Source organism: Terriglobales bacterium, from assembly GCA_035691485.1.
Taxonomy (GTDB): Bacteria; Acidobacteriota; Terriglobia; order Terriglobales; family Acidobacteriaceae; genus JAIQGF01.
Map to the genome: position 1 here is coordinate 1 of DASSIZ010000042.1, position 41,780 is coordinate 41,780.

41 protein-coding genes, 1 tRNA gene and 1 pseudogene are annotated in these 41,780 nt (G+C 60.8%); 15 read left to right on the top strand and 28 right to left on the bottom strand.

Going from position 1 to position 41,780, the window contains the following annotated elements:
• From VFI82_05035 to VFI82_05080, 10 genes are all read right to left on the bottom strand, one after another.
• The coding region (locus VFI82_05035) for an SDR family NAD(P)-dependent oxidoreductase (protein ID HET7184026.1) at nt 1-666 on the bottom strand (666 nt) is incomplete at its 3' end.
• Between the two features lie 11 nt (nt 667-677).
• On the bottom strand, nt 678-1,802 hold the full coding sequence (locus VFI82_05040; protein HET7184027.1) for a homoserine O-acetyltransferase: 1,125 nt from the start codon (nt 1,800-1,802) through the stop codon (nt 678-680).
• Nucleotides 1,803-1,804: 2 nt separating this feature from the next.
• Entirely contained in the window at nt 1,805-3,151 is a 1,347-nt protein-coding gene (locus tag VFI82_05045) for a homocysteine synthase (GenBank protein ID HET7184028.1), read from the bottom strand.
• A 280-nt stretch (nt 3,152-3,431) separates the two neighbouring features.
• A complete protein-coding gene (locus VFI82_05050; protein ID HET7184029.1) occupies nt 3,432-3,566 on the bottom strand; it encodes a hypothetical protein in 135 nt (44 codons plus the stop codon).
• A gap of 73 nt (nt 3,567-3,639) precedes the next feature.
• On the bottom strand, nt 3,640-5,529 hold the full coding sequence (locus VFI82_05055) for a glycosyltransferase family 39 protein (protein HET7184030.1): 1,890 nt from the start codon (nt 5,527-5,529) through the stop codon (nt 3,640-3,642).
• Nucleotides 5,530-5,659: 130 nt separating this feature from the next.
• Entirely contained in the window at nt 5,660-6,826 is a 1,167-nt protein-coding gene (ribB, locus tag VFI82_05060; GenBank protein ID HET7184031.1) for a 3,4-dihydroxy-2-butanone-4-phosphate synthase, read from the bottom strand.
• A gap of 97 nt (nt 6,827-6,923) precedes the next feature.
• Nucleotides 6,924-7,523 carry a DUF4126 domain-containing protein gene (locus VFI82_05065; GenBank protein ID HET7184032.1) on the bottom strand — a complete coding sequence of 200 codons (600 nt, stop codon included), beginning with the start codon at nt 7,521-7,523 and terminating at the stop codon, nt 6,924-6,926.
• 136 nt (nt 7,524-7,659) lie between these two features.
• Nucleotides 7,660-7,887 carry a hypothetical protein gene (locus VFI82_05070; protein HET7184033.1) on the bottom strand — a complete coding sequence of 76 codons (228 nt, stop codon included), beginning with the start codon at nt 7,885-7,887 and terminating at the stop codon, nt 7,660-7,662.
• A 2,455-nt stretch (nt 7,888-10,342) separates the two neighbouring features.
• The gene (locus tag VFI82_05075; GenBank protein ID HET7184034.1) at nt 10,343-10,801 is read right to left on the bottom strand and encodes a nuclear transport factor 2 family protein; all 459 of its coding nucleotides are present in this window, start codon (nt 10,799-10,801) and stop codon (nt 10,343-10,345) included.
• Nucleotides 10,802-10,850: 49 nt separating this feature from the next.
• Nucleotides 10,851-10,939 (bottom strand) — tRNA-Leu (locus tag VFI82_05080).
• Nucleotides 10,940-11,038: 99 nt separating this feature from the next.
• Here VFI82_05080 and VFI82_05085 point away from each other — a divergent pair.
• Both VFI82_05085 and VFI82_05090 read left to right on the top strand, forming a co-directional pair.
• Nucleotides 11,039-11,764, top strand: a complete 726-nt coding sequence (locus VFI82_05085; protein ID HET7184035.1) for a methyltransferase domain-containing protein — start codon at nt 11,039-11,041, stop codon at nt 11,762-11,764.
• An 81-nt stretch (nt 11,765-11,845) separates the two neighbouring features.
• Nucleotides 11,846-12,712, top strand: a complete 867-nt coding sequence (locus VFI82_05090) for an aminotransferase class IV (GenBank protein HET7184036.1) — start codon at nt 11,846-11,848, stop codon at nt 12,710-12,712.
• An 86-nt stretch (nt 12,713-12,798) separates the two neighbouring features.
• Here the strand turns inward: VFI82_05090 and VFI82_05095 are convergent, their stop codons facing one another.
• From VFI82_05095 to VFI82_05110, 4 genes are all read right to left on the bottom strand, one after another.
• Nucleotides 12,799-13,062 carry a hypothetical protein gene (locus VFI82_05095; GenBank protein HET7184037.1) on the bottom strand — a complete coding sequence of 88 codons (264 nt, stop codon included), beginning with the start codon at nt 13,060-13,062 and terminating at the stop codon, nt 12,799-12,801.
• 31 nt (nt 13,063-13,093) lie between these two features.
• Nucleotides 13,094-13,609, bottom strand: a complete 516-nt coding sequence (locus VFI82_05100) for a MerR family transcriptional regulator (protein ID HET7184038.1) — start codon at nt 13,607-13,609, stop codon at nt 13,094-13,096.
• 150 nt (nt 13,610-13,759) lie between these two features.
• Complete coding sequence (gene thiS, locus VFI82_05105; GenBank protein ID HET7184039.1) at nt 13,760-13,969, bottom strand: sulfur carrier protein ThiS; 210 nt, start codon at nt 13,967-13,969, stop codon at nt 13,760-13,762.
• Between the two features lie 27 nt (nt 13,970-13,996).
• Nucleotides 13,997-14,869, bottom strand: a complete 873-nt coding sequence (locus tag VFI82_05110; protein ID HET7184040.1) for a hypothetical protein — start codon at nt 14,867-14,869, stop codon at nt 13,997-13,999.
• Nucleotides 14,870-15,060: 191 nt separating this feature from the next.
• On the opposite strand from VFI82_05110, the pseudogene VFI82_05115 reads away from it, so the two are divergent.
• The 13 genes and pseudogenes from VFI82_05115 to VFI82_05175 all read left to right on the top strand — a co-directional run bounded on the left by VFI82_05115 (nt 15,061) and on the right by VFI82_05175 (nt 29,218).
• Nucleotides 15,061-15,423 (top strand): annotated as a pseudogene (locus VFI82_05115) (NADH-quinone oxidoreductase subunit A).
• A 122-nt stretch (nt 15,424-15,545) separates the two neighbouring features.
• Nucleotides 15,546-16,043 (top strand): NADH-quinone oxidoreductase subunit C, encoded by a 498-nt coding sequence (locus VFI82_05120; protein ID HET7184041.1) that lies wholly within the window; start codon nt 15,546-15,548, stop codon nt 16,041-16,043.
• Nucleotides 16,043-17,248 carry an NADH dehydrogenase (quinone) subunit D gene (gene nuoD, locus VFI82_05125; GenBank protein ID HET7184042.1) on the top strand — a complete coding sequence of 402 codons (1,206 nt, stop codon included), beginning with the start codon at nt 16,043-16,045 and terminating at the stop codon, nt 17,246-17,248. The genes VFI82_05120 and nuoD overlap by 1 nt, the downstream gene beginning before the upstream one ends.
• Entirely contained in the window at nt 17,248-17,730 is a 483-nt protein-coding gene (locus VFI82_05130; protein HET7184043.1) for an NAD(P)H-dependent oxidoreductase subunit E, read from the top strand. The genes nuoD and VFI82_05130 overlap by 1 nt, the downstream gene beginning before the upstream one ends.
• A 19-nt stretch (nt 17,731-17,749) precedes the next feature.
• On the top strand, nt 17,750-18,124 hold the full coding sequence (locus VFI82_05135) for a four helix bundle protein (protein ID HET7184044.1): 375 nt from the start codon (nt 17,750-17,752) through the stop codon (nt 18,122-18,124).
• Between the two features lie 29 nt (nt 18,125-18,153).
• Nucleotides 18,154-19,470, top strand: a complete 1,317-nt coding sequence (gene nuoF / locus VFI82_05140) for an NADH-quinone oxidoreductase subunit NuoF (protein ID HET7184045.1) — start codon at nt 18,154-18,156, stop codon at nt 19,468-19,470.
• Nucleotides 19,471-19,701: 231 nt separating this feature from the next.
• A complete protein-coding gene (locus VFI82_05145) occupies nt 19,702-22,050 on the top strand; it encodes a molybdopterin-dependent oxidoreductase (protein HET7184046.1) in 2,349 nt (782 codons plus the stop codon).
• A gap of 43 nt (nt 22,051-22,093) precedes the next feature.
• Complete coding sequence (gene nuoH, locus VFI82_05150; protein ID HET7184047.1) at nt 22,094-23,119, top strand: NADH-quinone oxidoreductase subunit NuoH; 1,026 nt, start codon at nt 22,094-22,096, stop codon at nt 23,117-23,119.
• 79 nt (nt 23,120-23,198) lie between these two features.
• Nucleotides 23,199-23,696: an NADH-quinone oxidoreductase subunit J gene (locus VFI82_05155; GenBank protein HET7184048.1), complete on the top strand. Its 498-nt coding sequence runs from the start codon at nt 23,199-23,201 to the stop codon at nt 23,694-23,696.
• Nucleotides 23,696-23,998, top strand: a complete 303-nt coding sequence (gene nuoK / locus VFI82_05160; GenBank protein HET7184049.1) for an NADH-quinone oxidoreductase subunit NuoK — start codon at nt 23,696-23,698, stop codon at nt 23,996-23,998. Before VFI82_05155 ends, nuoK (VFI82_05160) begins: the two co-directional genes overlap by 1 nt.
• Before the next feature lie 80 nt (nt 23,999-24,078).
• Complete coding sequence (gene nuoL, locus VFI82_05165) at nt 24,079-26,286, top strand: NADH-quinone oxidoreductase subunit L (protein HET7184050.1); 2,208 nt, start codon at nt 24,079-24,081, stop codon at nt 26,284-26,286.
• Nucleotides 26,283-27,791: an NADH-quinone oxidoreductase subunit M gene (locus VFI82_05170; protein ID HET7184051.1), complete on the top strand. Its 1,509-nt coding sequence runs from the start codon at nt 26,283-26,285 to the stop codon at nt 27,789-27,791. Before nuoL (VFI82_05165) ends, VFI82_05170 begins: the two co-directional genes overlap by 4 nt.
• The gene (locus VFI82_05175) at nt 27,788-29,218 is read left to right on the top strand and encodes an NADH-quinone oxidoreductase subunit N (GenBank protein ID HET7184052.1); all 1,431 of its coding nucleotides are present in this window, start codon (nt 27,788-27,790) and stop codon (nt 29,216-29,218) included. The genes VFI82_05170 and VFI82_05175 overlap by 4 nt, the downstream gene beginning before the upstream one ends.
• Here VFI82_05175 and VFI82_05180 read toward each other — a convergent pair whose 3' ends face one another.
• From VFI82_05180 to VFI82_05245, 14 genes are all read right to left on the bottom strand, one after another.
• Nucleotides 29,219-29,923 (bottom strand): ABC transporter permease, encoded by a 705-nt coding sequence (locus VFI82_05180; GenBank protein ID HET7184053.1) that lies wholly within the window; start codon nt 29,921-29,923, stop codon nt 29,219-29,221.
• A gap of 3 nt (nt 29,924-29,926) precedes the next feature.
• Complete coding sequence (locus VFI82_05185; protein ID HET7184054.1) at nt 29,927-30,841, bottom strand: ABC transporter ATP-binding protein; 915 nt, start codon at nt 30,839-30,841, stop codon at nt 29,927-29,929.
• An 87-nt stretch (nt 30,842-30,928) separates the two neighbouring features.
• Nucleotides 30,929-31,270 (bottom strand): ATP synthase F0 subunit C, encoded by a 342-nt coding sequence (locus tag VFI82_05190; GenBank protein ID HET7184055.1) that lies wholly within the window; start codon nt 31,268-31,270, stop codon nt 30,929-30,931.
• Between the two features lie 190 nt (nt 31,271-31,460).
• Nucleotides 31,461-32,198, bottom strand: coding sequence for a F0F1 ATP synthase subunit A (atpB, locus tag VFI82_05195; protein ID HET7184056.1), 738 nt, complete (start codon nt 32,196-32,198; stop codon nt 31,461-31,463).
• Nucleotides 32,199-32,243: 45 nt separating this feature from the next.
• On the bottom strand, nt 32,244-32,618 hold the full coding sequence (locus VFI82_05200; GenBank protein ID HET7184057.1) for an ATP synthase subunit I: 375 nt from the start codon (nt 32,616-32,618) through the stop codon (nt 32,244-32,246).
• Between the two features lie 187 nt (nt 32,619-32,805).
• Nucleotides 32,806-33,660, bottom strand: coding sequence for a hypothetical protein (locus VFI82_05205; GenBank protein ID HET7184058.1), 855 nt, complete (start codon nt 33,658-33,660; stop codon nt 32,806-32,808).
• A gap of 22 nt (nt 33,661-33,682) precedes the next feature.
• Nucleotides 33,683-33,934 carry an AtpZ/AtpI family protein gene (locus VFI82_05210; protein ID HET7184059.1) on the bottom strand — a complete coding sequence of 84 codons (252 nt, stop codon included), beginning with the start codon at nt 33,932-33,934 and terminating at the stop codon, nt 33,683-33,685.
• Between the two features lie 70 nt (nt 33,935-34,004).
• The gene (locus VFI82_05215) at nt 34,005-35,558 is read right to left on the bottom strand and encodes an NADH-quinone oxidoreductase subunit N (protein ID HET7184060.1); all 1,554 of its coding nucleotides are present in this window, start codon (nt 35,556-35,558) and stop codon (nt 34,005-34,007) included.
• 10 nt (nt 35,559-35,568) lie between these two features.
• Nucleotides 35,569-37,284 carry an NADH-quinone oxidoreductase subunit M gene (locus VFI82_05220; protein HET7184061.1) on the bottom strand — a complete coding sequence of 572 codons (1,716 nt, stop codon included), beginning with the start codon at nt 37,282-37,284 and terminating at the stop codon, nt 35,569-35,571.
• A gap of 98 nt (nt 37,285-37,382) precedes the next feature.
• Entirely contained in the window at nt 37,383-39,572 is a 2,190-nt protein-coding gene (gene nuoL, locus VFI82_05225; protein HET7184062.1) for an NADH-quinone oxidoreductase subunit L, read from the bottom strand.
• Nucleotides 39,573-39,666: 94 nt separating this feature from the next.
• Entirely contained in the window at nt 39,667-39,972 is a 306-nt protein-coding gene (gene nuoK, locus VFI82_05230) for an NADH-quinone oxidoreductase subunit NuoK (protein ID HET7184063.1), read from the bottom strand.
• A 24-nt stretch (nt 39,973-39,996) separates the two neighbouring features.
• On the bottom strand, nt 39,997-40,506 hold the full coding sequence (locus VFI82_05235) for an NADH-quinone oxidoreductase subunit J (GenBank protein ID HET7184064.1): 510 nt from the start codon (nt 40,504-40,506) through the stop codon (nt 39,997-39,999).
• Nucleotides 40,503-40,964 (bottom strand): NADH-quinone oxidoreductase subunit I, encoded by a 462-nt coding sequence (locus VFI82_05240; GenBank protein HET7184065.1) that lies wholly within the window; start codon nt 40,962-40,964, stop codon nt 40,503-40,505. Before VFI82_05240 ends, VFI82_05235 begins: the two co-directional genes overlap by 4 nt.
• The coding region (locus VFI82_05245; protein ID HET7184066.1) for a complex I subunit 1 family protein at nt 40,964-41,780 on the bottom strand (817 nt) is incomplete at its 5' end. The genes VFI82_05240 and VFI82_05245, both read right to left, overlap by 1 nt.

Consider the following 41,780-nt stretch of genomic DNA (forward strand, 5'->3'; position numbering starts at 1 on the left):
GTCCTCCACGTGACGCTTGAAGCCGTTGTTATGAAAGACCGGATCGTTCATCTCCGTATCGACCCAGCCGGGCGCGACGCAATTGACGCGGATCTGGGGCGCCAGTTCCGTGGCCAGTGACTTGGCAAAGCTGATCTGGCCCCCCTTGGAGGCGGCGTAGTTGGAATAACCGGCCTCGCCGCGCTGGCCCGCGGTCGAGCTGACCACCACGATGGAGCCGCGCCCGCGCGCTTTCATGCAGGGAACGACCGCGCGACAACAGGTAAAGGTGCCGCGCAGGTTGGCATCGAGCACACGGTCCCAAAGCTGTTCCGACATTTCCTCGACCGGCGCGCCTTCCCAGATGCCGGCATTGGCGACCAGAATATCTACCTGGCCGAAGTGTTCAAGCGCAGTGTCCACCAGGCGCTCGGCAACTTCGCAGCGGCTGATGTCGCCTTGCACGCAGACAGCTTCGATGCCCAGTTCGCGCGCGGCGCGTACCGCGAGGTCCGCCTCACGGTCATGCGTGAGGTAGTTCACAATCACGTGTGCGCCGGCTTCCGCGAGGCGCTCGACGGTGGCACGACCGATTCCGCGCGAGCCGCCGGTGACGATGGCCACGCGGTCGCGCAACAGGTCTTTGGGGAGCCGGATGGCCTGATCCACTGCCTGGGTTTGTTCCATTTGAACCTCTCCTAGTTAGCGGCGCGCGCCAGCCGCGGGCCCGCGATCGGAACCGCTGGATGGGCCGGACGCCAGAGCGCGGCGGTGATGAACGGCGCGAGCTGGTCCATATCGGCCAGAAAGCCGTCATGGCCATGCGCCGACTTCAGCTCGGCATAGTCGCAGGCGTGTCCCGCCGAGCGAATACGCTGCGCCAGATCGCGAACGTCCTGCGGCGGAAACAGCCAGTCCGACGAGATTCCGACCAGCAGCGTGCGCGCGCGAATGCGCCGTAGCGCTTCGCGTTCCGAGTCGTAGCCGCGCGCCAGGTCGAAGGTGTCCATCGCTTTCGAGAGCACGATGTAGCTGTTGGCGTCGAAGCGCGCTATGAACTTGTCGCCCTGGTGATCCAGATAGCCGGCGACATCGAACCGGTCCGAATAGGAACGGTAGGGGTCTTCACCGTTGCGGTTGGGACGGCGCGCGAAGCGCTCGGCGAGCAATTCCGGCGACTTGTACGACAGCATGGCGATGCCGCGGGCAAGAGCAAGCCCCGCCTGGGGCCCCTCGCCGGGCGCGTATCGTCCGTCGCGGAACGAGGGATCCAACTGGATGGCGAGGCGCTGGAGATGGTTCAACGCCAAACCCATGGCCGAAAGCGGCGCTGCGCCGATGACGATGGAGCGCTCCACGCGCTGCGGAAAATCCACCGCCCACTGCAGGGCCTGCATGCCGCCGATCGATCCGCCCACCACGGTGTGCAGGCGCTCGATGCCCAGCTGATCGAGGACGCGCGCCTGCGCGCGCACCATGTCGCGGATGCTGACCAGCGGGAAGTCCGGACCATAGGTGATGCCGGTCACAGGATTGAGTGAGGCCGGCCCGGTGGATCCGTAGCAGGAACCGACGAGGTTTGCGCCGATCACGCAGTAGCGCGAGGTGTCGAAGACGCCCGGGAACAGCTCGGGCCACCAGTCGGCCACGCGGGCCGAACCGGAGAGCGCGTGGCAGACCAGGATGGCATTGTCGCGGCGGCGGTTAAGTTCGCCGTAGAGCGCGTAACGCACCTCGGGGGAATGAAGTTCACCACCGGCTTCGAGGCGGAATGTTCCCTCGAGCCTGCAGTTCGCTTCGACGGTGGGTTCAATGGCAGCCATGCTTAGTCTCCCGCGGCCTGCAACCCCGCTTCACGGGTGGCGGTCGCCGATTTCGCGCTTCCCTTCCCCAAGGCCTGGTCAAGGTCGGCGATGATGTCGCGCACGTCTTCGATGCCGACCGACAAGCGCACCAGCTCCGGCGTAACACCGGTGGAGCGCTGTTCCTCGTCGCTGAGTTGCTGGTGGGTAGTGGAGGCGGGATGAATGACCAGCGACTTGGCGTCGCCGATATTGGCGAGCAGGCTGAAAAGTTCAAGAGAGTTGATGAGCGCTCGCCCCGCTTCGTAGCCTCCGCGAATACCGAAGGTGACCAGCGAGCCCGCGCCCTTGGGCAGATATTTTTTCGCACGCTCGTAATACCTTCCCTGCGGCAGCGCGGGATAGTTGACCCACTCCACCTCGGGATGGGTTTTTAGAAAACGCGCGACTTCGAGCGCGCTCTGGGAATGACGCTGCATGCGAAGGTGCAGAGTCTCGACACCCTGCAACAGCAGAAAAGAATTGAACGGCGACAAGCAAGCACCGGTGTCGCGCAGGCCCTGCACGCGCGCCTTGATGATGAACGCGGCGGGGCCGAAAGCTTCGGTATAGCTGACGCCGTGGTAAGACGGGTCCGGCTCGACGAAGTCGCGGTAGCGGCCGGAGGCTTTCCAATCGAACTTTCCGCTATCGACGATCACGCCGCCGATGGAGGTTCCGTGGCCGCCGATGAACTTGGTGGCGGAATTCACGACGATGTCAGCGCCCCATTCGATGGGACGGCAGAGCGCAGGCGACGGACAGGTGTTGTCCACCACGAAGGGCACGTCCTGCTCATGCGCGATGGCGGCCAAGCGCTCGAGATCGGGAATGTCGAGCTTGGGATTGCCGAGGCTCTCGGCGTACACCGCCTTGGTACGCGAATTGATGGCGGCACGCAGGCCGTCGTAGTCCTCGGCGTCGACAAAGCGCACCTTGATGCCAAGCTTCGGAAGCGTGTAGTGAAACAGGTTGTAGGTGCCGCCGTACAGCGACGTGGTGGAGACGATTTCGTCGCCGGCCGACGCCAGGGTAATGATGACGAGCGTCTCGGCAGCCTGGCCGGAGGCGAGCGCCAACCCGGCGATTCCGCCTTCGAGCGCGGCAATGCGCTTCTCCAAGACGTCCGAGGTCGGGTTCATGATGCGGGTATAGATATTGCCGAACTCCTTCAGGGCGAAGAGCCGCGCGGCATGGTCGGCGTCGTCGAAGGTATAGGAGGTGGTCTGGTAAATGGGCACGGCGCGCGCCTTGGTTGCGGGATCCGGTGACTGCCCGCCATGCACCGCCAGGGTGTCGAAATGTCTAGCAGGGTTGCCGTTGTCGCTCATCGCTGTCTCCTGGGCTGAAGGTTGGCGCAAAAAGAAACGACCCACGATCCTGGTGGACCGTGGGTCGCCTGAATCTTGGCGGCTAATTTTTCAATTTCAGCCGCTGGTTCGCGCCCACAGGCCACGAGGCATGCACATAATCATGGTGCACATGGCCATGGTCGTGTTGTGGGCGACGTCGAACATGAAAAAACAGTATACCCGTCGAAAATTTTCTGTCAATACAGCGTCATGTGAGCTGCGTCACTCGCGGGAGTGAGTCAGCCATCGCGCTTTGTCCCTAGCCGCGGGGCGCAGGCCGCGCCGCATCGTCCGGATGCGCGGTGCGCGACTCGGCATAGGCCGCATAGAAGACCATGCCGCCCATGACCAGGAACACAGCCAAGGCGATCAGCGCCATGAACAGGATCGGCATGAATATAGTTTGGACCCCTGCGGAACAGGGTTCCGTGACGGGAGTCACCGGCCGGAGTGATCTCTGCTTTCGCCTATTGGGAACGCGCCAAGAGCTCCCCTGCCAGCGAAGGTTGGCCGGCATAGAGGGGCTGGTTCACGTAGACCGCTTTCCCGCCGCTCTCAATCAGCAGCCAGGTATGTTCCTTGAGATTGCGTTCGAGGTATTGCGCAGCGGCTTTTCGCTGTTCCTGCGGAACCACCAGGAAGACGCGCACCGGCGAAAGCCAGTAGGCATGAAACGTGGTGTCGGTAAAAAAAATCTTGGGCGCGTCCGGATAATACGAACCTAATTCGAGGTTGTTGTACCTTCCGTCCCAAATCAGCAACTGGCGATGCGTGTAAAAAGATACGCTGGAGGCAGGATCAAATTCTCCGCATACGAAAATCTGGTCGCCGGTGCGGAGGTGTTGCAAGATCGCTTCCGCCATGAACCGCGACGACATATGCGGCTCGAAAACTCCGTAGGCAAGGTTGGCCGCGAAGACGAACACGCCCATGGTGACGCCGAGCACCAGCGTGCCGGCCATGATGCGACGGGTTCGGCCGATGAGCCAGGTAGCTCCAAATCCAACCGAGAAACAGGCGGCAGCGATCAAGGCGGGCGTGCGCAGGTCGGCGAAGGCCTGCGGCGTCAGGTCGAACAGGTGTCCCATGCTGAGGCGGTAGAAATCGTTGGGATGGGTCTTCAGCAGGGTAGAGATATCGCCGGTGGCGCGAACGCGAGAGGCTTGCCACACCGCCCACGCCAGAACTCCCCCGAGCGCGACTCCGATGATGGCAAGGACACCCTGCAGGCGCGGAAGCCATTTGTCGGGGCGCTCTTCAGCGCGGGCAATGCCGAGCCCAATCAGAATGGCAACCGCCGGCCAACCGCCGAACGAGTAGTACTCCATGCGGGAACCGACCACGAGCGAGAAAAACCCGAACACAACCGCAAACCAGGCGAACAGCAACAGCCGCGCTTGGGCTTCCACGCTGGTCTGCTTGAACCAGGTGCGCACGGATGGAATTTGCTTGATCGCGAGCGGCAGGAATACGCTCCAGGGAAAGAACCAGGCCAGGTGGGCCGCCCACCAGATGGGCAGCGGTGTGGCGTCGTAGTCGGGAGGCCAACGCGTTCCTATAGCACGCTTGAAGTGCTCATTGATGAAGTACGACCATAGGAAACCGGGGGCGCGCAATTCGGCGATCAAGTGCCATGGAACGGCAATGACAAGGAAAATCAGCGTGCTGGAAAAAGGACGGAGCTCGCGCCAGCGCTTCCATCCGCGCGTCAAAATCAGGAACCCGAGGATGGTTGCCACGGGAAACACAACGCCGATCAAACCGCGGGTGAGGACGGCGCAAGCGGTGAGAACGGCGACGCTGTAGGCCGCGAATCGTGAAGGCAGCGATCCCGTCCAACCACGCAGGAAAACATAAAATATGGCGGTGAATTCCAGCGCATAGATGGCTTCCGGGATCATGATGCGGGTGAACATGAACATGCCCACGCTGGTGGCAGTCACCAGGCCGGCGTAGAGTCCGGCTCGTTCACCAAAGAAGCGGCGCGCAAATTCGAAGGCCATGAGCGTGAGGCCGATCATCGCCAGTGCTACGGGAAGGCGAGTGGCGAACTCGGTCTGGCCGAAGATTTTGTAGTCGAGCGCGACCATCCAGTAGTGGATCGGCGCCTTCTGCAGGTAGCGCACGCCGTTGAGGAACATGACGACGTAGTCGCCGCGCTGGAGCATTTCGCGCGAGACGAGCGCGTGGGAAGCGTCGGCGTCGTCGAGCAGCGCCGGATGCGAGGCCGTGCCCAGGTACACCGCAGCCGAGAGCAGCAGCAGGAACCACGGAGCCCAGCGTCGCGCTGTCGAGTGGGTAGAAGCTGGTTCCGGTTCGGCGAGGGTGGTTTCAGTTGTCGAAGACAGGGTAGCCATCGCAGGTCAGAGTGAAATCATAACAGGTTGCCGATCTGCGGAACGTCATCCGCACTCGATGCGGCGTTGAAAATTCGCGACGCGGCCAGGCCGGGATGCGGCACTTCCGACCGTGACAGCAATCCTTCCTTCAGGGCGCGCTCACGGCATTCGGCGATGGAATGGCCACCTGCTCGACAATTTCGACGCCGAAACCTTCCAGCGCCACAACCTTGCGAGGATGATTGGTGAGCAGGCGAATGCGACGAAGATTGAGGTCGGAAAGTACCTGGGCCCCGATTCCGATTTCGCGCTGCGTCTTGCGCTCGCTTTCGGGCAAAGCCGGAAGGCGATGTTCGCGATGGAAGGTGAGCACCGGCTTGTCGCCAAGCTTTTCGCGGGTGAATCCCTTCGACCCGTGGTGCAGATAGATGATCGCTCCCAGGCCTTCTTCGGCGATCCGCTGCATGGATCCTTCAATCACGTTATGGCAGCCGCACCAGGTGGCGCCGAAAACGTCGCCCAGCAGGCAGTGCGAGTGCATGCGGACGAGCACCGGGCCGGCGGCATGTTCGACGTCGCCGCGCAGCAGCGCGATGTGCGATTCGCCGCCATCCACCTCGCTTTCGTAGGCGATCATGCGGAACTCCCCAAACCGGGTGGGCACGACCGACTCACCGACGCGCTGCACGTAGCGCTCATGCTGCATGCGGTAGCGAATGAGTTCGGCGACCGTGAGCATCTTGAGATGATGTTGCGCGCAGAACCTCACCAGGTCGGGAACGCGCGACATCGTGCCATCTTCGTTCATGATTTCGCAGATCACGCCGGCAGGCACCATGCCGGCCAAGCGAGCCAGATCCACCGATGCTTCGGTTTGGCCGGCGCGCACCAGCACCCCGCCGTGGCGGGCGCGCAGCGGGAACACGTGTCCGGGGCGAGCAAGATCAGCGGGACGGGCGGCAGGATCGATGGCGACGTGAATGGTACGAGCGCGGTCGTACGCGGAGATTCCGGTGGTCACCCCGTTGCGGGCGTCAATGGCTTCGCAGAACGCGGTGCCGAATTGCGAGGTGTTTTCCGTGGTCATGGGGCCGATACGCAAGTGGTCGAGGCGTTCCTCGGTGAGGGCCAGGCAGACGAGTCCGCGCCCGTACTTGGCCATGAAGTTAATCGCTTCCGGCGTAATCTTCTCGGCGGCGAGGGTAAGGTCGCCCTCATTTTCGCGATCTTCGTCATCCACCACGACCACCATGCGCCCGGCGCGAATTTCGTCGAGGGCAGTGGGAACGTCGGTGAATGGTGATGCGGGGGTCATTGGTGGAATTCTACAAGGAGGGACGGGGGAAGAGCTATCAGCTGTCGGCTGTGGCTCTCGGGGTGAGGACAGCGTATCCGGCAATCCGGAAGGAGATTCATCCGGCCACGGCACGTTCGGCGCCACGGAAGAGGCGGCGCATGGCGCGGATGACCAGGCGAATCATGAATGCGATGCCGAGGAGAAAGACTACTACGATTGCCCCGGCAAGCATCGGATGCCGGGTCGCGAACCAAGTGAGACCGATGGCAACGACGTCTTCACTGACGCTGAGCGCCATGTTGGAGAAGGGCTCCGGCGAGGGTGTTACAGCAGCACGGGCAGCGGTTTTTCCGCCATGAGCGGCCAGGGCAATGGCGCCTCCGGCGGCAGCGCTGAGGGCCTGCGCCACCGGCGGAAGATTGGCGGCGGCGCCGTATGCGAGCAAGGCGGCGACGGGAACACGAACAAATGTGTGCAGGGCGTTCCAGATCAAATCGAAGGCGGGAATTTTGTCGGCGAAGAACTCAATCACGAACATCACGCCGCAAATCACAATGACGGGCCAGCTTTCGACCAGATGCAGCGACGGCGGCAGAGCCAGGACCTGGGCACGGGCGAGCAGGCCCAGCGTCGCGATCGTGGCATACACGTTCAGGCCGGCGGCAAAGCTGGTGGCCGCGATCAGCGCGGCGAGTTGGTCATAAGAAATAGGCATCGCGGTGCGCGATTGTTTGGATGACCGGACTAGCCCGGGCGGCTATTGCCAACCCTCAAGTTGCCACTCGGCGATGCGAAATCGGAAAGGAAAAAGGCCGCCGTTAGGGCGGCCCAGATCCGGTCCGTCCAACCCGTTAGAGGGTGGACTCGATTTCGAAACCCCAAGCTTCCAGGAGGGGCTCGGGAATGTACTTGGAGTTCTTATTCCGGCGCGCCCACTCGCGCAGACGGGTGGAGCGCAGGTACTGATCGGGGGAGAGTTTGAACTCGCGCACGACCTGCTCGAACTCGGTGACGGTCGGGGTAATCGGCCCGATCGGCTCGGGCTTGCCCCAGTTCGGATTTCCACGTCGCTTCGCCATGATGAGATCTGACCTGCCTTAAGAAGGTTATTTATGTCCTAGATTTTTAAGGGCCAATTGATTGGATTCCAAATTCCGGCCGAAGGATTCACTTGAAACGCGCCGGGTTGCCCCACGGCTTACCGCTACGGCACGTTCCAAAACTGCTGCCAAAACCGACGATTCTAAGCACTTTTCCCGGCGGCGGCAAGTAAAAAGTCGCCAGTTTTAGGATTATTTGACGAAAGGCAATAGAATCAGCCACTTACATCATCCGATCATGCGCCGGCAGGATCAGGCAACTGAATGAAAACAAGACAGTTGCGCTCTAGGCACCGATTGAGCTTTGAAACCCGGATTTGTGCCGGGTTACCCCTTTGAAAGTCCAGTGGAGGTTTCTACCAAGTTCAGCACCAAGATCGAGGATCCGTGTCCGGGGCCGGACTTGACCGGCACGAGCCGTTCGGCTCTCGGGACTCTAAGTCCAACCCATTCTTTTTCCAAGTTGTGCGTTTCGCGTGTTTACAAGGAGTTGCGCACTGCGCAAGTAACAAAATAGAAGCAAATCTCGGTGTTAGGAATCTATTGAGGTCCGTGGCGCGCCGGTTCGTCTGCCGTATGCTCGCCCTCTAAGGAAGGTTCTTGTGGCATACGACAAAAAAAACATCGCTGAACTTGAAGAAATAGCAACAAACCTCCACGCTCAGATCGCTCTCCACCCCGAAAGCAAGTCGTCACGTCTACAACTGAAGGAGTGCGAGAGGTGGATCGAAATGCGCCGGACCCGGCTTGGCGTGACGCTCCGTGCGCTGTTCTGAGGCACTTGCCAGTGCTTCAGAACGTGACGCTTTGCCGTTTTCGCCCTTCCCGCCCGTGCTCCGACCTGCCCGCCGCTCTTTCTCCGTCAGCATTCTCCATCAGCGTCCGCGAAATTGCCGTCGCGTTCGGAGTGCGAAAAATAAATATCCAATGGGAAACAAGGTAAGACCAAGAGCAGCATTGACGAAATCAAGATAATGACCAACCCTGTTCTCAAGTCCCCACTGCATGGCAGAAAACAGGTGAAGCGCCTCGGAGACGTGAGTAAGAACCACAAGGACCAGACACCCTGAGCCGAGTAACTGAAGCAAAGAGCACGCAGTCTTTCCTCTAAGAAACAAAACCAACGCACCGGCAAACAACATGCAGGCTGGCACCAGCGCGGCTAGTGGCTTAAGTATCGTGACATTCATGGCGTGCCATCCGTGCCCCTGGAATTCATTCTAGTCACCGGCTTCGTGGTAAGCGAGTCTGCGCGGCTGCAGTTCCGGCACAGCATGGCGATACTATTTCACCGCAGTTTGAATGCTTGCCCCGAATGGAGGGAAAGGGCCGCTTGCGCCCGGATTTTATTGCGTCGAACCTATATTTCTTCGAGGCGAAGTTCACCCTATTAGAACTGAGGAGGGTCGCTGGACCGTGTTCTGGCTACTCCTTCGCGGGAAGGCGGTGAAAAGGGCTCTAGAGTCTCGGCGCCGCCACCCCTTAGCGGGGGCGGTGAAAAGGGCTCTAGAGTCTCGGCGCCGCCACCGTTTAACCTCACCGTCTTCCACACCATTGGGAACGGAATCAAAAGGCCGCTTGCACTGTTCACATTGAATCGGTTTCTGTTTCCCCCCTGTCGCTTTGGCTACGGTAGGCGAGGTAGCCGTTCTGGTTACTTCACCCGGGCAATTGTCAAACGCAAACGGGCAGTCCAATCTGGGGCAGCGCTTCTGCCTTCACTGCCCTGTTGGGGTGACAAAAACTGTTGGTGACTTATGCTGCGGCTGTTGGGTGTTATTTTCCTTGGAATCGTTTGCCTCTCCGCGGGCCCTTGGGGCTTGCTAGTCGGCGCGATTCTGATCCTGCTCGGCCATTTCAACGAAACGGTTCGGGTTAGAAAAGTCGGGAGCGCTAGCGAAGGTTGCCTGAGCGCAGTTCCTCTGTGCAATGCTGTGTATTGCGCAAATTGTGAAGTCATTACCAACAGCCCTCACGATTCGTGCAGTGTCTGTGGCAGTCACTCTGTGGTCGGGGTTTCCAGGATGCTGACACGTCGCGGGTGGAGGCACGCCGGGGCGAAGACACCTGCGAAGGCGGCCAAATACAAGCTGAACCTTATCGCCGAAGTACGTGAAATTCCGGCAGACGGGCTAAATGAGACTGCCGACCTGATAACCCGGCTGGCCGAGGCAGGCGGGGATGTTAGATGCCTTCACGTTAATGTAGAGCCTAATTTCGGCCAAGCTGTTTTGCTCGATAGATTCTCCGAGAAAACGTTCTCCTCTACCGTCCCACTGACGCGGCCCGCTTCCGCATTCTGTCGAACTGCTCGTGCCTTCCCTGAATTTGGCTGTAAGCAGGGTTCTTGATCTTTATCCACGATGGCTCCGCTCCATAGGTGCCCTGCTTCCATTTCGCCACCTGGCCTCAATCGTGTCGCGCCTGTGGCGAGCTACTGCTGCGGAACAATATTCGCGTGACGTGCGACCTCTTGCCAGCGTCCCTGCTGCTTCATCCATATGGCGGTGAATCGGAGTTGCTGAGTTTTGCCGGCAACCGGCATCTTCCCGCCCCATACAACGGTTTCACTGCCCGCCAGGATCACCGTGTCGCCATAAACCCGCGCGTGTTCGATACGACGATCGTATGACGTGATTACGAGGAATCCGGATTGAACCATGCCGAGCACTTCTTGTTTGTTCACCAACTTATTCAAGGGGTTGGTAACCACCAAGTCGTCAGACCAAAGCCGCCCCATCGCTTTCGGATCGTTGCGCAGGAACGCCTGAACCTCGTCGTCACTAGCTTGGCGCACCTGTTGTTCCGCCTGCTCGTCGGCGGATCGCGGAGACATTTGTGCCGCAGTAAACAGCAAGAGCCCGGCGAGCATCATCAACGCCGATATTGGCATGACCCCTCCATCGCTTCGGATTCTACAGGCACTGCAGATGCTGGAGGTCTGGTGCCCGGGGCCGGACTTGAACCGGCACGCCCCTTTCGGAGCTCGGGATTTTAAGTCCCGTGCGTCTGCCAGTTTCGCCACCCGGGCGGGGCCACAAAACGGCCGGACCATGGTCATGATACGGGATGGTGGAGCGATTTCGCACAAGAGTTTCCGGTCGCGCAAGAGGTATGATCAACCGCAGCGATGGCGACCAGCAAAGCCAAATCTTCTCTCGCGCGCGCGTATGACGATCGTTTCTATGGGGCGAAGAATGAGGGCTCGTACGCGTCGGCCAAGCTCATCCTGCCGCTGGTTTTTGCCGTCATCAAGCCGCGCAGCGTGGTGGATGTCGGCTGCGGCACCGGAACCTGGTTGAAGGCGGCGGAAGAGCTCGGGGCCGCTGATTATCACGGCTACGACGGCTCACGCCCCTCCAAGCTGTACATCCCGGAAGAACGATTCACGGCCGCGGATTTGGCCCAACCTCTCCGTACTGGCCGGCGATTCGATCTCGCCATCTGCTGCGAAGTCGCCGAGCACCTGCCGCTGGATGCCGCTGAAATTCTAGTGACCACGGTCACGTCGCTGTCCGATGTTGTGCTGTTCTCGGCGGCGATACCGGGCCAGGGAGGCCGGCGCCACGTCAATGAGCAGTGGCCGGCTTACTGGCAGAACCTGTTTGAAAAACAGCGCTACTCGGCGTACGACTGCATCCGGCCGCGGATTTGGAATGAGCGGCAGGTGGATTGGTGGTACCGCCAGAACACCGTTCTCTACGTCGCCGACGCGGTCGCCGCAAGATTCTCACTGCCATCGAAGACAGCAGAGGTCCTGTCGCTGGTCCACCCGGAACTCTACGAAGCGCAACGCCGGAAGAGGGTTTTGAAAGATTTCGTCCGTAAGGCCAAGCGGGCGATCACGCGCACATAAGCAGTACACAGTTAGAGTCGCGTCGCTGATGGTTCCGATTACAATAAGGACGTTATCTCCTACCAAGTTGGCGGAGGCTTCATGTACCGATTTGTGTATCACAACGACCGTGTACTTCCCCTGGAAGAGGTGCGGCTGTCGCCGGGGCAGGCGGGCCTGATCAACGGGTGGGGTATCTTCAGCACGGTCCGAGTGTACGACGGCATTCCGTTCGCGCTCGAGCGGCACTACGAGCGTCTGGCACGCGATGCCAAGCGCATTCAACTGCCGCTAAAATTCACATTGGGGGAAGTTCGCGACTCCATGCTGTCGATGCTGCAGGCGAACCGCGCCGGCAACGCCTGTGTGCGTGTTTATTTCATCTTCAACACTGTTGGCATCTGGAAAAGCGACGAACAGTTTCCGCCCGTGGACCTGATCATGTACGCCGTGGACGTGCCCACCCGCGTCGGTCCAACCAAGCTCTCGGTGCAGGAGAACGGGCGCCACGCGGCGCACCCGCTGGCCGGAACGAAAGTGACTTCGTGGCTGGGCAACGCCTGGATGGTTGAACAGGCACACCAGCGCGGCTTTGACGATGCCCTGCTGCTGAACGAGCGGGGAGAGGTGGCGGAGAGCACGGCGGCCAATGTCTTCTGCGTGCGCGGCGGCGACGTGGCAACGCCTCCGCTCAATTCCGGCTGCCTGGCGGGAGTCAGCCGCGCTGTTCTTCTGGAAGAAGCGCCCAAGGCCGGAATCGCAATTGCCGAACGGACGCTGACGCTGGAGGATTTCAACTACGCCGACGAGGTGTTCATCACCTCGACCACGCGGCACGTGCAACCGATCTCGCACATCGAGAAGCGCGCGATGAAACAGGCCCCTGGTCCAGTGACGGAAAAATTGGGGGCAATGTTCAACCATTACGTGCGGGAGTATCTGGGGCGAGCGGCGGCGGCAGTGAAGTAAGGCGGAGACTGGCAGGAGTCAGGTTTCAGAGAAGGGTCGGGTCAACTGAATTCCCACTTCATGGGAGCGCTAATTAAGCCCGGCAACTAGCTGGGCTGGCGCGCCATCACCTGGCCGTCGTTCAGGAAAAATTGCGCCGAGCATTTGTCGGAGCCGCAGATGATGGGAATGAGACCCGAAATCTGGCGGCGCGTAATCAGACCGAGAGTGCCGCAAGCCGGGCAGGCGAGAACCGCCCAGTAGGGATCGTCGGCTTCCCCCACTTCGCCCGCATTTTCCAGCACGAACATGGCGCCGGGGCCCATTTGCTCCGGGACCCACTCGTTCAGAACGTCAATCTCAACGACCATCCGTCACCTCCGCAGATGATGGCGTCTTCATTTATGAAACGCGCCGGGCGCGCAACCGCCGCACACCGGAATCAGAGCGGACCGACTTCTTCTCCCGAGCCGGCGGGCGCGGGTTTTGCGCGGCGCCGGATTTCACGTCTTGCAGTTCGGCGCGCACCTGCCGCACCGTATCGCTCAAGCAGATGGTGAACATCGCCTGGCGCGAATTTTTCAGAACGTCGATCACCTGCTGCGGCGAGGTTTCCAGGAACAGGCGCTTGCCGTCGGTGAGCAGGTGGTAATCGGAGCCGGCGCTGACGGTCTGCACCAGACGCTTGCCGAATTCTTTTTGCAGGAAGCGGATCACCATGCGGACGCGCTGTAGCGAGAAACCGCGGCGGCGAAGATCGCAGATCACCGCCATTTCCGCGACATCATCCAGCGAGTAGAGGCGGCGGTGGCCCTGCTTGAGCGGAACCACCAGCCCTCGCTCGTCCCACCACTGCAGCTGGCGCGCGGTGATGCCGGTCAGAGCGATGACCTCGTTCGATGTGTACCGCTGCTCCATGCTCTCCCTATCCCAAAAAACTTAAAAACAATACTATCTATAAATGTTTAAAACATTTTAGGCGTGTGATGTGGGAAGTCAAGATGAAACGGCGGTGGAAAACGTTGATTAAGATGACGCCGCCGGCTCAGAGGTGAGGAGGATCCGGAATCAGGAGCGGCCGCCACCCACGAAGTGGACGATCTCAAGCCGGTCCCCTTCCGAGAGGAACGTCGTCGTCCAGCGGTCGCGAGCGACGATGTCGCGATTGAGTTCGATCGCAACCCGGTCGGACTTCATGCCGAGTTGCTCGACCAGCGCGGCCAGGGTGAGGCGGTCGCCAGCAAAGTCGCGTTCTTCGCCGTTGATGAGCAAGCGCATGGGTGGAAGCAAGAATATCAAACGCAACTAGGTGGTCGGCTTCAAGTTGTATTTCCGGCTGGCGGATTTACCGCGATGCGTGGCCTGGACGAGGACCGCAGTCGCGGTCAGGTCGAGTCCGCCCAGCGCGAGGTAGACGTCGGCCACGCCTTCGTTGCCGGCGTTCGCGTACACATAGGTGGCAGCGGCTTTGCCGGAAGTAATGCGGCAGGCAACTTGCGCCTCCCCGGCCGGTGCACCTTCATCCGTGATCTTCACACCGATGGTGATGCCGCTGCCGTCGCCGGATAGCGTCGGGGGCAGACACTCCAACGACAATCCTTTCCCGATCTGCGAGCCGGCGGGAGAAAGGCTAAAACCCGCGTCCTGCGGTTTGCCGGCCACAGCGGCAGCGGATTGCGCGGCCAACTCATCGGGCGGAGAAACATCGGCCGGCGGAGCAGATGGCGCAGGCTCCAGCGGTATAGGAATTGCAATGTCAGGCGTCGTGACGGGCGCAAGGTTCGCCTCATCCGCCGCCGTGTCCGCGTGCACGACGAAATCCTCTATGATCGGCAGTTCCGCCAGGTCGGTGGCGGTCATGGCCGGCGCAGCGGCAACGGCTTGCACCTCCGCCGCGGGCTCCGCGTGCGGTTCGATTTCGGCTTCGATGTGGCCTTCGCGCACGGCGGCGACAAAATGCTTGTGCTGATCCTTGAGCAACTCGTGCACGCGCTCTTCGGAGAACGCCGGGTCCTTCATCTTTTCCGCGTACGAAGTGGCGCGCTTGCCGATGCAGCGCCCTTTCACGAAGACTAGAGTTTGCAGGAGGAGTTCGTGCTGACGAGCCTCGGTCTGCACGTGGTACACGGTGTCCGCATACTTCACGTCGGTGTTGAAGCCGAAAATCACCAAATGCACCCGAGAAACAGCCGGAACTGTCGCGGTTTTTTGTCTGCCGCGGGGTCAGGGTAGAAGCCGCTGGCGCGGTGCGCTGACGACCGCAAACGCGCGTCGCGCGCCGCTCCTAGCCTGCTTGACACTGCACAGGACGCAAAACTATAGTCGATTGTTTGCCCAGTGCTTGGGCGCGAATTATATACAGCTCCCTTATGCCGGACAACTACTTTGCCCGTTACCTGCCGCTGCTGCTTCAACTTGCAATCGCTTTGGCATTGGCGGGCGGAATGGTGGTCCTCTCCACCCTGGTCGGCAGGCATCGTTACAGCCGCGCCAAGATGTCCCCCTACGAATGCGGCATGACGCCCGTGGGTGACGCGCGCGAACGTTTCTCGGTGAAGTTCTACCTGGTGGCGATGCTGTTCATCCTGTTCGATGTGGAAGCCGTGTTCCTGTATCCCTGGGCGGTGCTGCTGCGCGAACTGAAAATGTTCGGTTTCTGGGAGATGCTGGTGTACATCGGCATCGTGCTGGTCGGCCTGTTCTATGTTTGGAATAAGGGAGTGCTGGACTGGTCGGGAGCAGAACGCATCGGCGCCGGAGTTTCCAGCGCGCCGGCCACGATGGTTCACCCTGGCGAAGCTCCCGGCCCCGTGCCGGCGGTCATGGCGCCGATGGAAGGGGGCAAGCGCTAACCATGCCTGTGGCGCCCGCCATCACCGACGTGGAGCAACTGAAAGACCGGCCGGAGCTGGCGCGGCTGGTGGCCATGCGCGCCGACGCGGTCGAGGGTGCGAAGTTCGATCGCGGCGAACTTAGTATCTACCTGCGACGGGACGCAATCCGGGAAGCCTGTGCTCTCCTGCGCGACGATTCCGAACTGCAATACAACTTCTTTTCCGATGTCACCTGCGTCGACTGGTACCCGTCGGAACCGCGCTTCGAAGTGGTGTATCACCTCTTCTCGATTTCGAAAAAGCGGCGCGTGCGATTGAAAGTGAAGCTCAGCGGTGACGATCCGGTGGTGGATTCGGTCACCTCCGTATGGCCGGCGGCGAACTTCTTCGAGCGCGAAGTCTTCGACCTTTTCGGCATCCGCTTTGAAGGCCATCCCTACCTGCGGCGCATCATGATGCCGGAAAACTGGGAAGGCCACCCTTTGCGCAGAGATTATCCCGTCGAGGGCTATCGCTGATGGGCCATCTTCCCCACATCGCGTCGCTGGAGGAGAGCGGCGACCGCACGATGATCCTAAACATGGGCCCGCAACACCCGTCCACCCACGGCGTGCTGCGCCTGGTGCTGGAGATTGACGGCGAAACCGTGGTTCGCATGATGCCGGACATCGGCTACCTGCACACCGGGATCGAGAAAACCTACGAGGCCAAGTTCTACCAGCAGGGCGTCCCGCTCGCCGACCGCATGGATTACCTGTCGCCATTCAGCAATGAGCTGGGCTTCGTGCTGGCGGCGGAGAAACTGCTCGGCATCGAGGCGCCCCCGCGCGCGCAGTGGATGCGCGTGCTGATGAACGAGCTGACGCGCCTGAACTCGCACCTGGTGTGGCTGGGCACGCACGCCATCGACATCGGCGCCATGTCGGTATTGCTGTATTGCTTCCGCGAGCGCGAAGACATCCTGCGCCTGTTCGAAGCGCTGGCCGGCCAGCGCATGTTCGATTCCTACTTCCGCGTCGGCGGCCTGAGCATGGAGCCGCCGATCGGATTCTTTGAACGCGTAAAACAGTTTGCCGACCGCTTCCCTGCCCGCATCAATGAATACGAAAATCTGCTGACCAGCAATCCCATTTGGATGCGGCGGACGAAGGGGATCGCGCACATCACGGCGGAGGACGCCATCGCGCTTGGCGCCAGCGGCCCGACCCTGCGCGCCAGCGGCGTGGACATTGACTTGCGCCGCGATGCCCCGTACTCGGGTTACGAGAAATTTCAATTCAACGTGCCGGTTTCCAGCGACGGCGACGTGTTCGCGCGTTACATCTGCCGCGTCCAGGAAATGCGCGAATCCACCAAGATCATTCAGCAGTGCCTGGCGGGAATGCCCGCGGGCCCGATCAAGGCCGACGCGCCGAAAGTGGTGCTGCCCGATCGCGAGAAGATGAAGACGCAGATGGAAGCGCTCATCTATCACTTCAAGATCATCACCGAAGGCTTCACGGTTCCGGCGGGCGAGGTGTACGTGGCGACGGAATCGCCGCGAGGCGAACTTGGTTTTTACATGGTGAGCGACGGCACGGCAAAGCCGTATCGCGTGCACGTGCGCGCGCCATCGTTCGCCAATTTGCAAACCCTGTCGCGGTTGTGCGAAGGCCGCCTGATCGCCGACGTCGTGGCGGCAATCGGGAGCATAGACATCGTGTTGGGGGATGTGGACCGGTAATGGTAGTCAGCGAGCAACTCGACGCTTTCTTCACCGAGAAGATGAAGGACTACCCTACGCGACGGTCGTTCCTGGTCCCGATGCTCCTTTACACACAGGATGAGGTCGGCTACCTGTCCGACGAGGCGATCGCCTACGTGGCGCAGAAAGTGGATTTGAGCGAGCTCGAAGTGCGCAACGTGATCAGCTATTACTCGATGCTGATCACCAAGCCGCGCGGCAAGTACAACGTGCAGGTGTGCCGCAATATCTGCTGCATGCTGCGCGGCACCGACGAAATCATCGCGCACGTGAAGCAGCGGCTCGGCATCGGCCACAAGGGCACCACGGAAGACCGAATGTTTTCATTCGAAGAGGTGGAATGCATTGGCGCCTGCAGCTGGGCGCCGGCGATGCAAGTGAATTACGACTTTCACGAAAACTTAACGACCGAACGCGTGGACGACGTCATACAACAGTATCGAAGCAAGACTAATTTGTAATTTGTAATTTGTAATTTTCATGGCGACGACATCCGAGATTACGAGTCCGGAGCAGTTGCGCGACCGAACAAAAGCGTTTGCTAGCAGGATCATCCGGCTTTTTCGGGCTCTGCCCTCGAAAGCGGAAGCACAGGTGATCGGGAGACAGTTGTTGCGCGCCGGAACCTCGGTTGGAGCAAACTACCGCTCGGCGTGTCGGGGTCGCTCGCGGCCGGATTTCATTTCGAAGCTCGGAATCGTGGTCGAGGAAGCGGACGAAACGATTTACTGGCTGGAGTTGCTAGGCGAGAACGGCATTATGGCGCAAAGCAAGCTGGAGTCATTACTGAAAGAAGCGCATGAGCTGACCGCGATTTTCACGGCTTCGCTCAGCAGTTCGCGGTCGCACAGGTAAATTGCAAATTACCAATTTACAAATTACAAATGGCTGACTTGGTTTCCCATCCCGACGAGGTGAAGGTCGTCTCCCGGCGCTTCGGCCAGGGTGCGGCCAAAATCGACCGCTACCTCGAACTAGACGGCTACAAGGCGGTGCAGAAGGCCCTCGCGCTCGGCGCGGACGGAATCATCAACGAGGTCAAGGCGTCGAACCTGCGCGGTCGTGGCGGCGCCGGCTTTCCCACCGGCATGAAGTGGTCGTTCGTTCCCAAGGAATCGCCGAAACCGAAATACGTGCTCTGCAACGGCGACGAGAGTGAACCCGGCACCTGCAAAGACCGGCTCATCCTGGAGCACGATCCGCACGCGGTGATCGAGGGCACGGTGATCGCCGGCCTCTCCATTCGGGCCAAGATCGGGTACATCTACATCCGCGGCGAGTACCGGTACCTGGTCAACATCATGCGCCAGGCGCTCAGCGATGCTTATGCCCGTCGCTTTCTCGGCAAGAATATTTTCGGCAGCGGCATCGATTTTGACGTGTACTGGCACACCGGCGCCGGCGCATACGAGGTTGGAGAAGAATCGGCGCTGATGGAATCGCTGGAGGGAAAGCGCGGGATTCCGCGCATCCGTCCGCCCTTCCCTGCCGTCGTCGGACTCTGGGGCGGCCCCACCATCATTAATAATGTTGAGACCCTGGCCAGCGTGCCGCACGTCATGCTCGGCGGCGGCACAAAATACGCCGAGATCGGGACGCCGAAAAACGGCGGCACGCGCCTGTTCTGCCTGAGCGGGCACGTCAATAAGCCCGGCGTGTACGAGCTTCCGCTTGGCTACAACCTGCGCAAGATGATCGAGGAAGTCGGCGGCGGCATCTGGAAAGGCCGCCAGTTGAAGGCGATCACGCCCGGGGGATCGTCGGTGCCGGTGCTCAAAGCGGAAGAGTGCGACATCGCCATGGATTTTGATTCCTGCATGAAGGCGGGGACGTTTCTCGGCTCCGGCGGCGTGATCGTGCTCGACGACCAGACCTGCATGGTGAAGTACGCGCAGCGCATCATGATGTTCTACCAACACGAGAGCTGCGGCTGGTGCATTCCTTGCCGCGAAGGTACGGACTGGCTGAAGAAGACGTTGAACCGCTTCCACGCCGGTGCCGGCGTGAAGAAGGACATCGACAACATTCAATACCTGGCGGAAAACATGCTGGGGCGCACGTTCTGCCCGCTGGGCGACGCTGCCGCCATGCCGATCATTTCGATCGTCAAGAAATTCCGGGAAGAATTCGAAGCACACCTGGAGGGTAGGCCGTGTCCTTATGAGAAGAACACGGTCGAGCAATTGCCGGTGCTCGCATAAAGTGAAATTTGGTAATCGGGTAATTGTGTAAAGTTGCAACCCGTTGGAGGTGGCGAAGTGCGATCGGAGCCGGAGTCACTGCGAGACAGGACCAAGGCTTTTGCGATTCGGATCATTCGAATGTATCACGCGCTGCCGAACACCGCGGATGCGCAAATTATTTCCGCGCAACGCACAGCACGACAAAAACGGTAGTCGGTTACTTTACCCGATTACACAATTGAACTTTTCATGGCTGACGTCAACATCACGATCGACGGCAAGAAGATCACGGCGCCCTCGGGAACGCTGCTGATCGAGGCCTGCAAGTCGGCAGGCATCGAGATCCCGTCGTTCTGCTATTACCCCGGGTTGTCGCTGCAGGGCGCGTGCCGAATGTGCCTGGTGCGGATCGAAAAAATGCCGAAGCTGCAGACCGCCTGCACCACCGTGATCAGCGAAGGCATGAACGTCAGCAGCGAGAACGATGAGGTCCGGCAGGCGCGCAAGTCGATGCTGGAGTTGCTGCTCGGCAACCATCCGTTGGATTGCCCGGTGTGCGACGCCGGAGGCGAGTGCGAACTGCAGGACATGACCTTCACCTACGGCGCCGCCGAGTCCAAGCTGATCGACATCAAGAACCACCGCGACGAGCAGCAGTGGTCGCCCGTGGTGTACTTCGACCGGCCGCGCTGCATCATGTGTTACCGCTGCGTGCGCGTCTGCGGCGAGGGCATGGACGTGTGGGCGCTGGGCGTGCAGAACCGCGGCTCGTCGCAGACCATCGCGCCCAACAAGCAAGATTACCTGTGGTGCGAAGAATGCGGCATGTGCATTGACATCTGCCCGGTCGGCGCGCTCACCAGCGGCGCCTATCGCTACAAGACGCGGCCCTGGGAGATGCACCACGTCGGCTCGATCTGCACCCATTGCGGCGACGGGTGCAAGACCACGCTCGGGGTGCGGCGCGCGCCGGGGGGCATGGAGATCGTGCGCGGTGACAATCGCGACAAGAGCGGCATCAACGCCGATTTCCTCTGCATCAAGGGACGCTACGCGTTCGATTTTGCCGACGACCCGCGCCGCCTCAAGCAGCCGATGATCCGACGTGATGGCAGGCTTCAACCGGCCACGTGGGAAGACGCATTGGAGCTGATTGGCACACGGTTCAAGCAGATCAAGGAAGAACATGGCGGCCGGGCGTTCGGGGTAATCGGCTCGAACCGGACGAGCAACGAAGAGAATTACCTGCTGCAGAAATTCGCGCGCACGGTGATGGGCACCAACAGCGTTGACCACCACCGCACCGCCGATTTTCCCGGCTTCGTGAACGCCCTCGGCGGAAACGACCGCACCGCGAGCATGCGCGACGTTACCATCGCGCCGGCGATCTTGCTCATCGGCAACAACCCCACCGACCAGCACCCGCTGCTCGCCTGGCAGATCCGCAACAACGTGCGCCTGCGCCGCGCGCGGCTGTACGTGGTTAATTCCTCGCCTATCAAGTTGCGCCGCCAGGCCGCGGTGTTCTCGCAAGTTTCCGAAGACAACGGGGAGAGCGCGTTCGTTCACTTCCTCGCCGGAAACGATGCTGCGCCATCCGCGCTGGCAGCCGGTGAAACATCGGCGGACACGCTTTCGCAACTGCGTGAAAAACTTCGCGGTGAGCAGCAGCTGGTCGTGATCTTCGGTTCTGAATTGCGCGCTGCCGGCATTGCCGAACTGGTGCGCGCGTTGCCGAATGCCAAGTTCATTTGCCTGGGTGACTACGCGAACTCCCGAGGCGCCGCCGACATGGGCTTGTTTCCCGACCTGCTGCCCGGATACCTGCCGGTCAACGCCGCACTGCCGCAGGAAGAGTGGTTCGCCTCGGTTCCCAGGCAGCCGGGCCTGGACCTGCGCGGAATGTTCGATGGCGCCAAAGACGGCAGCATCAAGGCGCTCTACATCGTCGGCTCGAATCCGGTCGCCCGCTACGGCCTCGATGCGTTCGTGTTGTCAAAGGCGTTCGTCGTCGTGCAGGACATGTTCTTGAATGAGACCGCCGTGGCTGCCGACGTCGTACTGCCGGCAGCGTGCGCTTACGAGAAGTCGGGCACCTTCACCAACACTTGCGGCGATCTGCAATTGCTGCGCAAGGCGGGGGAAGTTGAAGGTACCAAGACGGATTTCGAGATCATCGTCCGCATTGCCGCGCAAACCGGCTACGACGTTCGCAAGCTTGTGCCCTTCGGGCAGCGCCTGCGCGTCGACATGGGGCAGTCGCGCGGGGCTCAATCCGGCGAGGCCGATCGTCACGCGATCTGGCTGGAACGTCACGGGCTGGAACCGAAGCTAAGCCCGTTTGATGCGCTGGCAATGTTGGACGAGATCCAGCGCCTCGTGCCCGGCTACGATGTCTCGCGTCTGAACCTGATGGCCGGCAACGACGAGCACACGCGCATCGTGCCGGTCAGTGGCGTTCCGAGCCATCCCGACCTGATCGTGCCGTCGGAGGACACGCTGTTTACCTCGGGCACGCTCGGAAGGTTCTCGAAGACGCTGAATTCGGTCATCGAGAGCGAGCAGAAGGATCCGGCCGACAAAGAAGTCGCGGTTTGAAAAGCTAAGAGCGAACAGCTTGTCAGGCAATCTCAGTGTCGGTATGTTTGTCCTGGTCTCGATCGTCAAGATCGTGATCGCGCTGGTAGTGCTTCTGACCATCGTCGCCTACACGGTATGGCTCGAACGCAAGCTCGTGGGCCATATTCAGAACCGCTGGGGACCGTCGCGCGTAGGCCCGTTCGGACTGCTGCAGCCGCTCGCCGACGGCTTAAAGTTTATCTTTAAAGAAGACCTCACACCTCCTTATGTCAACAGGTCCTTGTACCTGCTGGCGCCGATCTTATCGTTGACCCTGGCGCTGACTTCCATCGCCGTCATTCCCTTCGGCGGCTGGGTGACGATTCGGGGCGCGCGCATTCCTTTCCAGATCACCGACGTCAACGTCGCGCTGCTGGTCATCCTGGGGATCACGTCCATGGGCGTGTACGGTATCGCACTCGCGGGATGGTCTTCGAACAGCAAGTATTCGCTGCTCGGCTCGTTGCGGGCGAGCGCGCAGATGGTGAGTTACGAGGTCACGCTCGGCCTGTCGCTGGTCGGCGTTCTCATCCTCTCCGGCACCTTCAGCCTGCGCGGAATTGTGGAGCGGCAACTCGGAGGCTTCTGGCATTGGAACATTTTCGGTGGCGGCTCGTTCCCGCAAATCTTCGCTTTTTTCATTTATCTTTGCGCCGCGTTCGCGGAGACCAACCGCGTGCCCTTCGACCTGCCGGAAGCGGAAACCGAACTGGTCGCCGGCTACCACACCGAGTACAGCTCGATGAAGTTCGCCATGTTCTTCATGGCCGAGTACGCCAACATGGTGACCGTTGCCTGTCTTGCCTCGGTGCTATTCCTGGGCGGATGGAGCGGGCCGGTATTCGGGCCAGCGCTGCTGCAGGCCCTGTTGCCCTTGTTCTGGTTTTTCCTGCGGGTGCTGTTTTTCCTTTTTTTATATATCTGGATCCGCGGAACGTTGCCGCGCTTCCGCTACGACCAGTTGATGGCGTTCAGTTGGAAATTCCTGCTGCCGCTATCGGTCGCCAACGTCATCATCACCAGCCTGGCCGTGGCATTGCGAGCGTGAACTTGGTGTAGCGGCGGATTTCAATCCGCGGGATTCAATTTGGCGGAATAAATTCCGCCGCTGCACATGAACTGAAAAGATGCTCCATCTCGCACTATTTTCGCTGTTCGGCGCCATTTGCGTGGCAGGCGCCGTCAACCTGCTCGCGCAGCGCCATCCCATCAGCAGCGCGCTGTCGCTGATCGTCGTCATGGGCTCGCTGGCGGTGGAGTTCATGCTCCTGGGCGCCGAATTCGTCGCCGTCATCCAGGTGATCATCTATGCCGGCGCGATCATGGTGCTGTTTGTTTTTGTCATCATGTTGCTCAATGCCGGCGAGGAAGAGCGTATTCGCGGCAGCCGCATTGCGCTCGTTCTCGGCGTGCCGGGCGGCTTGGTCTTAATGGGCGTGGTGGCATGGATACTGGTCCGGCAGAACCCGGCATCGGGAGCGGTTTCCGCCGGTGCGCTGCCCGGGACACCACCGGAGATCGGACGCCTGCTCTTCCGTGACTTTCTGCTGCCGTTTGAGGTCACCTCGGTGCTCATCCTGGTCGCCATCATGGGCGCGGTGGTGCTGGCGAGGAGGGAGCGCTGATGGTCCCACTTTCCTACTACCTGGTGCTCAGCGCCATCCTGTTCGGCTGCGGCGTGGCCGGGTTCCTGGTCAAGCGCAACATCATCACCATTTTCATGTGCATCGAGCTGATGCTGAACGGCGTGAACCTGGCCTTTGTCGCCTTCGCGGCGCACTGGCACCGGCTCAGCGGGCAGGTGTTCGTCTTTTTCGTGATGGTAGTCGCGGCCGCGGAGGCTGCGGTCGGACTGGCCATTATCATCTCCGTTTTCCGCACCCGGGAAACCTTGAATGTTGATCGAGTGAATTTGCTGAAGCTGTAAGAGGGCAGTCGGCGGTCGGTAGTCAAGATTCAGACCGGCCAAAAGTGCGCATTGAATGGCTGCCTACTGACTACTAGCTTATGAATCTCTGGCTCATACCGCTGCTCCCGCTGGCCGGCGCCGTTGTCAACGGCCTGTTCGGACGGCGTTTTTCGAAGAACGTGGTTACGGCGGTCGGGCTGGCGTTTCCCGGGGCGTCCGTGTTGTGGGCCTGGAAGGTGGCGGCGCAGTTCGCGCAGCTTCCATCCGCCGGCATTCCCCACATCGAGAATTATGGCCCCTGGCTCGGCGCCGGCGATTTCCTGGTCAGCTACGGCTTCTATCTCGATCAGCTTTCGCTGCTCATGATCCTGATCGTCACCGGCGTCGGCTTCCTGATCCACGTCTATTCCGTCGGCTACATGGCCCACGAAGGCGGCTATTACCGCTTTTTCTCCTACCTGAACCTGTTCATGTTTTTCATGCTTACGCTGGTGCTGGCGGACAACTACCTGCTGATGTTCGTCGGATGGGAAGGCGTGGGACTGGCGTCGTACCTGTTGATCGGCTTCTTCTTCCTGCGCGATTCGGCCGCGTCCGCCGGCAAGAAGGCATTCATCGTAAACCGCATTGGCGACTTCGGTTTCCTCATCGCCCTTTTCCTGTTGATCAAGAATTTCTCGACGCTCGATTTCACCAGTGTCTTTCAGAGAGTCTCCGGCATGCCGCCCGAAGCAACCGCCGGCCTGCTGACCACGATCGGACTATTGCTGCTGGTCGGCGCTTGCGGAAAATCCGCGCAGCTTCCTCTTTATGTCTGGCTGCCGGACGCCATGGAAGGCCCGACGCCCGTCTCGGCGTTGATTCACGCCGCCACCATGGTTACCGCCGGCGTGTACATGATCGCGCGCTCCCACGTTATCTTCGACCGCGCCCCCACCGCCCTCACCGTAGTTGCGATCATCGGGGCCGCCACGGCGTTGTTTGCCGCCACCATCGGCACCGTGCAGCACGACATCAAACGCGTGCTTGCCTACTCCACCATCTCCCAACTCGGTTACATGGTGCTGGCCTGCGGCGTGGCCGCGTATTCGGCGGGCATGTTCCACCTGATGACGCATGCCTTCTTCAAGGCGCTGCTCTTCCTGGCCGCCGGTTCCGTGATCCACGCCCTCGGCGGCGAACAGGACATGCGCAAGATGGGCGGCCTGATGCGCGAGATTCCCGCCACCTTCCTGACGATGACGGTCGCCACCTTCGCTATCGCCGGCATTTTTCCGCTCTCCGGCTTCTTTTCCAAGGATGAAATCCTCTACCGCTCATGGGCGAGTCCATTTGGCTCGTGGGGATTCTGGGCGGTTGGACTTTTTTCAGCCTTCTTGACCGCCTTCTACATGTTCCGGCTCTGGTTTCTCACCTTCTTCGGCGAATTCCGCGGCACACAACAGCCGCCCGCGGCGCAACAGGCGGTGCTTGCCGACGTGGAATTGATTGTCCCCGAGAAGTACCTGGACAAGGTCTACAAGGAACTGCAGACCCGTGGCGCGCTGGGTATTGATCCGCTCCATCGCAGTACGACCATGAAGGTCCGGGTCCCCACCTCCAACATGCTGTACTTCGAGGCGGAAATTCGTTCCATCACCGGAGACAGGGCATCGGTGAATATCCGCTATCCGCAGCGGGAATTCGCCGGGCGGGAGCACCATGCGCACGAGCACACGGTCCATGAAAGCCCGAAGGTGATGCTGATCCCGCTGGTGGTGCTGGCGGTGCTGTCGTTGGCCGGCGGCTGGATCGGATGGCCGCAGGTACTGGGCGGCAGCAATCATTTCGAGCACTTCCTGGCCCCCGTGTTCGAGGAGCACGCCACCGCGCCGGAAGCCGCCGCCACCACTCCCACGGAAGGTCACGCGCCGTCGGAGATCGCGCTGACCCTGGCCGCCACCGGTGCCGCTCTGCTCGGGATCGCGCTGGCATGGTTCATGTATTACCAGCGCCGCGACCTTCCCGCCAAGCTGCGCCAGCGCTTCGCCGGCGCCTATGACGCGCTCGAGCACAAGTACTACGTGGACGAAATCTACGACTGGCTTCTGGTGCGGCCCATCATTCAGGGCTCGCGCAACGTTTTATGGCGGATGATTGACGCCGGCGCGATCGACGGCACCATTAACGAAACCGCGGAGGCGGCCCGCGATGTCTCCAACGGCTTCCGCCGCATGCAATCGGGCAACATTCGCTCTTACGCGGGATGGGTGGCGCTGGGCGGCGCCGCCGTGGTCGCGTACATGGTTTGGCTGGGTGTGAAATGAGCACGCTGAACAGCCACATCCTGACGATCGTCACTTTCGCACCGCTGGCCGGCGCGCTGCTGCTCTTGTTTTTCCCGCGGCGCGACCGGGACATCCGCGTGTTCGCGCTGGTCATTACCCTGCTGACGTTCGTGCTCTCTCTGCACCTGCCGGTGCACTTCGCGCGCAGCCACGCCGGGTTCCAGTTCGAGCAGGATGCGCACTGGATTTCTACGCCCAACATTCACTACCACGTAGCTATCGACGGCATCTCGCTCTGGCTGGTTCTGCTGACCACGTTCCTGACGCCGCTGTGCGTGCTGATCTCGTGGCGCTCCGTGCATGACCGGGTAAAGGAATTTTTCATCCTGCTCCTGGTGCTGGAGACGGCGCTGATCGGCGTCTTTGTCTCACTCGACCTTTTCCTGTTCTATTTCTTCTGGGAAGCCAGCCTGATCCCGATGGCGCTGCTCATCGGCGTGTATGGACACGAGCGCCGCGTTTACGCTGCCGTGAAGTTTTTCCTCTACACCATGATCGCCTCCGTCTTCATGTTGGCGGCGATCCTGTGGCTTTACGCTCACGTTGGGTCGTTCCAATTTGCCGACATTCAGCGGTGGCTCCGCGGCGCGGGCGCGACGGAAGCAGCCGCGGCGATGCGCTGGCTCTTCCTTGGCTTCTTCATCGCCTTCGCCGTAAAGGTGCCGATGTTCCCGCTGCACACCTGGCTGCCGGATGCCCACGTGGAAGCGCCTACCGCGGGCTCGGTGCTGCTGGCCGGCGTGCTGCTGAAGATGGGAACCTACGGTCTGCTGCGCTTCAATGTCGGGCTCTTTCCCGACGAAGCCCGCCGCAACGCGCCCTGGATTGCCGCGCTCGCCATCATCGGCATCATCTACGGCGCGCTGGTCGCGATGGTGCAGCCAAACCTGAAAAAGCTGGTCGCGTATTCCTCCGTCAGCCATCTCGGATTTGTCGTGCTCGGAATTTTCAGCATGACGCAGGCAGGCCAGGTAGGCGCCGTTTTTGTCATGCTGGCGCACGGCGTCTCTACCGGCGCGCTGTTCATGCTGGTGGGCATCATTTACGAGCGCCGTCACACCTTCGAGATCAGCGAATTCGGCGGGCTGGCTACGCCCATGCCCATCTACGCCACCTTCTTCCTGATCATTACCCTGTCCTCGATCGGATTGCCATTGCTCAACGGCTTCGTCGGCGAGTTTCTCGTGCTCAGCGGCGCCTTCCTGGCGCATTCCATCTGGGGCATCCTCGCTGCCACGGGCGTGATCTGGAGCGCCTGCTACATGCTCTGGATGTACCAGCGCGTCTTCTACGGGAAGATCAGCCATGACGTTAACCTCAAGCTCCCCGACCTCGACCTGCGTGAGCGCGTCGCGCTCTGGCCGCCGGCGCTGGCGGCGCTGGTGATGGGAGTCGCGCCGCTGATCTGGATCAACGCCGTCGATTCCGCGGTCCGGCATGTGCTTGCCACCGCCGCGCAAACCATCAGCCAGGTGGGACGATGAGCGCCGCCGACTACATCCGCATCCTGCCCGAGCTGCTGCTCACCATCTTCGGCATGGCGGTCATGGTTGTCGAGCCGCTCCTGCCCGAGCACGACGACCGCAAGCGCGTCGGGATGATCGCGCTCACCGGAACGCTGCTCGCCATTGCTGCCACGCTGTACCAGAGCGGCCATCCCGGCCAGGCCTGGTTCGGCATGATCCAGGTGGACAGCTTCAGCATCTTCTTCCACTTGATCGTCGGCTTCGTCGCCGCCACCGTGATCCTGGCATCGTTTGATTACCTCGCCGTGCAGCGCATCCGGCTCGGCGAGTACTACGGGCTCATCCTGCTGGGCTCGGTCGGCATGATGCTGATGTCCTCCGCCGTCGAGCTGGTGCTGATCTTCATTGCGCTTGAAATCTCTTCCATTTCTACTTACATCCTGGCCGGTTTTCGCCGGCGCTCCGCCACCGGCGCGGAATCGTCGCTGAAATACTTTCTCCTGGGCTCGTTTGCGACGGCGTTTTTCCTTTACGGCGTGGCGCTGATGTTCGGCGCCACCGGTTCCACCAGCATCTACCTGATCGCCGCTTCCCTGCGCGGCGGCGCGCCGGCGCTCGCCTATGCCGGCATGGCGCTGATGTTCATCGGTCTGGGATTCAAGGTCGCATCAGCTCCGTTCCACGTCTGGACGCCTGACGTTTACGAAGGTGCGCCGGCGCCGGTGGTGGCCCTGATGTCCACCGCGCCCAAGGCCGCGGCGTTCGCGGTGTTGCTGCGCATCCTGTTCGCCGCCGCCGCTCCGGGATGGTTCTGGGTGGTGTGGTGCTCGGCCGTTCTTTCCATGACCCTGGGGAACATCGGCGCGCTGGTGCAGACCAACGTCAAGCGCATGCTGGCCTATTCCTCGATCGCCCACGCCGGATACCTGCTATGCGCCTTCGCCGCGGCCAGGGATATCGGCATCTCCGCCGCCATTTTCTACGCTGCCTCATACGCCGTGATGAACGCGGGCGCCTTCATCGTGATCGCGCACTTCGCGGCGCAGAACGAGCGCTACGTCCTGATCGACGACTACTCCGGGCTCGGCCGCCGCGCCCCCGGTCTGGCCGCCGTGCTCACCGTCTTCCTGCTGTCGCTGATTGGAATTCCGATTACCGGCGGGTTCTTCGCCAAGTTCTACGTCTTTAGCGCCGCGCTGAAATCCGACCTCGTCGGACTGACTATCATCGGCGTGCTCAACAGCGCCATTGCCGCGTATTACTACTTGCGCGTTATTGTCGTCATGTACATGCGGGAACCGAAGGACGATTCTCCGATGATTCCCATGCCTGCCGCACTCGCCGTCTCGCTCACCGCCGCCGTGCTGGCGACCATCTACCTCGGCGTGCTGCCTGGAAGGGTCATCAATTACGCGCTGCAAAGCGCACACGACCTGATGAAGTAGCTATTCGATTGCCACCGCAATGTCCCGCTGCGAAAAAGCCAGCGCTGCCATGGCTGCGAACACCACCGATTCCGCCACCGCCCACCCGCATGCCGCCCAAGGCGCGTGCCAGCCGGACCCGCTGATGTTGACCATTGCTTCCGCCAGCGTGTAACTGGGCAATACGTTTGCCCACATGCCGCCGAGAACCCTCCCAAGGGCGCCCATCGTCGCCAGTGTGATCGCCGCGGCCGCGGTCGCCATCAGCGGATGCAGGAGGGTGGAGTAGAACAGCGCCACCGTTGCGGCCAGCAGGAACGACGCCAGCAGCAAACCGACAAGCTCCCACAGCACGGCCGGAGATTGGCCGTAGCGCGCAAACGCCAATGTTCCGACAGCGACGATGGCGACACTGTAGATCGCGGCATCGGCCATCACGCCCAGCAGCAGCCCGCCCAAATATTGCCAGCGTTCAATGCCCTTCGACAGCACGGCGAGCATGCGCCGCGTGCGTCGTTCATTGTTGACGCCCGACGCCGCCAGCAAGCCGGTAAATGCCACACCATAAACGCCGACCGAGCGCAGAAAGAAGACCGCATCCTCCAGCGTCGAGCCGCCCAGGATTATCGCGGCCCCGCCGAACACGAGCACGTACACCAGCAGCGAGATCAGCGGCCAGCGGTTCTCGCGCACGAAGTTCGCGGCAATTAGAAACACAGGTTTCACGTTTCAGCTTTCACGTTTCACGTCGTCTGACTTCGACGTGAGCTCGACGAATATCTGCTCCAAAGATTGTTTCACTGGATTCAGTCTGATAATTTCCCCGCCCAGCGACCACACGCGCTCAATCGACTCCCGCTGCGCGGCATGAGGGACGGTGAAGCGCACCACGCCATTTTCGCTGATCGACTGCGGGAACGAAGCTGCGGGGATCCCGCGCGCGACCACCTCGCATTGCTCGCTTGATTCCAGCAGCTCGGCGGTGCGTCCGATTCTGGCCAGGCGGCCGCGATGGAGAATGCCGACTCGGTCGCAAATCAGCTCGATCTCCGACAACAGGTGCGAGCTCAGAAAGATGGTTTTGCCTGCGCCGCGCGCGCGCAGCAGCAGCTCGCGGACCGCGACACGGCCGAGAGGATCCAACGCCGAGGTCGGCTCGTCCAGGATGAGCAATTCGGGATCGTTAACCAGGGCTTGCGCGAGTCCTACCCTCTGCAGCATCCCGCGCGAGAACTTCCCGATATTGCGGTCGGCGACATCGGTCAACTCCAGCGTGTCCACGACGTCGCGCACGGCGCGCGCCAGGCGGGGATCGCGGAGACCGTTGAGAGCGCCGTAGAAGCGAACCAGGCGGGCAGCCGGCCGGTGATAGAGCGCGACGTTTTCCGCCAGGAATCCGACACGTCGACGCGTGGGAGCGTCTCCGAACGGCCGGTCCAGCATCATGCCCGCCCCACGCGACGCGCGCATGAAGCCCATGGCCAGGTGAATGGCGGTGGTTTTTCCCGCGCCGTTCGGCCCCAGGAAGCCGAAGATCTCGCCACGCTCGATGGCAAGCGAGAAATCATCCAGCGCTACCACGGCCGAGCGCATGAATCCGCCGTACTGCTTGGTCACGTGCTTGTATTGAAGGACGGAAGTCACTTTGGCTTTCCGCGGCAAAAAAATTCCCTGCCCAAGCCACAACCCGGCTTGGACAGGGCACGGTCGGGTGAATCCATCAGCCGGGGATCAATGAGGAATCAACCATGCCGGCACGGAGACCTTGGCGAAGATGATCACCAGCGTGTAAAGCGCCAGCGACTCGATCAGCGCCAGGCCCAGAATGAGTGCAAGCTGGATGCCGGGGCGCGCGCCGGGATTGCGGGCCAGCGCTTCGGCGGCCGCTGCGGTTGCCCGGCCCTGTCCCAAGCCGCACACCGCAGAAGCGATCGCCATCGAGAAGCCGGAGGTGATTGCGACCCACATGGCGGTGCGTCCTGCTTCAGGGCTCACCGCACCCTGGGCAAAGGCAGGCACGGCGAAGCACATCACCGCCAGCATCAGGAATACGTAGCTTATTGTCTTGCGCATTGCTTTTGTTTCTCCTTGGTATGAATCGGAAGCCTCGCCGAGCCAAAACCCGGCTCGCCGGGGACCCGCTGTGCCGCCAGGAGGTGGTTGACCTCATCCTCTTGCAGAGGCCCTCACGCTGGAAGCAATTGTAAGTTGCCAGTTGCAAGTTTTGAGCGAATCACTCACAGCTCACAACTCAGAACTCAAATCAATGTTCGGTCGCGACCGCACCACTCAAATACACGGTGACCAGGAGCACGAAGATATACGACTGCAGGAACGAGACGCCGATGTGCAGACCCATGAACAGCACCGGGATGCCGATGGGCACCAGCGAGAAGAACACCAGCGTCACCATGTCGCCGGCAAACATGTTGGCGTACAAACGAATGGTGAGCGACAGCATGCGTGCCAGGTGACTGATGATTTCAATCGGAATCATCAGTGGCGCCAGCGCCGGCATCGGTCCGGCGAAGTGCTTCGCATAATGCAGCGCGCCCTGACGCTTGACACCCTGAATATGGTAGTAGACGAACGCCACGATGGCGCACCCCAGCGGCACCGTCGGACTGGCGCCGGTCGGCGCTTCAAAAGCAGGGATCAACCCAATCAAATTGCAGCATAGGATGAACAGCCCGAGCGCCAGCAGAAATGGCGTGTAGCCCTCGCTGTGGTGGCCGATGATTTCGCGGCTCTGCTGCGTGATGAATCCGTGCAGACCTTCAAAAATGTGCTGGATGCCGCCGGGCCGCTCCACCGACAGGCTCGCGCGCACCAGCAGGAACACCAAAATGAGAAATCCGACCACCAGGATTTCCATGGCGACGGCGTTCGAGATCGGCGCCTGCGGATACTCCGGCGGCAGATGAACGGCGCGCAGAAGTGCGTCGACGGGCCCGGCAAAAATCCGGTTCAGCAGCGCTGTAAATGGCAGTTGCTCAGGCATGGAAAAGCAGTTGCTGGTTTCTAGTTGCTGGCTTCCAATAACCGGCTACAACCCACGGCGGAACGAAACTATGACTTCGTAAACTGCTTCGCACAGAATCGCCGCCACGGTCAGAAACAGGCCGCCCAGGAGGCCGTAAAGACTGTCTCTGGAAACTAGGAATATAGCATACGCACCGAGCGCGATTAAAGCGTAACGCAGCAGGAAGCGGGTCACGATTCCGCGGCTCGATTGCGGCAGCCCGGTGCTGGTCACGCGGTCGGCGAGCGCGCTCACCGCCTGCTTCAGCCAGTAGAAATTCATCCACGCGATCGCGCATCCCAGCGCCAGCCCGACGGCAACCTTCCAGCCTAAGGCAGTCCACGCCACGATGGTCGCGACCAGCCCGATGGCCGCCATGAAGCCGCGGATACGGTCCATCGCGCCGGAATAGAACCTTTCCGCAGCCGGATCCGCTGGAGAGGCTACAGGCCCTGGCACCGGTTCGACGGGTTCGTGAGTATTGGGCAATTAGTAATTTGTAATTGGTAATTGGTAATTTGAAAAGCAGCCGGGCGTTGCAAGGGTTGGTGGTCGTTCCTTCAAATTGCATATTACAAATTTCAAATTACAAATTCCCGAGAATTCCATACTTCTCCTCCAGGAAGTCCCGCAGCTGTTGGGGCAGCACCGCCGCCAGCTCCTGCCAGGTCAGAATTTTGCACCTTACCCGCAGGTCCGCCGGGCGGACGCACCGCATGATTTCATACCACGCCTGCAGCAGGTCGGGACGGCGCTGGTCGCATAGCACGCAAAACGCGCAATCGTGTGCCACGGCCGCGAGCACGTTGCGGATAAGCTGGTACGAAAGATACCGGTCTTTCACCTTCGGCAACGCCTTGCGGTCGAACACGCCGGCAAAATCCCGGTAATTCTCGACAATCTCCCGTTCCCGCGTCTGGAAATCCGCTTCCGTCAGTTTGGCCTCGAGCAGCAGCGACCCAAGCCGCATGTCCACCTCGGTGCGATCGAACTTCCCTTCCTGGAGCGGCACGCGCGCCTTGAAACCGAATTCCGGCACGGCGCCGCTTTCCAAGCCGAGCAGCGTGATGACGCGCCCGTCGTCGAAGACGCCGGGATAGCAGAACACGTTCATCAATAACGCGTCGGAGCTGTTCGAGGAATCCAGCTCGCACCAGAAGCCGCGGTCATTGCGCGGCAGCGCGGTGCGGGCGCTGGTGTGCGCCTTCCGCAGACGTCGCGCCCAGAGCGGGTTTGCCAGAATGGCGCGATAGGCCCGCGGCAGAAAGTTCCCGTGGCACTGGCCGTCGGGCTCGTAGCAGATGACCGGCTGCGAACCGTAGCTCGCCTGGTGCTTCAACTGGTGCGTCTTGGCATAAGCTTCATTGCGAACGCTAAGCTCGTAGCGCAGTGCGGCAGCGTAGCGGGCGACGGCCGGAGTTGCTTTGGCGACGGCGGACATTGGTGTCGTGCCTAGGTGATCTTCACTGCTTCGATTCCGAGGAGAGGACGGTGCGCACCAGTTCGACAAACCCGGCGGCGATGCCGGCCAAAAGTCCTGCCAGGTAAATCCAGTTCTTGTGCAGCCAGTGGTCAAGCGCCAGCCCGATCAGCCATCCCACGACAGTACAGGCCGGAAGCACGAACGCAAGCTGGCTGTAGCGCGCGACGGTGACAAGGAAGTTCTTTTTCCCTGCGCCATCGTCGTTGGTGGTTGGTCGTTGGTTGTCGGCCATGTCGGACCAAGGTGTGATCTGAAGACCCGGCACCGAGGTTCGTTTCTCTGTGTCCTCGGTGGCTAAGCGTTCAGCGCAGCAGGCCGAGGAGCGATGTCCCTGTCTGTTGCATGCCCAGCGACCAGCCGGCAGCGCGGATGAAGAACTCAGGAAAAATTCCGATACCAACGGTGCCAATCGCGGTCACCGCCAGCGCGATCTGCATGCCGGGGCTGATCACGACGGGGTCGGGTTCGGTCGCCTGGCGCATGAACATCGCGTTGGCAATGCGCATGTAGTAGTAGAGGCCGAGCACGGCGTAGAGCACGGCAACGCTGGCCAGCAGGTAGTGTCCGGTCTGAATCAGGCTGAGGAAGATGAAGTACTTGCCATAGAAGCCCGCCAGGGGCGGAATTCCAGCAAGCGACAGCAGGAACAGCAGCATCAGCACGGCCTCGGTGGGCGCCTTGAAGAAAAGACCGGCGATATCGTCAATCTCGTCGCCGATAATGTCGCGCCGCCGCAGCGAAGTGACAACCGCGAACGCGCCGAGGTTCATGAACGTGTACACCAGCAGGTAGACAAGGATGCCCTGGATGCCGGTCTTGTTGGTGATGTTATCGCTGGCGATAAGGCCGAGCAGCATGTATCCGACGTGCGAGATCGAAGAATAGGCCAGCAGGCGCTTGAGGTTCGACTGCGTCAGTGCCGCCAGGTTTCCGCCGGTCATGGTGGCAATCGACACAAACACCAGCAGCGGCAGGTACACGGGCCGCAGCGGATACAGTCCCCAGAGGAAAATCCGGAGCAGCATCGCCCAGCCCGCGGCCTTGACCGCGACCGACATGTAACCGGTAACGCTGGTAGGAGCGCCTTCATAGGCGTCGGGCGCCCACTGGTGGAAGGGCACGGCGGCGACCTTGAACAGCAGGCCGGTCGCGGTGGTCAGCATGGCGACAATCGCGATCGGATCCTTGGGATTGATGCGGTAGTTGTGCTGCAATGCCTGCGCGATCACGTACAGGTTGGTGCTGCCCGAGAGCCCGTAGAGCAGCGAAAGGCCATAGGCGAAGATGCCGCTGGAGAAAGCGCCCAGCAGAAGGTACTTCAGGGCGGCTTCATTGGACCGCTTGTCACGCCGGAGGAAGCCGACCAACACGTAGGTGGAAATCGCCATCAGTTCCAGGCCGATGAACAGCAGCACGATGTCGTAGCCGCTGGCCATGCACATCATGCCGACAACAGAGAACAGGATGAGGGCATAGAACTCGCCGTGGTGCTCGCGCTCGATTTCCAGGTAGTGCACCGACATCAGGATGGCGACAGCGGCGCCCAGCAGGAACAAGTAGAAGAAGTAAATGGCGAACCCGTCCATGAGCACGGACCCGACCACCTGCCCGCCGGAGTTCGTCAGGTAAGCGAAGCTGCCGACCAACGGGCGTCCGTCGGCAAAGTGTCCGAGGTGAACGCGCACTACCGCCGCCGTCGAGAAGGCGAGGCCGATCAGCGCCGTGGCCGCGTTCCAGCGCTTCCATTCGGCGGGCAGCATCAGGTCGATGATCAGCACGCCGAGGCCGAACAGCGAAAGCAGGATCATGGGAAGCGACAGCGCGTAATCGGTGCCGGTAAAGAAAGACGTAGGCAAGTTCGCTCCCCTAGTGCGCCGCCGCCGCAATCGGCACGGACGCGTTATTGGTGTCTGCTGCGAGAACCTTTGCGCGGTTGGATGAAAATGCGTGTTGGCCTACCGGTCGCGACTCGCGCTGTTGGGCTCTCTCGACTGCGCTGGCCTGCCGGTTCACTCCGCTCGGGATGACAGATATTGAGGGAGTCGGGTTGATTGCCTTCGCGTTTTGCGTTAGCGAGGGCCTGACCGTCTGCACCAGTTGCTGCACCGGCTGCTCAAGGATCTGGAAAAACGGCTTGGGATAAAGGCCGATGATCAACGCCATGGCAATCAGCGGCGCGAAGGTCAAGACTTCGCGCGGGCTCAGGTCCGCCAACTTCTCATTTTTCGGATTGGTTACCTGGCCGAAGAATACGCGCTGGTAGAGCCACAGCAGGTATGCCGCCGCCAGGATGACGCCCGGCACCGCCCACGCCGCCCAGGTCTTGCTCTCGACGAACGTGCCCTGCAGGATGGTGAACTCTCCAATGAAGCCGTTCAGCAGCGGCAGGCCCATCGAGGAGAGGAACATGATCATGGTTATGGTTGCGTACACCGGCATGACGTTGGAGATGCCGCCATACTCGGATATCTCGCGGGTGTGGCGCCGCTCGTACAGCACGCCGACGATCAAGAACAGCGCGCCGGTCGAGATGCCGTGATTGATCTGCTGCAACACCGACCCGGCCAGGCCTGCCTGGTTCACGACAAAGATTCCCAGGGTGCAGAAGCCGAGGTGGCTGACCGAGCTGTACGCCACCAGCTTCTTCATGTCCTTTTGCATTAGCGAGACGAGCGCGCCATAAATAATGCCGATAATGGAGACCGTAATCAGCAGCGTTCGCACCCACGGCATCATCGCGATCGCAGGAAAGAACGGCAGCGAGAAGCGGATGAAACCGTACGTTCCCATCTTCAGCAGGACGCCCGCCAGGATGACGGAGCCGGCGGTGGGAGCTTCCACGTGCGCATCCGGTAGCCAGGTGTGGAACGGAAACATCGGCACCTTGATGGCGAACCCGATGAAGAACGCGAAGAACAGCAGGATCGCCGCCGTGCCCGTGATCTGCGGAGCCGTCTTGTACAGCTCAGGAATGGCGAAGGTGTACACGCCGATGACGGTGTGGTGGTGGAAATAGAGGAACAAAATTCCCAACAGCATTAGCACCGAGCCAAACAGGGTGTAGAGGAAAAACTTGATCGCGGCATAAAGCTTGCGCGGGCCGCCCCAGATGCCGATCAGCAGGTACATTGGCACCAGCATCGCTTCCCAGAAGACGAAGAACAGGAACATGTCGAGCGCCATGAACACGCCGAGCATGCCGGTCTGCAGCACCAGGAACCAGATGTAATATTCCTTCACGCGGTCCTGGATCGCATCCCACGAAGAGAGGATCGAAATCCATCCCAGCAGCGTGGTCAGGATGATCAGCAGGAAGCTAATGCCGTCGATGCCGAGGTAATACCCGGCGCCGATCGAAGGAATCCAGGTGTTGGCAGCGCCTTCAATGAACTTGAATCCCGGCTGGTCTTTCACCGCCCAGAACATCGGGATCAGCGGAAGCGAGACCGCCAGCCCGGCGAGCGCGAAGATGTTTGCCACCCAGCGAATGGCATTCTTGTTCTCCTTGGGCATGAACAGGAGAATGAGGGCGCCCACCAGGGGCGTGAACAGAATGACGGAAAGGATGTGGTTGTTAAACATTAGCTCTTAGCCTTTAGCTCTCAGCTGCTGGCCATTGGCCATTGGCCTTTGGCGGTTACCGATTTCTTGCTTGCCGACCGCCGATGGCCGACAGCGCGTTACCGAACCATGTAATAAATAACGAACCCGATTAACCCTCCGACCATGACCAGCGCGTACCACTGCACCAGGCCCCACTGCACCAGCCGCACCGGGTAGGAAACCAGGCGGGTCACGATGGCGGGACCGTTAACCAGCACGCCGTCAATGATCCACTTGTCCCACCAGTTGGATAGGGTAGCGACGGCGCGAGTCATCCAGCCGGCGCCGTTGACGCCTCCGTCGATCACGGTAGCGTCGAATTTCCAGGAAGCCTCGCCGAGACCCATCGCGCCCAGGCGAACCGGGCCGAGCGCGCGGCGTCCGGTGAAAGCGTAGTCGTAGAGTTCGTCAACGTAATATTTGTTCAGCAAGGTCGCATACACGGGTGGAGCGGCAGCGTTGATCGGCTCGCAATAGCCCTTCTCGCATTTTTCGTAGAAATGCTTCGCGATGAACCATCCGATAAAGCCCAGCGCCACCGACAGGCCCATGAGGATGTACTCGATGGCGCCGCCATGTTCTTCCTTGCCCTCAGGCTTTGGCATCGTGGTGGCAGTCTCAGCCTCCCTCGTGCCCGCCCGTTCCGCGTGCTCGCTCACAGCCGGAAGCTCACCACCGGCCTCCGCGGTAACGCTTTCGGTGGCGAACACCGGCTCAAGGAAGCGTTCGAAGATGTTGGTCCCGCCGAGCGCCTTGGGAACCCCGAGGAATCCAGCGGTGATGGAGAAGAAGGCCAGCACCATCAGCGGCACGGTCATCGACTTGGGCGACTCGTGCACGTGGTGCTCGGCTTCGTGGCTCATCCGGCTCGGGCTCCAGAAAGTCAGGTAGATGAGCCGGAACATGTAGAAAGCGGTCATCAGCGCGGCAAAAAATCCCACGTACCACAGGACGCGGAATCCGCCGTTGTGCGAGGAATATGCCTGCCAGAGAATTTCGTCCTTGGAGAAGAAGCCCGCCAGCGGCGGGATGCCGGCAATGGCCAGCGTTCCGATCAGCATGGTGCGATAGGTGATCGGAATGCGCTTGGACAAATCTCCCATGTTGCGCATGTCCTGTTCCCCGCTCATGGCGTGAATCACCGAGCCGGAGCCAAGGAAGAGCAGCGCTTTGAAGAATGCGTGCGTGAAGACGTGGAACACGCCCGCGGCGAACGCGCCCACGCCCAGCGCCAGGAACATGTAGCCGAGCTGGGAGACGGTGGAGTAGGCGAGCACGCGCTTGATGTCGTTCTGCACCAGGCCGATGGAGGCGGCAAAGATGGCGGTGAGCGCCCCGATGATGGCGACCGTCTTCATGCTGGTCGGCGCCAGGATGAACAGCGCGTTGGAGCGCGCCACCATGTACACCCCCGCGGTCACCATGGTGGCGGCGTGAATGAGCGCGGAAACCGGCGTCGGGCCTTCCATGGCGTCCGGCAGCCAGACATAAAGCGGCAGCTGCGCGCTCTTGCCGCAGGCGCCGATGAAAAGCATGAGCGTGGCGAAGGTAATGGCGGGATCGCCAACCGCAAAGTGGCCGGTGTTCAGCGTGTGCGTGATGTCGGTGAAGCGCACCGAGCCGAAGTACCAGGCGATGGTCATCATGCCCATCAGGAATCCGGCGTCGCCGATGCGGTTCACGATGAATGCCTTGTTGGCCGCGGTCGAGGCGGAGTGACGGTGGAAATAGAACCCGATCAGCAGGTAGGAGCACAGGCCCACGCCTTCCCACCCGACGAACAACATGGTGTAGTTGTTCCCCAGGATCAGGGTGAGCATGGAGAACATGAACAAATTCAGGTAACCGAAGAAGCGGTAGTAGCCGCCTTCGTGGGCCATGTAGCCGATCGAATAAATGTGGATCAGCATGCCCACGCCGGTCACGAACAGCAGCCAGATGGAGGAGAGCGGATCGAGCAGGAAACCGGCATCGGCATTGAAGTTGAACGGGCCGTGCGCGCCGGGCAGCGTGATGCCATGCTGCAGGTCCCCCGTGCCCAGCCAGGTGTAAAGGATTGTCTGGTAGGGACCGTGGTTGTGCGCCGGCTGCCAAGTCTGGGTGTACTGCCACACCGCCAGGCAGGACCAAGCGAAGGCGACCACCACGGTGCCGACGCAGAAAGCGTTGACCGACTTCTTATCCAGCTTGCGGCCGAAGAAGAACATCACCGCCGCGCTGAAGATCGGCAGCAGCGGAACGACCCAGATGTGCTCTAAGAAGAACATTGTTCTCAGCTCTTACCCTGCTGGCTTTCGGCTATCGGCTGTCGGTTATCAGGTGTTCCGTCCCGAGAGCCGATGGCCGATGGCCGACCGCCGATCACCACTTCAACAAATCCACTTCGTCCACATTGACCGTCTCCTTGTTGCGGAAGAAGGCAATCAGAATGCCGAGGCCGACGGCAGCCTCGGCGGCGGCGTCGGTAATCACGAAAATCGAGAAGATCTGCCCATTCAGGTTCCACACGCGCGAGAACGCCACCAGGTTCAGGTTCACGGCGTTGAGGATCAGCTCAATCGACATCAGGATAATGACCACGTTGCGGCGCGTCACCACGCCTATGGTGCCGATCGCGAACAGCGCCGCCGCGACTACCAGGTAATGAATCGTCCCTATGGGTGCCATAAAAGCTCTCAGCTTCGACCGCTCTCAGATTCGTTTCTTCGCCATCACCACCGCGCCGACAATTGCCACCAGCAGCAGCAATGACGCCACTTCAAACGGCAGCAGGTAGCTGCGGAACAGCGCCATGCCGACCTGCTGCGTGTTCTGCGGCTCCGGCATCGTTACCTGGTTCACAGGAAAAATCGAGCTGCCGCGCTTATAGACGAAGACGATCAACAGCCCGAGCACCACGCTGGCCAGGATTCCAATGTGCCATTGCTGGTTGAACGCGTACTCGCGCTGCGCGCGCTCAATGTTCACCAGCATGATCACGAACAGGAACAGCACCATGATGCCGCCGGCATAGAGAATGATCTGCACGCCGGCCACAAACGGAGCGTAGAGCATCAGGTAGAGGCCGGCGAGCGACAGCAGCGTGAAGATCAGCGACAGCGCCGAGTGCACCGGGTTTTTGCGCGTGATCACCAGGATGGCGCTGACCACAGCCACCGCCGACAGCAGGTAGAAAAAGAAAGTTGGAGCTACTGGCGTCATCGCGTGTACACCGTTGGTTCAGGGCCGCGCTCCAGCCGGGTACGATCCAGCACCAGGCCTTCGCGGCTGTAAGTTGCCAATTCGTAATCCTGGCTCAGCTCCAGGCAGTCGGTGGAACAGGATTCGACGCACAGGCCGCAGAACATGCAGCGGCTCACGTCGTAGGTGAAGCTGGTCATCTCCTTGCGCTTGGTCACCGGGTTACGCTCGCTCTGCACCACGATCAGGTGCTCGGGGCAGGCGGAGGCGCACAGGTTGCACGCGATGCAGAGTGTCTCGCCCGTGTCCGGGTTGACGTTCAGGCGCGGCAGCCCGCGATAGCGCTCGGCAATCGCCGGTCGCTCCAGCGGATACTGCTCGGTGTAAACCTCTCGCGGATGTTGGTACTTGAAGGTGACCTTCAGACCCTTGATCAGGTCCACCATGAAAACTTTGTTCAACAGCGGAGCGATGCTCATTACACCACTCCTTTCAGCCACCCGAAAATCTCCGGAGCCAGACCAATGATTCCCGTCAGGAGCAGGACAGCAAGTCCAAGCGGCAGAAGAATTTTCCAGCCAACCTTCATCAATTGGTCGAAGCGGTAGCGGGGCCAGGTCGCGCGATACCAGATGTACAGATACATGAAAACGGCGATCTTGAAGACGAACCAGAAAATGTCCTGGATGCGGTCGCGGACCGGCGGGACAAGCAGGATAAGACCAATCCCGCCGAGCACCAGTCCGAACGCGTAAAGGCCGATCGTCTGGATCTTGAGCAGCGGGTGCTTCGGCATGCGCACGGCATTAAAAAAGGCAAAGAAGGCGAGCACGAACAGCACCAAAGCCGGCACCAGCGAGGAGATGAAGTCCACTACGCCGAGTTCAGGATGCTCCCAGAAAAACGGGATGCTGATCGGCGAGCCATGAACGGCGGGGAAAGGCCGCATCCATCCCCCCAGCCAGAGGGTGATCGCGATGGAGCTGACCGCTACCATCGCGGCGTATTCGCCAAGCATGAATAAGGACCAACGCAGGCCGCTGTACTCGGTGTGGAAGCCGGCAACCAGTTCCGATTCCGCTTCCGGCAGGTCGAAAGGAGCGCGGTTGGTTTCCGCGATCATGGCGACCGCGAAGATGAAGAACGCGATCAGGCCGACCGGGAAAAACTTGAAAATGAACCACACGTGCTGTTGCTGCTGCGCCTGCACGATGCCGATCATGCTCAGCGTTCCGCTGGCCGCCGCGTCGCCGATGCCGTACGCTCCGAGACCGGTGAAGGTGGTCATCACGACG

What these genes read in the sequence shown, in the direction of transcription:
- VFI82_05040 (HET7184027.1), bottom strand. Translation starts at nt 1,802, where the DNA reads ATGGCTGCCATTGAACCCACCGTCGAAGCGAACTGCAGGCTCGAGGGA.
- VFI82_05045 (HET7184028.1), bottom strand. Translation starts at nt 3,151, where the DNA reads ATGAGCGACAACGGCAACCCTGCTAGACATTTCGACACCCTGGCGGTG.
- VFI82_05050 (HET7184029.1), bottom strand. Translation starts at nt 3,566, where the DNA reads ATGCCGATCCTGTTCATGGCGCTGATCGCCTTGGCTGTGTTCCTGGTC.
- VFI82_05055 (HET7184030.1), bottom strand. Translation starts at nt 5,529, where the DNA reads ATGGCTACCCTGTCTTCGACAACTGAAACCACCCTCGCCGAACCGGAA.
- ribB (HET7184031.1), bottom strand. Translation starts at nt 6,826, where the DNA reads ATGACCCCCGCATCACCATTCACCGACGTTCCCACTGCCCTCGACGAA.
- VFI82_05065 (HET7184032.1), bottom strand. Translation starts at nt 7,523, where the DNA reads ATGCCTATTTCTTATGACCAACTCGCCGCGCTGATCGCGGCCACCAGC.
- VFI82_05070 (HET7184033.1), bottom strand. Translation starts at nt 7,887, where the DNA reads ATGGCGAAGCGACGTGGAAATCCGAACTGGGGCAAGCCCGAGCCGATC.
- VFI82_05075 (HET7184034.1), bottom strand. Translation starts at nt 10,801, where the DNA reads ATGCCAATATCGGCGTTGATGATGCTCGCCGGGCTCTTGCTGTTTACT.
- VFI82_05085 (HET7184035.1), top strand. Translation starts at nt 11,039, where the DNA reads ATGGCGACCAGCAAAGCCAAATCTTCTCTCGCGCGCGCGTATGACGAT.
- VFI82_05090 (HET7184036.1), top strand. Translation starts at nt 11,846, where the DNA reads ATGTACCGATTTGTGTATCACAACGACCGTGTACTTCCCCTGGAAGAG.
- VFI82_05095 (HET7184037.1), bottom strand. Translation starts at nt 13,062, where the DNA reads ATGGTCGTTGAGATTGACGTTCTGAACGAGTGGGTCCCGGAGCAAATG.
- VFI82_05100 (HET7184038.1), bottom strand. Translation starts at nt 13,609, where the DNA reads ATGGAGCAGCGGTACACATCGAACGAGGTCATCGCTCTGACCGGCATC.
- thiS (HET7184039.1), bottom strand. Translation starts at nt 13,969, where the DNA reads ATGCGCTTGCTCATCAACGGCGAAGAACGCGACTTTGCTGGCGACCGC.
- VFI82_05120 (HET7184041.1), top strand. Translation starts at nt 15,546, where the DNA reads ATGCCTGTGGCGCCCGCCATCACCGACGTGGAGCAACTGAAAGACCGG.
- nuoD (HET7184042.1), top strand. Translation starts at nt 16,043, where the DNA reads ATGGGCCATCTTCCCCACATCGCGTCGCTGGAGGAGAGCGGCGACCGC.
- VFI82_05130 (HET7184043.1), top strand. Translation starts at nt 17,248, where the DNA reads ATGGTAGTCAGCGAGCAACTCGACGCTTTCTTCACCGAGAAGATGAAG.
- VFI82_05135 (HET7184044.1), top strand. Translation starts at nt 17,750, where the DNA reads ATGGCGACGACATCCGAGATTACGAGTCCGGAGCAGTTGCGCGACCGA.
- nuoF (HET7184045.1), top strand. Translation starts at nt 18,154, where the DNA reads ATGGCTGACTTGGTTTCCCATCCCGACGAGGTGAAGGTCGTCTCCCGG.
- VFI82_05145 (HET7184046.1), top strand. Translation starts at nt 19,702, where the DNA reads ATGGCTGACGTCAACATCACGATCGACGGCAAGAAGATCACGGCGCCC.
- nuoH (HET7184047.1), top strand. Translation starts at nt 22,094, where the DNA reads ATGTTTGTCCTGGTCTCGATCGTCAAGATCGTGATCGCGCTGGTAGTG.
- VFI82_05155 (HET7184048.1), top strand. Translation starts at nt 23,199, where the DNA reads ATGCTCCATCTCGCACTATTTTCGCTGTTCGGCGCCATTTGCGTGGCA.
- nuoK (HET7184049.1), top strand. Translation starts at nt 23,696, where the DNA reads ATGGTCCCACTTTCCTACTACCTGGTGCTCAGCGCCATCCTGTTCGGC.
- nuoL (HET7184050.1), top strand. Translation starts at nt 24,079, where the DNA reads ATGAATCTCTGGCTCATACCGCTGCTCCCGCTGGCCGGCGCCGTTGTC.
- VFI82_05170 (HET7184051.1), top strand. Translation starts at nt 26,283, where the DNA reads ATGAGCACGCTGAACAGCCACATCCTGACGATCGTCACTTTCGCACCG.
- VFI82_05175 (HET7184052.1), top strand. Translation starts at nt 27,788, where the DNA reads ATGAGCGCCGCCGACTACATCCGCATCCTGCCCGAGCTGCTGCTCACC.
- VFI82_05190 (HET7184055.1), bottom strand. Translation starts at nt 31,270, where the DNA reads ATGCGCAAGACAATAAGCTACGTATTCCTGATGCTGGCGGTGATGTGC.
- atpB (HET7184056.1), bottom strand. Translation starts at nt 32,198, where the DNA reads ATGCCTGAGCAACTGCCATTTACAGCGCTGCTGAACCGGATTTTTGCC.
- VFI82_05200 (HET7184057.1), bottom strand. Translation starts at nt 32,618, where the DNA reads ATGGACCGTATCCGCGGCTTCATGGCGGCCATCGGGCTGGTCGCGACC.
- VFI82_05205 (HET7184058.1), bottom strand. Translation starts at nt 33,660, where the DNA reads ATGTCCGCCGTCGCCAAAGCAACTCCGGCCGTCGCCCGCTACGCTGCC.
- VFI82_05210 (HET7184059.1), bottom strand. Translation starts at nt 33,934, where the DNA reads ATGGCCGACAACCAACGACCAACCACCAACGACGATGGCGCAGGGAAA.
- VFI82_05220 (HET7184061.1), bottom strand. Translation starts at nt 37,284, where the DNA reads ATGTTTAACAACCACATCCTTTCCGTCATTCTGTTCACGCCCCTGGTG.
- nuoL (HET7184062.1), bottom strand. Translation starts at nt 39,572, where the DNA reads ATGTTCTTCTTAGAGCACATCTGGGTCGTTCCGCTGCTGCCGATCTTC.
- nuoK (HET7184063.1), bottom strand. Translation starts at nt 39,972, where the DNA reads ATGGCACCCATAGGGACGATTCATTACCTGGTAGTCGCGGCGGCGCTG.
- VFI82_05235 (HET7184064.1), bottom strand. Translation starts at nt 40,506, where the DNA reads ATGACGCCAGTAGCTCCAACTTTCTTTTTCTACCTGCTGTCGGCGGTG.
- VFI82_05240 (HET7184065.1), bottom strand. Translation starts at nt 40,964, where the DNA reads ATGAGCATCGCTCCGCTGTTGAACAAAGTTTTCATGGTGGACCTGATC.